Genomic DNA, 56,824 nt, shown 5'->3' with positions numbered 1-56,824 from the left:
TTCGCATAGCTGACGATCAGGTAGCTGTGCAGCGAGGAGTTGACTGCGAACAGCGCGCCGAACAGCAGCAGGCCGCCGATCAGCACCGTCTGCGCGGAAAGCGTGGTGCCGAGGCCTAGGGCGATGGCCGCCGGCAGTCCGGCCAGCGACAGCGCCCAGACGAAGGCCGCACGGCCGTCCGGCACTTGGCCGCGACGCTTGCCGGTCACCTGGGGGGAGAACGACTGGACGATGCCGTAGCCGATCACCCACAGGGCGAGAAAGCCGCCGACCTGCCAGAAATCCCAGCCGAACACACTGGACAGATACACCGGCAACGCCACCACGAACCACACATCGCGCGCGCCGAACAAAAACAAACGCGCGGCGGAGAGGATGTTGATCGCCCGGCTCTTCGACAGCAGGTCGCGGAACTTGGGCTTGCTCTTGGCCTTGCCCAGATCCTTCTTCAGCAGCGCGAGGCTGGCCAGCCAGATCAGCGCCAGCACCGCGGCCATGGCCAGCACCGCGCCGGTGAAGCCCAGAAGCGCCAGCAGCGCACCACCGAGGAAGAAACCGACACCCTTGAGGGCATTTTTCGAGCCGGTCAAGAGCGCCACCCAGCGGTACAGGGTGCCCTGCTGGCCGTCCGCCACGAGCAACTTGATCGAGCTCTTGGCGCTCATCTTGTTGAGATCCTTGGCGATGCCGGACAACGCCTGCGCCGCCATCACCCAAGGCACCGTGAGCAGGCTCGCCGGCACCGTCAGCATCAACAGCGCCGCCACCTGCAGGCCGAGGCCGAGGTTCATGGTGCGGTTGAGGCCCAGGTGCGCGCCGAGCCAGCCGCCCAGCAGATTGGTGACCACGCCGAAGAATTCGTAGAAGAGAAACAGCATGGCGATCTGCAGCGGGCTGTAGCCGAGCCCGTGGAAATGCAGAACCACCAGCATGCGCAGGGCACCGTCGGTGAGGGTGAAGGCCCAGTAGTTGCCGGTGACCAGCAGGTACTGGCGCACTTCCGGGGACAGGTGGGACAGGGCGTGCATGGGTAATCCTTGAGACACACGGATGACAAGGGTGGGAATCGCGCAGCATTCCCATTGGTGCGGACGCTTGCCCCTCTCCCCAGCCCTCTAGGGAACGACCCGGTGGCCCGGTGCAGGGACTGGCTCCCCTCTCCCGCCTGCAGGAGAGGGGCTGGGGGAGAGGGTATGGTTCAACGGGCCGAGCCCACCAGCCGCGCCAGTTCCGCGGTACGGTTGGCATACCCCCACTCGTTGTCGTACCAGGAATAGAGCTTCACCTGGGTGCCATTGACCACCATGGTCGACAAGGCATCGACGATGGACGAGCGCGGATCGGTGCGGTAGTCGATGGACACCAGCGGTCGCTCCTCGTAGCCCAGGATGCCTTTCAGCTCTCCCTCGGCAGCGGTCTTGAGCAACTGGTTGACCTCCTCGACCGTGGTCGCGCGCTCCACTTCGAACACGCAGTCGGTCAGCGAGGCGTTGGCCAGCGGCACGCGCACCGCATGGCCGTTCAGGCGGCCACGCAGCTCCGGGAAGATCTCGGCGATGGCGGTGGCCGAGCCGGTGGTGGTGGGGATCAGGCTCATGCCGCAGGCACGGGCACGGCGCAGGTCCTTGTGCGGCTGGTCGAGGATGCTCTGGGTGTTGGTCAGGTCGTGGATGGTGGTGATCGAGCCGTGGCGGATGCCGAGGTTCTCATGAATCACCTTGACCAGCGGCGCCAGACAGTTGGTGGTACAGGAGGCGGCGGTGACGATGCGGTGCTGCGCCGGGTCGAACAGCCGGTCGTTCACCCCCATCACCACGTTGAGCGCGCCCGGCTCCTTGACCGGCGCGCTGACCACCACGCGCTTGACGCCCTGCTCCAGGTAGGCCTGCAGCACGGCGACCTTGGACATCTTGCCACTGGCCTCGATCACCACATCGCAGCCCGACCAGTCGGTGTCGGCAATGGCCTTGTTGGCGGTGACCAGGATGCGCTTGCCGTCGATCACCACGCAGTCGCCGTCGCTGCCGGCCTCGTACCGCCAGCGGCCGTGCACAGAGTCGAAGTTGAGCAGGTGGGCGTGGGTGGCGGCGTCGGCGGCCGGGTCGTTGATTCTCACGAACTCCAGCTCCGGCCAATCCCAGGCGGCACGCAGGGCCAGACGTCCGATGCGGCCGAAGCCGTTGATGCCTACCTTGATGGTCATGAAGGTTTCCTCATTTCAGAAATCAGGGGTTTCGCGGAGCCAGCATGATGATCGCCATGCCGGCGAGGGCCACGCTGCCGCCGAGCAGATCCCAGAGCGTGGGGCGAATGCCGTCGACCAGCCACAGCCAGAGCAGGGCAACGCCGACGTACACCCCGCCATAGGCGGCATACACCCGCCCGGCCGCCGTCGGATGCAGCGACAGCAGCCAGGCGAACAGCGCCAGGGCGATCGCCCCCGGCACCAGCAGCCAGGCGCTCTTGCCCTGCTTGAGCCAGAGATAGGGCAGATAGCAACCGACGATCTCGGCAATGGCGGTCACTGCAAACAGGGCAACGGTTTTCAGCATGCTGCCTGCTCGCTACTGGCCGAACTGCGCGATCCAGGCCGCATGCGCCGGGTGTTGGATGGCCTTGGGCCGCAGTGCCTGCACCAAGGCGATGGCCTCGGCGCGCGGCAGGCCACGGTCGATCAGGATGCGCGCGGCGATCAGCCCGGTGCGCCCGGAGCCACCCTTGCAGTGGATGGCGATGCTGCGGCCCTGGTCGAGCAGTTCGTGGATGCGGGAGCGCGACTGCGCCCAGGCATCGGCGAAGTCGTCCAGCGGCACCTGCTCGTCGGCCACCGGCAGGTGGAACCATTCGAGGTTGCGCTCGGCGCACAGTGCCGGCAGCTCGTCCGCCTGGTTCAGGCGCAGTTCCTCGCCCTGCATCAGGGTGATCAACGCCTCGGCGCCGGCCGCCTGCAGGGTGTCCAGTGCACTGGCGATACTGGTGTCCTTGAGGCCCGGGCAGGGGGTGAAGAACAGGCGGCCCGGGCAACCGGGTATGCCAAGGATGTCATAGGGATGGGGCACGATGTTTTTCCTTCGACTGTCAAATGGTGCTCTGGCTGACGCGCCGGGACAGCTCTTCGGCCGACTCCTTGCGCTCGGAGTAGCGGTCGACCAGATAGTCGGTGCGGCCGCGCAGCAGCAGGGTGAACTTGACCAGTTCCTCCATCACGTCCACCACCCGGTCGTAATAGGCTGAGGGCTTCATGCGTCCGGCCTCGTCGAACTCGAGGAAGGCCTTGGCCACCGAGGACTGGTTGGGGATGACGAACATGCGCATCCAGCGGCCGAGCACGCGCATCTGGCCGACCGCGTTGAACGACTGCGAGCCGCCGCAGACCTGCATCAGCGCCAAGGTCTTGCCCTGGGTCGGACGGATCGCCCCCAGGGTCAGCGGAACCCAGTCGATCTGCGCCTTGAACACCGCGCTCATCGCGCCGTGGCGCTCCGGCGAGCACCACACCTGACCTTCCGACCAGAGTACCAGCTCGCGTAGCTCCTGCACCTTGGGATGGGTTTCCGGTACATCGTCCGGCAGCGGCAGACCGGCTGGATCGAAGATACGCGTCTCGGCGCCAAGGTGCTCGAGCAGACGCGCCGCCTCCTGCACCAGCAGGCGGCTGTAGGAGCGCTCGCGGTTGGAGCCGTAGAGCAGCAGGATGCGCGGCTTGTGTTCGGGCTGCGGCGGCAGGCCGAGCCTGTCGAGGCTCGGCAGGTCAAGCAGTTCGGGATCGATATTGGGCAGGTCGTCGTGCATAGGCCGTCTCCATCCGAAGAAAAGGGTTACAAGCTGCCGATCCGGGCCAACTCGGCTTTCAGAGCCTCGCCATCCAACTGGTCGAGCGGCAGGGCGAGAAAGGTCAGGATGCGAGTCTTGATCCGCTCGAGCGTGGCATCGAAGGCGGCAGCGATCTCCGCATCGGTCCCGGCCAACCCGGAAAACAGAATCTTCATGGACTTCCCTCACCCGGTTCAGGCGCAGATGCTCGTGCGTTCGGGGCGGTTACGCATGCCTTCCAGGCGCTGCACATCGGGGCTCAGCCAGTTCTTGTTGGCGCTCAGGATGGTGGCGAGCATGTCGTGCACCCAGTCCGGCAGATGCGGATGCAGCCGGTAGTACACCCACTGCCCCTGGCGACGATCCTCCAGCACGCCGCTACTGCGCAGCAGTGCCAGGTGGCGGGAGATCTTCGGCTGGCTTTCCTCCAGCGCCGCGGTCAGCTCGCACACGCACAGCTCACCCTCGCGGGCGATCAGCAGGGTCATGCGCGCCCGGGTCTCGTCGGCCAGGCATTTGAAAACCGTGGTGGGGGTCAGGTGCTCGACCATGGCAGACCTCAGCGTTTGCTTTTCACCAGCACGAACATCTTGATGCGTTCGTGAATCTCGTGAAGGGTGTGACGGTAGGCGTCGGCCTTGCTGCTGCTGGCCGGATCCTCGAAGTCCCAGGCGATGTACTCGCCAGCACCGGGCAGGGTATGGCATTCCAGCGCCGACTTGTCGCACAGGGTGATGACATAGTCGAACGACTCACCGGCGAGCTCGTCCAGCGCCTTGCTGCGCAGCCCTTCGGTCGACACCCCCAGTTGCTCCAGCGCCGCCAGTGCACGCGGATCGACCTGGCTGGGCTGGGAGCCGGCACTGCACGCCTCGAAGTGATCCGAGGCGGTATGCCGCAGCAGAGCCTCGGCCATCTGCGAGCGTGCCGAGTTGGCAACGCAAACGAACAGTACGCGAGTCTTGTTGCTCATTGTGGGCCTCTATGATTGATATGATTTTTCAAATATATTTATTTCCGCATATCAAGTAAAGCGCCAAGCCAGATACCAAACCAGACACATGGCCCTTCAGTACTCACGAGCGCTGCGAGGGTATGGCTGGAGTGCTGCCATGACACAAATAGCTTTACATATAGCTTTACATATTCGACTATTCGAATGTTAAGTCAGATCGCTCCGGCCGTGCCCGGAGCACGCTATCCGCAAAAAGGAAGATGCCCCCCGATGTCCAGTCCCTGTGAAGTGGCGGCCAAACAGGCCACCGGCGCCCCGCTCGGCTTCTTCGAGCGCTACCTGACCCTCTGGGTGTTCCTCTGCATCGTCGCCGGCACCCTGCTCGGCCTGTCGGTGCCGGCGGCGGCCCAGGCGGTCGGCGCGCTGGAGGTGGCTCAGGTCAACATCCCGGTCGGCATACTGATCTGGGTGATGATCATCCCGATGCTGATGAAGATCGACTTCGGTGCCCTGCACGAGGTACGCGAGCAGAAGGCCGGGATGGGCATCACCCTGTTCGTCAACTGGGCGGTCAAGCCGTTCTCCATGGCGCTGATCGGCTGGCTGTTCCTCCAGCATGTCTTTGCCCCCTGGCTGCCGGCCGGCGAGATCGACAGCTACATGGCCGGGCTGATCCTGCTCGGCGCCGCGCCCTGCACGGCGATGGTGTTCGTGTGGAGCAATCTGTGCGGCGGCAATCCGAACTTCACCCTGACCCAGGTGGCGCTCAACGACCTGGTGATGGTGTTCGCCTTCGCGCCCATCGTCGCGCTGCTGCTCGGCGTGTCGTCGATCCCGGTGCCCTGGGACACCCTGCTGCTGTCGGTGGTGATGTACATCCTCATCCCGCTGGCCATCGCCCAGTTCCTGCGCAAGCGTCTGCTGGCCCGCGGCGCAGCGTTCTTCCAGGCGGCCTTGGGGCGGATCGCGCCTTTCACCATCCTCGCCCTGCTGGCCACTCTGGTGCTGCTGTTCTCCTTCCAGGGCGAGGCCATCGTCGAGCGGCCGCTGATCATCGCCCTGCTCGCCGTGCCGATCTTCCTGCAGACGCTGTTCATCGCCGCCCTCGGCTACTGGCTGAACCGCCGGTTCGGGGTGCGCCACGACATCGCAGGGCCGTCGACGCTGATCGGCGCCTCGAACTTCTTCGAACTGGCGGTGGCGGTGGCCATCGTCCTCTACGGCTTCGATTCGGGCGCGGCGCTGGCCACGGTGGTCGGCGTGCTGATCGAGGTACCGGTGATGCTCTGGCTGGTGCGCCTGGTCAACAACAGCCGCGACTGGTACGCGCGCGACCTGTCGCATAACTGAGGAGGTAACACCCATGGAGTTTCTCCATCGGCACTGATCGCCGACTACGATCACATCCTGTTCGATACCGCACCGACCGGCCACACCATCCGCCTGCTGCAATTGCTCTAGCCGGTCATGGGAGCAAAGGCGCGATCGCCTGCCACAGCGCCTCGCCGGAATCGAACTGCCGCTCCACCGCCGGCAGGCTCGGCCTGGCCAGTAGCAGCACCGGCAGGCCGCGCTCGCGGGCCACCCGCAGCTTGGGCTCGGTGGCGGCGCTGCCGCTGTTCTTGCTGATCAGCACATCGAAGCCTTCGGCGGCGAACAGCGCGCGCTCCTCCTCCAGACGGAACGGCCCGCGTGCTCCGATGACCCGGGCACGCGGCGCGCTGGAATGCGCGTCGAGCACGCGTACCGTCCAGAACTGCCCGCGCGGTACCTCGTCCAGATGCGCCAGCACCTCCCGGCCCAAGGTGAAGAAGGGACGGCGGAATCCGCTCAGCGCGGCCATCAACCCGGCCCAGTCCGCCACTTCGCGCCAGTCGTCCCCCAGCCCCGCCTGCCAGCCGGGCCGTCTCAGGGCCCAGCAGGGAATACCGGCGATGCGCGCGGCCAGGGCGGCGTTGTGGCTGATCTGCGCGGCATAGGGATGGGTCATGTCCAGCAGCCGGTCGATGCGCTCCTGGCGCAGGAAGTCGGCCAGCCCCTCGGCTCCGCCGAAACCGCCGACACGCACCTGGCAGGCGAGATCCTGCGGGACCTTGCCGAGGCCCGCCAGGCTGTAGACATGGGACGGACCGAGCCGGCGAGCGATGGCCAGCGCCTCGCCGACGCCGCCGAGCAGCAGCAGGCGGGTCATGGCGCGTCCTCTTGCACCAATGGCTTCACCGCGTCCAACAGCGTGACCGGCAATGCCGAGCGCCAGGTGTCGAAGTTGCCGAGCGGCTTGGCTTGGGCAATGGCGATGCGGGTCAGCTCGCCGCCGTGCCGCTCGCGCCAGCCGACCAGCAGCGCCTCGCTCTGGATCGTCACCGCGTTGGCCACCAGCCGGCCGCCAGGCTTGAGCCGCTCCCAGCATTGCTCCAGCACACCGGGAACGGTCACCCCGCCGCCGATGAAGATCGCATCCGGACTTTCCAGGCCGTCCAGGGCTTGGGGCGCGGCGCCGGCGACCAGGTGCAGCGCCGGCACGCCGAGGGCGTCACGGTTGTGCCGGATCAGCCCTTGGCGCCCCTCGTCCATCTCGATGGCAATGGCGCGGCAGTTCGGGTGAGCACGCATCCACTCGATGCCGATGGAACCGCAACCGGCGCCGACATCCCACAGCAGCTGTCCCGGCAAGGGTGCCAGGCGCGCCAGGGTGATGGCGCGTACGTCGCGCTTGGTCAGCTGGCCGTCGTGCCGGTAGGCATCGTCGGGCAGGCCAGAGGTTTGTGGCAGATGACGCGGCTGGTCACCGGGAATGCATTCCACCGCAACCAAGTTGAGCGCGGCGGTCTCCTCGATCGACCAGCTCCCGGCCAGCCCGTCGATGCGTCGCTCGGATTCGCTGCCCAAGTGCTCCAGTACGCTCAGGCGGCTGGCCTCGAAGCCTCGCTCGCGGAGCAGCGCGGCAATGGCCGCCGGGCTCTTGCCATCGTTGCTCAGGATCAACAGCCGTGCGCCAGCATGCACGTGACGGTTCAGCGCCGCGACCGGACGGGCCACCACCGACAGTTGGGTCAGCTCCTGCAAGGCCCAGCCGAGCCTGGCTGCCGCCAGCGAACAGGACGAGGGCGCCGGCAACACGCACATCTCGGCGGGGTCGAGCACGCGCGCCAAACTCGCACCGACACCGAATAGCATGGGGTCGCCGCTGGCCAGCACGCACAGCGGCGTGCCGCGCCGTTCCAGCACCGGGACCAGGGAGAACGGTCGCGGCCATTCCAGCCGGTCGGCGCGGATACACGGCGGCAGCAGCGCCAGCTGGCGTGGCGCGCCGACGATCAGGCCGGTCTCCAGCAGGGCCCGGCGGGCACGCTTGCCGAGCCCGGCGTAGCCGTCCTCACCGATGCCGATCACGGCTAGCCAGGGCGTCATGGATGTTTCCTCGCGATGAAAGGCCGCTGCGCCTCCTGCCGGAAGCTTGTCATCGGGCCGGACAAAACCGGCATAATACCGCCTTCGTCGGTGCCCTGACCGGCGCTTCGGACTCGCAGGCGGCCGCCTCGAGCCGAAACGCCCCAACGGGCCATTGAGGGAACACGGAAGGACAAAGCGCCCAACCGTGGCTGCCCCCGCAACTGTAAGCAGCGAGTCCGCCGCACCGAAGCCACTGGGATGACCGGGAAGGCAGCGCCGACCCCTGACCTGCAAGCCAGGAGACCTGCCGACGAACGCTGGTCGCGAGTGCCAACATCGGGCGGGGTGTACCGATGCCATAGTGTCTTCGAGGGATGATGCTAGAGGTCCGGTCGCCGCGTCTTTTTGCAAGGTGTGACCTCGTGGAAGATACCCTCGGCAGTGCTCTTTCCCCTGCTCCGCGCCCTTCGGCATGCCCCGGGCTTTTGCGCATCGTGCCGGCGCTGGACGGCGGCATCTGCCGCATCAAGCTGGCCTGCGGACGCCTCGGGGCCGATCAGGCCCGTGCCATCGGCGAAGCCGCCAGCCGCCATGCCAGCGGCGTGATCGAACTGACCAATCGAAGCAATCTGCAGCTGCGCGGCGTCCGCACGGGGCATGAGGCGCCGCTGATCGCCGCCCTGCTCACCGCCGGCCTCGGCCCCGCCACACCGGGCGCCGACGACGTGCGCAACCTGCTGGTGAGCCCTGCCCTGGGTCTCGACCCGAACAGCGAGGCGGACGTTGCACCGCTGGCCGAGGCGATCCTCGAACTGCTGCAGGCGCGTCCCGCCTTCCATTCCCTGTCGCCGAAGTTCGCCTTGCAACTGGACGGTGGCGAACGCCTGGCGATGCTCGACCACCCCCACGATCTCTGGCTCGCGCTGATGCCTGGCGGCACGCAGCTGGCCTTCGGCCTGGCCGGCTGCCCGACCGATGCCCCCCTGGCTGCGGTGCCGTTGAAGCAGGCGCCTGCGCTGGTGGAAGCCGTGCTCGTGCTGTTCCTGGAGCTGGCGCAGCCGGAGCAGACCCGCATGCGCCATCTGCTGGCGAATCTGCCGATGGAGGCCTTCCTGGAACGCCTCCAGTCCCGGCTGGCCTTTGCACTGAGCCGCGAGCCGGCGGTGCTGGACTGGCGTCGCGCCCGGACGACGACAGCCGCGCCGCTGGGCATCCTCGCGCAGCGCCAGCCCGGCCTGTTCCTGCTCGGCGCCGTGCCCACGCTCAGCCGCCTGAATGCCTCGCAGCTGCACGCACTCGCCGAGCTGGCCCGCAGCCGGGGCGACGGCACCCTGCGCTTCACACCCTGGCAAGGCCTGATGCTGCCGAACGTGGCCCAGGCGCATGCCGCCGAGGCCCTACGACAACTCGGCGTGATCGGCCTGCATGTCGACGGCAGCGACCCCCTGACCGGCCTGATCGCCTGCACTGGCTCCGCAGGCTGCGCCAAGGGCCTGGCCGACACCAAGGCCGACGCGCTGCACCTGGCCCATCGACTGGGCCAAGGCGCAGCAAGGCCCCAGGTACATCTGAGCGGTTGCCCGCGCTCCTGCGCCGCTGCCCATGTCGCGCCCCATACCCTGCTGGCCCAGCCCGGCGGGCGCTACCAGATCTATCAACGCCGTGCCAGCGGGGCCGGTTTCGGCCATCTGCTGGCTGACTCACTCAGCATCGACGAAGCCGCCGACTGGCTTGCCTCAGGACAACCGATGATCGATTACATCCGCGATGGTCAGGAAATCTATCGCAACTCCTTTGCCATCATCCGCGCCGAAGCGCGGCTCGACACCATTCCGGCGGACTTGGAAAAGCTCGCCGTGCGGGTGATCCATGCCTGCGGCATGGTCGATGTCGTCGACGAGCTGCGTTTCTCCCCCGGTGCCGGTGCCTACGGAAGGGCCGCGCTGGCCGCCGGGGCGCCGATCCTCTGCGACGCGCGCATGGTCGCTGAAGGCATCACCCGCGCGCGCCTGCCGGCGAACAACCAGGTGATCTGCACCCTGCACGACGAGGGCGTGCCAGAGCTGGCGCGCGAACTGGGCAACACCCGCTCGGCGGTGGCCCTGGAGCGCTGGCGCCCACACCTGGAGGGTAGCGTAGTGGTGATCGGCAACGCCCCGACCGCGCTGTTCTACCTGCTGGAAATGCTCGACGCCGGCGCACCGAAGCCGGCGCTGATCATTGGCATGCCGGTCGGCTTCGTCGGCGCGGCGGAATCCAAGGATCTGCTCGCCGCCGACAGCCGTGGCGTGCCTTATGTGATCGTGCGCGGCCGGCGCGGCGGCAGCGCCATGGCCGCCGCCGCGGTCAATGCACTGGCCACGGAGGTGGAATGATGGACAGGAAAGGCCGACTGTACGGGCTTGGCGTCGGTCCGGGCGATCCCGAGCTGATTACCCTGAAGGCGCTGCGCCTGCTGCGCGCCGCCCCGGTGGTGGGCTATTTCGTGGCCAAGGCCAAGGCCCGCAAGGGCCTCGGCGGCAATGCCTTCGGCATCATCGAGGAGCACCTGCACGAGTCTCAGCTTCGCATGCCGCTGGTCTACCCGGTCACCACCGAGAGGCTGGAACCGCCCCTGTCCTACGAGACGGTGATCAGCGACTTCTACGACACGGCGGCCGTGCAGATCGCCGAGCATCTGGACGCCGGTCGCGACGTGGCGGTGATCTGCGAGGGCGACCCCTTCTTCTACGGCTCCTACATGTACCTGCACGACCGGCTGGCCGAGCGCTACGAGGCGGAGGTGATACCAGGGGTGTGCTCCATGCTCGGTGGCGTCTCGGCGCTGGGCGTGCCGCTGGTGTACCGCAACCAGAGCCTGATGGTGCTCTCCGGCGTGCTGCCGGAAGAGGAGCTGAAGCGGCGCCTGGGCGATGCCGAGGCAGCAGTAGTGATGAAGCTCGGGCGCAACTTCGACAAGGTGCGTCGTGTGCTCGACGAGCTGGGCCTGGCCAAGCGCGCTCTGTACATCGAGCGGGCCACGATGGCCAACCAGCGCATCGTGCCGCTGGACGAGGTCGAGCCAATGGCCTCACCGTACTTTTCCCTGATCGTGGTACCTGGACGGAAATGGTCAGCCTGATGCAAAAGCCCCCTGCCCTGGTCATCCTCAACGCCGCCAGCCTGGAAACCGCTCGCCGGGTCCAGGCCTGTTACCCCGGCTCGCGGGTTCACGGCCTGCGCGGCCGCGTCGAGGACGCCGACCAACCTTATGAGGCCTTTGGCGAGACCCTGCGCGAGCTCTACGCCAGCGATACCCCGATCATTGCCTTCTGCGCCGCCGGCATCGTCATCCGTACCCTGGCGCCGCTGCTGGTGGCCAAGGGTGCGGAGCCGCCGGTATTGGCGCTGGCCGAAGACGGCAGCGCCGTGGTGCCGCTGCTCGGCGGCCTGGGCGGCGTCAACCGAATGGCCCGCGAGATCGCCGAGGCGCTGGATGTGGCCCCGGCGATCACCACCAGCGGCGAATTGCGCTTCGGCATCTGCCTCCTCAACCCGCCACCTGGTTATGTACTGGCCGATCTGGAGCAGGGTAAACGCTTCGTCAGCGACCTGCTGGGCGGCGAGCCGGTGACCATCGAAGGCGACGCACCCTGGCTGGACGAGGCGCAGCTGCCTTTGGACGAGCAGGCCCGTCGACGCATTCGCGTCACGCCGGAGCGTGCCGGCAGCGACGCGGCCGAGCTGCTGATTCATCCGCGCCTGGTCCTGGTTCATGTCCAGGGCGAGGCATCGGCCGATCTGGCGGAGAGGATCCGAGCCCTGCTGGCCGAGGCTGGACTGGCCGAGACCGCGCTGGCTGCCGTACTGGCCGAGCGCGGGCGGATGGGCGACGCGGCGCTGGCCGAGGCCGCGAAGGTGCTGGGCATGCCCCTGCGCTTCATCGATGACCTTTTATTGCTCCCTGAACCGCAGGCGCGACGCGAAGGCCTGAGCCTGCACCGCTGCGCCACGCCCCGGGAAGCCGCGCACCTCGGGCAACCGCGTGGACGCCTGACGGTGGCCGGCCTCGGCCCCGGCGCCGCCGACCTGATGGTGCCGGCGGTACGCCGCGCGCTGGACGAGGCCGAGGACGTGCTCGGCTACGAGACCTACGTCAACATGGCCGGGCCGTTCCATGCCGGACAACGGCTGCATTGCAGCGACAACCGCGAGGAGTTGCAGCGCGCTGCCCATGCCTTCGACCTGGCCGCGCAGGGCCGGCGCGTGGTGGTGGTGTCCTCCGGCGATCCCGGTGTGTTCGCCATGGCCGCCGCCGTGCTGGAAGCGCTGGAAGCTTCCCGCGATCCACACTGGCATGCCGTCGAGCTGGAGGTGCTGCCTGGCGTCTCCGCCGCCCTCGCCACCGCCGCCCGCGCCGGCGCACCGCTGGGCCATGACTTCTGCATGTTGTCGCTGTCGGACAACCTCAAGCCTTGGAGCGTGATCGAAAAGCGCCTGGACCAGGCGAGCGCCGCCGACCTGGCCATGGCCTTCTACAACCCGATCTCCAAGGCGCGCCCTTGGCAGCTCGGCCGCGCGCTGGAAATCGTCGCCCGCCAGCGCACACCGGAAACCGTCGTGGTCCTCGGACGCGACATCGGACGACCGGCGGAACGCCTGCGCGTCACGACCCTCGGCGAGCTGACGCCCGACCAGGTGGACATGCGGACCCTGGTGATCATCGGCTCGTCCACCACGCGGCGTTTCCCCCGTGGGGATGGTGGAGAATGGGTGTATACGCCGCGGTGGTATCCCGGCTCGTAGCATCTGGAGCGTACCTCCCGTCGCCAGGTGGATAACGGCGAAGCCTTATCCACCAATCCAAAGGAAGGCTCCACGGCACGCAGGAGGAAAACGCTGCGCGGTTTTCCTCCCTGGCCTACTCCCCCACTCGCCTGCGCAACAGATACGTATCCATGATCCACCCATGGCGGCTGCGCGCCTCGGCACGGACCTGTTCGATCTCGTCGGCCACCTCGGCGAGCCGGCCGCCGATCAGGATCTCGTCCGGCGTGCCGACGTAGGCGCCCCAGAAGATGTCCATGTCCTCGCCGACGAAGCGCTTGTAGGTGTTCTGCGCGTCCAGCATCACCAGCACGCTGTCCAGGCGCTGCGGAAAGCCTTCGGCGAGGCGGCGGGCCGGAGTGATTTCCAGCCCCTGGCCGATGCTGTTCAGGGTGGTCCGGTGCTTCGCCGCCAGCGCCTGGACGCTGCTGATGCCGGGAATTACCTCGAAATCCAACACATGCCGCCCACTCCGCGCGATGGCCTCGACGATGCGGATGGTGCTGTCGTACAGGGCCGGATCGCCCCAGACCAGAAAGGCCCCGCATTCGCCGTCGGCCAGCTCCTCGGCGATCAGCCGCTCGAACACGGCCTGCTTGTCGGCGTTCAGGTCGTCGACGCTGGCGCGGTAGTCGGGCACATCCCTGACCCGCTCCGGGCAGGTGGCCTCGACGATGCGGTAATCGTCATCCTCGATGTAGCGACGGCAGATTTCCTTGCGCAGTGCCACCAGCTTCTCCTTGGCCGGCCCCTTGTCCATGACGAAGAACACGTCGGCCCGGTTGAGGGCCTTAATGGCCTGCACGGTGAGGTAGTCGGGATCGCCCGCACCGATGCCGATGATCAGGATGTGCTTCACGAGATACGACTCCGTATTGGGTTACGCGATGCCTCACAGGCTCGTCAGTTGTTCGATATGCCGATATTCGGCGCTCAGCTGCTCGGCCAGCAGGCGGGCTCGGCCAAGCCGGATAGGCGCGCATTCGATGTCCACCAGCAGTGCCGGGCAGGCACTGGCGGCCAGCGGGGGCCAGTCGCGCAGGCGGCCGTCGGTGACCACCAGCAGCCACTGGCGCTCGGCCGGATGCAAGCGCTGCCGCCGCGCCAGCCAGCCGGCCGCTTCGCCCAGGGCCTCGACCAGGGGTGTGCCGCCGCCCGCGCCGAGCCCTTCGAGCCACTGCCGCGCGGCGCCAGAAGCCTTGCATCCCTGCCATACCCATTGCGGCCGGGTGCCGTTGGCATGCAACAGCGCCAGGCGCGCACGCTGACGGTAAGCCTGCTCGAACAGCTGCGCCAGCAGGCCCTTGGCCTGTGACAAGGCACCCTGGCGGCGAGTCGAGGCGGAAGCGTCCACCACCACCAGCCACAGCTCGCCAGGCCTGGCACTGCGGGGCTTGCGATGCAGGTCCCTAGGCTGGCGCGGCCGCCCGCGCCGCAAGCTGGCGGGCCAGTCGACGAGACCTTCCTCCCCACCACGACAGGCACCGCTGCGCCCACCCGCGAGATTGCCCGCTCCCGGTCTGGCATCCGCGCCCCGGGCGCTGGCCGGGCGGATGCTCAGGGCTTTTTTGGCCAGCGCGGGACCTCCCGCCTCGCCCCCATGGTTTGTGGCTGTGCCGGCAGCTCACCCCACTGGCCTTCGCCCTGTTCGACTTTCGATGAAGCGGATCCACCCTGCGGAGGCATTGCTGAAGATTGGGGTGGTATTAAATGACGGCGATGGCGCAGGACGAAGGGCTCCACCCGGTCGATGTCCCCTGCCTCGATGGCGAAGCTGCCTCGCCAGGCGGCATGCGCACGGGCGGCCCGTAGCCAGACCAGGTCGGCGCGCATGCCGTCCACGCCCGCTTCGAAGCAGCGGCGGGTGATCGCCTCCAGGCTCGCCTCGTCCAGTTCGATCGCGGCCAGACGCTCTCGGGCGACCCGGCACCGCTCGTGCAGGGCGCTCTGCGCTGCGGCCCAGCGCTGGGTGAAAGCCACCGGGTCGCTATCGAAGGCCAGGCGGCGGCGAACGATCTCGGCGCGCTCGGCCGGTTGCGGCTGGCCTTCCAGCGCCAGGTTGAAGCCGAAGCGGTCGAGCAGCTGCGGGCGCAGTTCGCCCTCCTCCGGGTTCATGGTGCCGACCAGCACGAAGCGCGCCCGGTGGCGGTGGGAAATGCCGTCCCGCTCCACATGGTTGACCCCGCTGGCGGCGGCATCCAACAGCAGGTCCACCAGGTGATCCGGCAGCAGGTTGACCTCGTCCACATAGAGCACGCCGCCATCGGCCCGGGCCAGAAGCCCCGGCGAGAAGCGCGTGCGGCCTTCGCCCAGCGCGGCATCAAGGTCCAGCGTGCCGACGATGCGCTCCTCGCTGGCACCCAACGGCAGGTCGACGAAGGCGCCGCCGGGCAGCAGCTCGGCAACGCCACGTGCCAGGGTCGACTTGGCCATGCCGCGCGGTCCCTCGATCAGCACCCCGCCGATGGCCGGGTCGATGACCAGCAGGCAGAGCGCGAGCTTGAGATCGTCGGCGCTGACCACGGCGGCCAGGGGAAAGGACTGGCGGGGCGCTCGCCTGGGAAAGTCGGGTTTCGGCGTGTCCATCTCAGGATTCCTCGTTGTCCAGCAGCAGGTTTTCCAGCAGCTCGCAGTATTCGCCGGGCGCTTGCCAGAGGCCGCGCTGCTGGGCCTCCAGCAAGCGCTCGACGATGTCCTGCAAGGCGCCCGGGTTGTGCTGCTGGATGAAGTCGCGGGTATCGCGATCCAGCAGGTAGGCATCGGTGAGCAGGGCGTACTGGTGATCGTCGATCAGCTCGCTGGTGGCATCGAAGCCGAACAGGTAGTCGACCGTGGCGGCCAGTTCGAACGCGCCCTTGTAGCCGTGGCGCTTCATTCCGGCGATCCACTTGGGATTGGCGGCACGGGCGCGGACCACGCGGTTGAGCTCCTGCTTCAGGGTGCGGATGCGCGGGATGTCCGGCTGGCTGTTGTCACCGTGGTAGCTGGCGATGCGCTCCCCGCGCAGGGTTTCTACGGCGGCCAGCATGCCGCCCTGGAACTGGTAGTAGTCGTTGGAGTCCAGCAGGTCATGCTCGCGGTTGTCCTGGTTGTGCAACACCGCCTGCAAGCGCTCCAGGCGTTCGGCGAAGCGCTCGCGGGCCGGTGCGCCCTCGCTGCCGGCGCCGTAGGCGTAGCCGCCCCAGTTCAGGTACACCTCGGCCAGGTCGGCGCGACGCTCCCAGGCACGCTCCTCGATGGCGTTCTGGATGCCCGCGCCATAGGCGCCAGGCTTGGCGCCGAAGATCCTCCAGCCGGCCTGGCGACGGGCCTCGGCCTCGCTCATGCCGCTGTCCTGCAGGTTCAGCATTTCCTGCCAGACCCGTGCCGACAGAGGATTCCAGGCTTCCTCCTCGTCCAACTCGGCCACCGCCTGCACGGCGTCGTCGAACAGACGGATCAGGTTGGCGAAGGCATCGCGAAAGAAACCGGATACCCGCAGGGTGACGTCCACCCGAGGCCTGCCCAACTGCTCCAGGGAGAGCACCTCGAAGCGCTCGACGCGCTGGCTGCCGGGCTGCCAGACTGGACGCACGCCAAGCAGCGCCAGGGCCTGGGCGATATCGTCGCCGCCAGTGCGCATGGTCGCCGTGCCCCATACCGAGAGGCCAAGCTGACGCAGGTGGTCGCCGTGGTCCTGGAGATGCCGCTCCAGCAGGCGGTCGGCCGATTGCACGCCGATGCGCCAGGCGGTGGGCGTGGGCAGGTTGCGCACATCCACCGTGAAGAAGTTGCGGCCGGTGGGCAGCACATCGAGACGACCACGGCTGGGCGCGCCGCTCGGGCCGGCCGGCACGAAGCGGCCTTCCAGCGCGGCGAGCAGGCCGGCTATTTCCGCCGGTCCGCAGCCGTCCAGCAATGGCGCCAGATGCTCGCGCAGGCCATTCAGGATGGGTTCGGCCTCGCCCGTCACCTCGATCGCTTCCCCGCTCAGGCAGGATTCGACCAACCGCAGGGCGAAGCGCTCCAGCCGTTCGCGGGTATCGCCCGCCGTGCGCCAGGGGTCGCTGCCACAGGCCAGCAGTTCGGCCGGACGCGCGCCCTTCCAGGGTTCGGCCATGTCGCAGTCCAGCGGATCGAAGCCCAGCGCCAGGCCCCGTGCCAGGGCGCGCAGCAGGCTGGCATTCGCGCCCAGTCCGTCGCCACGGGGAATGCGCAGCAGGGCCAGCAGTGTGTCGCGGCGCAGCGTGCCGCCCGGCGACTGGCCGAACACATGCAGACCGTCGCGGATCTGCGACTCCTTCAGGTCGCAGAGATAGGCGTCCAGCTGCGGCAGCCAGCTGTCCGGGTCGTCGTTGAGTTGCAGGCCGAGTTCGCTGTCGAGCCGGGTCGCGCGCACCAAGGCGAGGATCTCGCCACGCAGCTCGATGGCGCGGCGCACGTCCAACTGGCTGGCGTCGTAGTACTCGTCGGCCAGGCGCTCCAGGTCGCGCAGCGGCCCGTAGCTTTCGGCGCGGGTCAGCGGTGGCATCAGGTGGTCGATGATCACCGCCTGGGTGCGACGCTTGGCTTGGGCACCCTCGCCGGGGTCGTTGACGATGAAGGGGTAGATGTTCGGCAGCGGACCGAGCAGCGCAGTGGGCCAGCAGGATGGCGACAGGCCCACGCTCTTGCCCGGCAGCCATTCCAGGTTGCCGTGCTTGCCGACATGGATGACGGCGTCGGCCGCATAGACCCGCCGCAGCCAGAAGTAGAACGCCAGGTAGCCATGGGGTGGCACCAGGTCCGGATCGTGGTATACGGCGCTGGGGTCGACGCCATAGCCGCGCGCCGGCTGGATGCCGACGAAGGTCAGCCCGAAGCGCAGCCCGGCGACCATCATCCGCCCGGCGCGGAACATCGGGTCCTGTTCGGGCGCGCCCCAGCGCTCCAGCACGGCCGTGCGATTGGCCTCGGACAGCTCGGCGAAACAGCGCCAGTAATCGTCCAGCGCCAAGCTCTGGGCGCAGGGGCGCAGATCCAGGGTGTCGAGATCGTTGGTCACGCCGCCGAGCAACTGGTGGATCAGCGCCGTACCGCTCTCCGGTAGGTTCTCGATCGGATAACCCTGCCGCTGCAAGGCTTGCAGGATGTGCAGCGCCGCCGCCGGAGTGTCCAGCCCGACGCCGTTGCCGATGCGGCCGTCGCGGGTCGGATAGTTGGCCAGCACCAGAGCGATGCGCTTGCCGCCATTCGGCTTGCGGGCCAGCTCGCACCAGCGGCGCGCCAGTTCGGCGACGAAATCCATCCCGGGCAAATGCGGGCGATAGCAGACCACATCGCTCTGGCTGCGCTCGTTGCGCCAGGCCAGGCCCTTGAAGCTGATCGGCCGAGTGATCAGCCGCCCGTCCAGTTCCGGCAGCGCGATATGCATGGCCAGATCGCGTGATCCGAGGCCTTGGGCGCTGCCCTGCCACTGCTCTTCGCTGTCCAGTGCGCAGAGTGCCTGGAACACTGGCACATCGCGGCGGAACGGCCGGAGACTGGGCGCCTCTGGGTTGGATTGGGCGAAGCCGGTGGTGTTGAGGATGACCGCCGTCCCGCTCTCGTCCAGCCAGTGTTCGACCTGCGCCAGACAGGCCGATTCCTTCAGGCTGGCCACGGCGATCGGCAGCGGGTTCAGCCCCTGGGCCTGCAGGCGCTCGCAGAAGACGTCGACGAAGGCGGTGTTCGCTGCCTGAATATGGGTGCGGTAGAACAGCAGCGCCGCCACCGGCCGCCCCGGTTGCCACCAGGCCTGCCACTGCGCCAGCGTGGCCTCGCCCTGCGTCGGGTGATAGAGCACGGTACGCGGCAGAGCCCTGGGCTCGCCCCAGCGGTAGTCGCGGTCCAGCCAGCGACTGGCGATGCAGTGGAACAGCTGCAGCGCATTGTCGCGGCCGCCTTGGCGCAGGTACTGCCAGAGCCGTTCGCTGTCCTCGGCGGAGACGTTGCCCAGGCCGCTCAGCTCCGGGTCGGGGCTATCGTCGCCGGGCACCAGGATCAGCCGGGCGCCGTTTTCGGCCAGCTCGACCAGGCGCTCGATCCCGTAGCGCCAGTAGCTCACGCCGCCGTGCACCGAGATCAGGATCACCCGGGCGTGGCGCAGCACCTGCTCGACGTAGAAATCCACCGAGGCATGGTTGGGCAGCTGCGCCGGACTGGCCAGGCGCAGGCTGGGATAGTCGTCCGGCAACGTGCGGGCCACCTCGGCAAGCAGCGACAGGTGCGAGTCGCCGGTGCAGAGGATCACCAGCTCGGCGGGCGTCTGCTCGAGGTCGGCGATGCTGTCGGCCGGCAGCTGGACGCCGGGCTGGGCGCGGAGCAGGTGCATCAGTCAGCACCTGCCCGTTCGTAGGAACGAGCTTGCTCGCGAAGCTTTTAGTGCTCTGTTGTTCGCGAGCAAGCTCGCTCCTACAGGGTGGGTTCTCATCCTCACATCAGCGCCGCCTGAAGCTCGCCAATGATTGCGGCCCTGTCCAGCTGCTGGCCGATCATCACCAGCCGTGTAGCCCGCGCCTCGCCGGGCTGCCAGGCACGATCGAAATGCCTGTCGAAGCGCTGCCCCACGCCTTGCACCACCAGCCGCATCGGCTTGCCGGGAATGGCGGCGAAGCCCTTGATCCGCAGTATCCCATACCGCGCCACCGTATTCCTCAGCGCGGCGAGCAGACGCTCCTCCGCCACTTCCGGCAGGGAAAGGTCGAAAGAGTCGAATTCGTCGTGATCGTGATCCTCGTCTTCCAGGTCATGATGGGTCTGGCGGCCGTCGATGTGCAGCTCGGTCTCGCTGCTCAGTCCCAGCAGCACGTTCAAGGGCAGCTCGCCGCCATGGGCCTCGATCACCTTGACTGCTGGCGGCAGTTCCTCGGCGATCTCGGCGCGTACCCTTTCCAGCGCGGCGGCATCGAGCAGGTCGGCCTTGTTCAGCACCACCAGATCGGCACTGGCCAGCTGGTCGGCGAACAGCTCGTGCAGCGGCGACTCGTGATCCAGGTTCGGGTCCTGCCGGCGCTGCGCGTCCACCTGCTCGGGGAAGGCGGCGAAGGTGTCGGCCGCCACGGCCGGGCTGTCGACCACGGTGATCACCGCGTCCACGGTGCAGGCATTGCGGATTTCCGGCCAGTTGAAGGCCTGCACCAGCGGCTTGGGCAGGGCCAGACCGCTGGTCTCGATCAGGATGTGGTCGAAGTCGCCGCGACGAGCCACCAGCTCACGCATCACCGGGAAGAATTCTTCCTGCACCGTGCAGCACAGGCAGCCGTTGGCCAGTTCGAAGACACGCCCGTTGGCCTCTTCCTCGGTGCAGCCGATGGAGCATTGCCGGAGAATTTCGCCGTCGATGCCGAGTTCGCCGAACTCGTTGACGATCACAGCGATGCGCCGGCCCTCGGCATGCGCCAGCATGTGCCGCAGCAGGGTGGTCTTTCCGGCGCCGAGAAAGCCGGTGACAATAGTGACGGGAAGCTTGGCGAGCGATTTCATGGTTGGCCCTGCATGGATCGTTGCGGATCAGCGGGCAGGCGGGAACGGACAGGCGCATGGAGAAGCACCGGCCAGCACCACCGGATCACCCCGCCCAGTTGTCATGGATGTTCGAGGCAGGTCTCCTGGCTGACGGCCTGCGCAATGCGCATGTTCCTTCGCCTTCCCGCTTGGCGCAGTGGCATATCGAAGGGTTTGAAGCCGTATACAGTTGCGGGGGCAGCCACGGCTCGACCGTGTTCCCTCTTAGCTCCGCGCGATGGCGGAGAACCTCGAAACCGGAAAGGCTACGCAGAGTCCCCGGGCGGGTCAATCGCCGCAGTTGACGCTCGCGCCGGCCCGTGCTCAGCTAGAAAGACAGTTTCAGGTGTCTCGCGCGCCGAGCGCGAGGTGAAACGGGAAGCCGGTTCGAGTCCGGCGCTGCCCCCGCAACGGTAAGTGTACGAGGGGTCGATGTAGCCACTGTGCCCTAGGTTCGCCGAAGATCAGTTGCGCAAGATCTCGCGGACCGGGACGCATGGGAAGGCCGACCCGACCGCCCCCATGACGGACGTCACGAGCCCGGAGACCGGCCTGAAGCCCTGTTGGCAACCCGCGGTGGGCGGGCGCACACCGGAATCCAGGCGCTTCAGTGGCCCGGACTCATGTCGCGCACTCCTTCCGCCTCACTCACAGTCACGGAAGGTCATACCATGTCCGCTACCGCTACCGCTACCGCTACCGCTACCGCTACCGCTACCGCTACCGCTACCGCTACCGCTACCGCTACCCTATCCTCTTCCGCCTCGGCGGCGCTCCCCCTGTCGAAACGTATTACCCTCGCCGTAGGCAGCTTCCTGCTCGGTGCGGTGCTGATCTTCTTTGCCGGCTTTTCGCCCGTCGAGGCCCTGCACAACGCCGCTCACGACACCCGCCACAGCGCCGCCTTCCCCTGCCACTGAGAGCCCCATGATCAAGCGCATCGCACGAACCGCAGGGTTCGCCGGGCTGCTCGCCGCCCTCCTGCTGACCCTGCTGCAGAGCCTCTGGGTGACGCCCCTGATCCTTGAGGCGGAAACCTACGAAAGCGGCGGGCCCGCCATCGTCGAGCGCAGCCATGCCGCGGGGCACGGCTATAATCACGGCCATGCGGACGGGCACGTCCATGAAGGCTGGGCGCCCGAGAATGGCTGGCAGCGGACCCTGGCCACGGGGCTGAGCAATCTCGTCGTGGCGGTTGGCTTCGCCCTCATGCTGGCCGGCCTGTTCACCCTCCGCGCACCGGGGAAAACCTGGAATGGGCTGCTATGGGGGCTCGGCGGCTTCGCCACCTTCAGCCTGGCGCCTTCGCTCGGCCTGCCGCCGGAGCTGCCGGGTACCGAGGCGGCCGATCTGCTACTGCGCCAGTACTGGTGGATCGGCACCGCCGTAGCCACCCCCATCGGCCTGGCCCTCATCGCCTTCGCACGATCCTGGAGTCTGCGCATCGCCGGTGCCGTGCTGCTGGCGATTCCGCATCTGATTGGCGCACCGCAACCGGAAGTGCATACGAGTCTGGCCCCCGAGGCACTGGCCAACCAGTTCATCCTCGCCTCGCTGGCAACCAACGCGCTGTTCTGGGCCGCACTGGGGCTCTCGGCAGCCTGGCTGTTCGGTCGCGACAGCCGCAATGCCTGAGCCCGGTAAGGCGGCATGGGTGCATGTCGCCGGCCTCGGCTGTCGCCGGGGCTGCACCCTGGAATCACTGCTGGTGCTGCTGCATGCGGCATTGGACGAAGCCGGCCTGCGGCCCGGCGATCTCGCCGGGCTGGCCAGCAGCATGCACAAGCGCGACGAGCCCGGGCTGCTGTGCCTGGCCGACCATCTGCGCCTGCCGCTGGCCTTTTTATCCGCCGAACGCCTGAGCGCTTACCACGACCGCCTGACCCGGAAATCGCCGCTGGCCCTCAGCATCACCGGCAGCTCCGGCGTCGCGGAAGCCAGCGCCCTGGCCCAGGCTGAAACCCTGGGGGCCGGTCCAGCCCGCCTGCTACTGCCCAAGCGCAGCAGCGCCGTGGCCAGCCTCGCGCTGGCCACGGCGCCCCCTCATACCCTTCTGGAGCATCCATGACCGTCTATTTCATCGGCGCCGGCCCTGGCGATCCGGAGCTGATCACCGTCAAGGGCCAGCGCCTGCTGCGGGCTTGCCCGGTCATCCTGTACGCCGGGTCGCTGGTGCCCGAGGCGGTGCTCGAAGGCCATTGTGCGGAGCGCGTGATCAACACCGCCGAGCTGCATCTGGAACAGATCATCGCGCTGATCCGCGAAGCCCATGCCAAGGGGCAGGACGTGGCCCGCGTGCATTCCGGCGACCCCTCGCTGTACGGCGCCATCGGCGAGCAGATCCGCCACCTGCGCGCGCTGGGCATTCCCTTCGAGATTATCCCCGGGGTAACTGCCACCGCTGCCTGTGCCGCCCTGCTGGAAGCCGAGCTGACCCTGCCGGGCGTGTCGCAGACGGTGATTCTGACGCGCTACGCTAGCAGCTCGGAAATGCCCGAGGGCGAAGCCCTTGAGGACCTGGCACGGCATCGCGCAACCCTTGCCATCCACTTGGCGGTGAAACACTTGGAACGCATTGTCGAAGCGCTTCTACCCCACTACGGCAGCGACTGCCCCATCGCCGTGGTCCATCGTGCCAGTTGGCCCGACCAGGACCAGGTCAGCGGTACCCTGGCGGATATCCTCGATAAAACCCGCAGCAAGAACTTCCGCCGGACCGCCCTGATCCTCGTCGGCCAGGCGCTGGCGGCCGAGCGCTTCGCCGACTCGACGCTCTACCACAAGGACACCCTGCACCTGTTCAGGCCGCACGACGCTTGAGGGTACTGTCACGTTGTTGGCAGGTTGACAGAGATGCGGCGACAATCCCGGGCATGAAACGAGCCACCGTACCTGCCAGCGACGCCATTGTGTTGCAGGATTGCTCGTTTCATGCCCGGCATTTTCGCCCCAACGCAGCTTGCTAACCAGCAATGTGACAGTACCTACCTACTCTCCCGACGCCTTTTTCCAGTCGTCGAACAGCTGCAGCAACGACGGGTCCGTCACGGTGCTGTCAGCGGCCCGGATCAGGCACCGCCCCAGCTCTCGAGCGCTCGATGGGTGGATATACAACTCATGGACTCTCTCCTGGCTGCACAACCGGATCACCACCGCCCCGTCCTTGCACAGAACCTGTGCTATTTCGACTTCTACCTCGAAATTGTTCATGGGTTACGCCTCCGGCAACTCGTCGCAAGCCGCCTTAAGGACAGCATGTACGGTTTGAACACTTGCCATGTTGCTTTACCCCTCAGTTGATGCTGCCATCCATGGCAGCGGTTCAATGCACAGTTTCCTTTGGGGATTGCCCAAGAAGTTCGACCAGCTTGTCCCCAACGCGCAGGAGCTGTTCCAGATCCAACGCCGCGTCGATCAACCGGCCATATAGGCGAACCAGCTCGATTCGCTCCAGTGTTTCAGAGTCCAGCGCTTCCAGCCTGTAGCAAGCCATCTCGCCCAGGAACACATTCACTTCCCGCTGAAGGCATCGCTTCAGCTCGGCTGCTTGCCTGTTCATGCTTCAACTTCCTCCACTCTTTCAGTACACCCAGCTCGTCGGCTCCGATATGGGAAAGAATGCGCTTATGCGCAGATATGCCAAATAGATAAATACGCAGAGGCGACAAATGGATTTTCTGAATCGGTTTGCCATGGACCCAGCATGGCTGGATCTGTCGCAATAAGGCCGTCTGGTAAGCTGAGCGTTCGAAACGGAACCGGCCGAGACGCCGATGACCCGGCTCAACCCAGCGATAGCCTGCGTGCTCAAGCAATACATTATCCGCTCGAGGTCATGCTCACCTGTGTACGCTGGTACGTCGCCTACCCACGAGGCCCTGATGGTCGCAGTGGCCACCCTCCTATCTCTTGTCGGGGAGTGCTCTACCGATTCGAACGGGTCTAGGTCTGTACACTCCTCACTCCTGCACTCAAGCTCCTTTGCGGTAGAGTGCCTGGTGCCCGACAGACAAAACCCAACACCCTTGGCTGCGTAGCTACTCAGCTCTTCCGTCGGAAATGCTGAATCGATTGAGCGATGCTGGTTTTTTTCATTGTGTCCCGGGTGTAGAAAGTGCCGATGATCACTCAGTGATGTCGTGGAGGTCTGTGAGATGGGTGCAGAACTGCTCTTCTGGCTGGTTATGTCTGTAGCTGCTCTCGCCGGCATGGTTTGGCAGGGCATACGTTAACTACGTTAGCTTCAGGTTGCTGAGTAGGCTGCGTCCGCGCCGGGCCCGGCGTTGCCGGCCATTTTCCGCAGCGGCGCCAGGCCGCATACTTGCGCGTTCCCTCAGCAGCCCGTTCCCCGTCCATGCGCATCCACGTCACCTTCATCGACCGCGTCGGCATCACCCAGGAAGTGCTCGCCCTGCTCGGCGGGCGCAATCTCAATCTGGATGCCGTGGAGATGGTCCCGCCCAACGTCTACATCGACGCACCGACGCTCAGTGCCGAGGTGCTCGACGAGCTGCGCGGGGCCCTGTTCAAGGTGCGCGGAGTGCAGGCGGTGGAGGTGGTCGATATCCTCCCCGGCCAGCGGCGCAGCCTGCAGCTGTATGCCCTGCTCGCCGCCATGCCCGATCCGCTGCTGGCGGTGGACAGCAACGGACAGGTGCTGCTGGCCAACCCGGCGCTGATCGAGCTGGCCGGCCGCGATCCCGACGGCGAACCGCTCGGCGAGCTGTTCGCCGCCCCGGAACTGCACGACGAGCTGTTGACGCATGCCTTCCGCCTGCCGATGCGCGAGGTCACCCTCAACGGCCAGACCCTGCTGCTGGATGCCATGCCGATTGGTGAAACCGCCGGGCAGGGGACGCGTCAGCTGGCCGGCGCGCTGCTGACCCTGTACGCCCCCAACCGCATCGGCGAGCGCCTGGCCGCCCTGCATCACGAACATGCCGAGGGCTTCGACGCCCTGCTCGGCGACTCGCCGGCGATCCGCACGCTCAAGGCTCGCGCCCTGCGCGTGGCCGCCCTTGATGCACCGCTGCTGATCCAGGGCGAGACTGGCACCGGCAAGGAACTGGTGGCCCGCGCCTGTCATGCCGTCAGCATGCGGAGCAATGCGCCCTTCCTGGCCCTCAACTGCGCGGCGTTGCCGGAGAGCCTCGCCGAGAGCGAGCTGTTCGGCTATGCCCCCGGCGCCTTCACCGGCGCCCAGCGCGGCGGCAAGCCCGGTCTGCTGGAGCTGGCCCACCAGGGCACGGTGTTTCTCGACGAGATCGGCGAAATGTCGCCCTATCTGCAGGCCAAGCTGCTGCGCTTTCTCAGCGACGGCAGCTTCCGGCGCATCGGCGGTGACCGCGAGATCAAGGTGGACGTGCGCATCCTCAGCGCGACCCACCGCAACCTGGAGCAGATGGTCGGAGAAGGCCGCTTCCGCGAGGACCTCTTCTACCGGCTCAACGTACTCAACCTGGCCGTGCCGCCGCTGCGCGAGCGCAGCGAGGACATCCTGCCGCTGGCCCGGCACTTCCTGCAGCAGGCCTGCGCGCAGATCCGTCGCGCACCCTGCCGCCTGGCGCAGGACACTTACCCGGCGCTGCTGGCCAACCGCTGGCCGGGCAACGTGCGCCAGTTGCAGAACGTGATCTTCCGCGCCGCGGCGATCAATGAGGGCAATCTGGTGGAGATCGGCGACCTGGACATCGCCAGCACCGCCGTGGCGCCGCAGGCTGACGTGATCGGCAGCCTCAGCGGGGCCGTGGAAGACCTCGAGCGCGGCATTCTGGAAAAGCTCTACGCCAGCTATCCCTCCAGCCGCCTGCTGGCCGCCCGCCTGCAGACCTCGCACACAGCTATCGCCAAGCGCCTGCGCAAGTACGGCATTCCCGCCAGATCCTGAAGGCAACGCGTCGAACCGGGGCGGGAGCTGCTGGGTGAGCCGTGCGCCGTGGCGGCTCTATCCGCGCCTGCCCCCAAGCACGCCCCAAGAAGCATGGCCGGGCGAATGCCGGCCCTCGCCCGTAAGCAAATCAATACATCGTAACGATTTCGAAACAGAAACAGCCGCCTCCCGCCAGATCGGCCGTTGGCATTAAAGCGCCTTTTTTTCCGTAACGATTTCATTCCGAAAGATTTGGTCATAGCTTTCAAATACATATTTAACTTATTGATTTAAAATAAATTTCATAAAAATGGCATCTACCTTGCTCTATCTGCGGCAACCGCTCGTCGACCCGCTCGAGCCCTTCATCCCCTCGTCCGCCAAGCCGCGGGCGAACCTTCAGGATCCACCGATGACCGATCGCCGCGCGCTCAGCACCACCAACGAATTCATCGCCCGCCATATCGGCCCGCGCGAGGCCAATATCGCCACCATGCTCCGCCAGCTCGGCTACGACTCCCTGGAAGCCCTGGGCGAGCGCGTGATTCCGGACAGCATCAAGGGCAGCAGCGTGCTCGAGGCGAGCGACGGCCTCGGCGAGGCCGAAGCCCTGGCCCGGCTCAAGGCCATCGCCGCGCAGAACCAGCAGCTCACCAGCTTCATCGGCCAGGGCTACTACGGCACCCATACCCCGGCGCCGATCCTGCGCAACCTGCTGGAAAACCCAGCCTGGTACACCGCCTACACCCCCTACCAGCCGGAAATCTCCCAGGGTCGCCTGGAGGCCCTGCTGAACTTCCAGACCCTGATCAGCGACCTCAGCGGCCTACCGATCGCCAATGCCTCCCTGCTCGACGAAGGCAGCGCCGCCGCCGAGGCCATGACCTTCTGCAGACGTCTATCGAAGAACAAGGCCGCCCGCGCCTTCTTCGCCTCCTGCCGCTGCCTCCCGCAGACCCTCGACGTGCTGCGCACCCGTGCCGAGCCGCTGGGCATCGAAGTGGTGGTCGGCGATGAGCGCGAGCTGAGCGACGCCAGCCCCTACTTCGGCGCCCTGCTGCAGTACCCAGCCTGCGACGGCGAGGTGTTCGACTACCGCGCCGAGGTCAAGCGCTTCCACGCCGCCGGCGCCCTGGTGGCGGTAGCCGCCGACCTGCTGGCGCTGACCCTGCTCACCCCGCCCGGCGAATTCGGCGCCGACGTGGCGCTTGGCAGCGCCCAGCGCTTCGGCGTGCCGCTGGGCTTCGGCGGGCCGCACGCGGCCTACTTCGCCACCCGCGATGCCTACAAGCGCGACATGCCGGGACGCCTGGTCGGCCTGTCGGTCGACCGCCACAGCAAGCCGGCGCTGCGCCTGGCGATCCAGACCCGCGAGCAGCACATCCGCCGCGAGAAGGCCACCAGCAACATCTGCACCGCGCAGGTGCTGCTGGCCAACATCGCCAGCATGTTCGCCGTGTACCATGGCCCCGAGGGCCTCAAAACCATCGCCCGGCGCGTGCACAGCCTGACCGCGATCCTCGCCCGCGGTCTGATCCAGCTGGGCCAGGCGGTCGAGCAGGAGCACTTCTTCGACACCCTGACCGTCGCCAGCGGCGCGCGCACCGCCGAGCTGCACGCCAAGGCCCGCGCCCAGGGCATCAACCTGCGCGAAATCGATGCCGCACGCCTCGGCCTGTCCCTCGACGAAACCACCAGCCCGGCCCAGGTCGAGGCACTGTGGGCGATCTTCGCCACGTCCGGCCAGGCGCTGCCGGATTTCGCCGCGCTGGCCGAGCGCCCCGGCGAGCGCCTGCCGCAGGCCCTGCTGCGCAGCTCGACGTTCCTCCAGCAGCCGGTATTCAACCGCTACCACTCGGAAACCGAGCTGATGCGCTACCTGCGCAAGCTGGCGGACAAGGACCTGGCGCTGGACCGCAGCATGATCCCGCTGGGCTCCTGCACCATGAAGCTCAACGCCGCCAGCGAGATGATCCCGATCACCTGGGCCGAGTTCGGCAACCTGCATCCCTTCGCCCCGGCCGAGCAGAGCCAGGGCTACCGCCAGCTGACCGCCGACCTGGAGCGCATGCTCTGCGCCGCCACCGGCTACGACGCCATATCCCTGCAGCCCAACGCCGGCTCCCAGGGCGAGTACGCAGGCCTGCTGGCGATCCGCGCCTGGCACGCCAGTCGCGGCGAAGGCCAGCGCGACATCTGCCTGATCCCCGCCTCGGCCCACGGCACCAACCCGGCGACCGCCAGCATGGCCGGCCTGCGCGTGGTGGTGGTGGCCTGCGACGCCCTCGGCAACGTCGACATCGACGACCTGCGCGCCAAGGCCGAGCAGCACAGTGCGCAACTGGCCGCGCTGATGATCACCTACCCGTCGACCCACGGCGTGTTCGAGGAAGGCGTTCGTGAGAACTGTGCCCTCGTCCACCAGCACGGCGGCCAGGTGTACATCGACGGCGCCAACATGAACGCCATGGTCGGCCTGTGCGCCCCGGGGCAGTTCGGCGGCGACGTATCGCACCTCAACCTGCACAAGACCTTCTGCATTCCCCACGGCGGCGGCGGTCCGGGCGTTGGCCCGATCGGCGTCAAGGCGCACCTGGCGCCCTTCCTGCCCGGCCATGCGCAGCTCGAGCACAAGGCAGGCTCGGTCTGCGCCGCACCCTTCGGCAGCGCCAGCATCCTGCCGATCACCTGGATGTACATCAGCATGATGGGCGGCGCCGGTCTCCGCCAGGCCTCGCTGCTGGCGATCCTCAACGCCAACTACATCGCCAGTCGCCTGGAGCAGCACTACCCGGTGCTCTACACCGGCGAAAGCGGCCTGGTCGCCCACGAGTGCATCCTCGATCTGCGTCCGCTCAAAGTCAGCAGCGGCATCAGCGTCGACGACGTGGCCAAGCGCCTGATCGACTTCGGCTTCCACGCGCCGACCATGTCCTTCCCGGTAGGCGGCACCCTGATGATCGAGCCGACCGAGAGCGAGTCGAAGGAGGAGCTGGACCGCTTCTGCGACGCCATGATCGCCATCCGCGAAGAAATCCGCGCGGTGGAGAGCGGCGCGCTGGACAAGGACGACAACCCGCTGAAGAACGCGCCACACACTGCAGCCGAACTGGTCGGCGAATGGCGCCACCCGTACAGCCGCGAGCAGGCGGTGTACCCCAGCACCAGCCTGGTCGAGGCCAAGTACTGGCCGCCGGTGGCACGGGTCGACAACGTCTACGGCGACCGCAACCTGGTCTGTACCTGCCCCGCGCCGGAGGCCTACCAGGGCGCCTGACGACAACGCTCCGGCTCCCAGGCCAGGATCGGTGCCGGCTTCCGCTAGCTTTCCGGTCTATAAAAAGAATAATCAGGCCATTGCTGCGGGAGTCCACCTGTCGGCTTCCGCAGTCGGAGCTTCCGTCATGTCCCTCAGCGTGTTCGACCTGTTCAAGATCGGCATCGGCCCCTCCAGCTCGCACACCGTCGGCCCCATGCGGGCCGCGGCGCGCTTCGTCGAAGACCTGCGCCGCGACGACCTGCTGGCAACAACCGCCAGCGTCAAGGTGGAACTGTACGGCTCCCTCGGCGCCACCGGCAAAGGCCACGGCAGCGACAAGGCGGTGCTGCTCGGCCTGGAAGGCGAGCAGCCGGAGTGGGTCGATACCGACCGCATTCCCCAGCGCCTGGCGGCGATCCGCGCCAGCGGCGAGCTGCGGCTGCTCGGCGACCATCAGATCCGCTTCGTCGAGAAGGAGCACCTGGCGCTGATCCGCAAGGCCCTGCCCTACCACCCCAACGGCATGATCTTCCGCGCCTTCGATGCCGCCGGTCTGCAGACCCGCAGCCGCGAGTACTACTCGGTGGGCGGCGGCTTTGTGGTTGACGCCAGCACCGCCGGTGCCGACCGCCTCAAGGAGGACTGCACGCCGCTGCCCTATTCGTTCAAGACAGCAGGCGAACTACTGGCGCTGTGCGCCGAGCACGGTCTCTCGATCAGCGCGCTGATGCGCGTCAACGAGCAGGCCTGGCGCCCGGACAGCGAGACCCGCGCCGGCCTCTGGCGCATCTGGCAAGTGATGCAGGACTGCGTCGAGGCCGGCTGCCGCGGCGAGGGCATCCTGCCTGGCGGGCTCCAGGTCAGGCGCCGCGCCGCCGACCTGTATCGCCAGTTGAGGCACACCCCCAAGGGCAGCCAGAGCGATCCGCTGTCGGTGCTCGATTGGGTCAATCTCTACGCCCTGGCGGTGAATGAGGAGAACGCCAGCGGCGGCCGCGTGGTGACCGCCCCGACCAACGGCGCCGCCGGGATCATCCCGGCGATCCTGCACTACTACATGCGCTTCGTCCCCGGCGCCACGCGCGAGGGCGTCGAGCGCTTCCTGCTCACCGCCGCCGCCATCGGCATCCTCTACAAGGAGAATGCCTCGATCTCCGGCGCCGAGGTTGGCTGCCAGGGCGAGGTTGGCGTGGCCTGCTCGATGGCCGCCGGCGCGCTTTGCGAAGTGCTCGGCGGCACCCTGCAGCAAGTGGAGAATGCCGCCGAGATCGGCATGGAACACAACCTCGGCCTGACCTGCGATCCGGTCGGCGGGCTGGTCCAGGTGCCGTGCATCGAACGCAACGCCATGGGCGCGGTGAAGGCGATCAACGCCGCACGCATGGCCCTGCGTGGCGACGGTCGGCATTTCATCTCGCTGGACAGAGTGATCCGCACCATGCGCCAGACCGGCGCGGACATGAAGAGCAAGTACAAGGAAACCGCCCGCGGTGGGCTGGCGGTGAACATCATCGAATGCTGAGCCACGGACTCACCGCCGCACTCAAGCCATCCTGCAGACGCGAGCCGGCCCGCTCTCGCCTGCCTGAATCGACCTCGACCATTGCTGTATAGATCTGGAGTTCCTGCATGACTGCCTCAACCTTGGCAAAAACCCCGCTGCACGCCCTGCACCTCGAACTGGGCGCGCGCATGGTGCCCTTCGCCGGCTACGAGATGCCGGTGCAATACCCGCTGGGCGTGCTCAAGGAGCACCTGCACTGCCGCGACCAGGCCGGGCTGTTCGACGTATCGCACATGGGCCAGATCATCCTGCACGGCCCCGAAGCCGCCGCGGCCCTGGAAAGCCTGGTGCCGGTGGACATCCTCGACCTGCCGGTGGGCCTGCAGCGCTACGCGCTGTTCACCGACGACAACGGCGGCATCCTCGATGACCTGATGGTCGCCAACCTGGGCGACGACCGCCTATTCCTGGTGGTCAACGCCGCCTGCAAGGAGCAGGACCTGGCGCACCTGCGCCAGCACCTGGGCGCGCACTGCGAGATCGAATCGCTGTTCGAGTCACGCGCCCTGCTCGCCCTGCAGGGCATCAAGGCGGTGGATACGCTGGCGCGCCTGGCGCCGGAGGTGGCCCGGATGACCTTCATGAACATCACCGAAGTCAAGCTGCTCGGCAGCGACTGCTTCGTCAGCCGCTCCGGCTACACCGGCGAGGACGGTTTCGAGATTTCCGTGCCGGTCGAGCACGCCGAGCAGCTCGCCCGCGCCCTGCTCGCCGAGCCGGAAGTCCAGCCGATCGGCCTCGGCGCCCGCGACTCGCTGCGCTTGGAGGCCGGCCTGTGCCTGTACGGCCACGACATGAGCAGCGCCACCACGCCGGTCGAGGCCAGCCTGCAGTGGGCCATCTCCAAGGCGCGCCGCGAAGGCAGCGTGCGGGCCGGCGGCTTCCCCGGCGCCGCGCGGATCTTCGCCCAGCAAAAGGACGGCGTGGCCAGCCGGCGCGTCGGTCTGCTGCCGCAGGAGCGCGTGCCGGTGCGCGAAGGCGCGGAGATCGTCGATGCCGAAGGCGCGCCCATCGGCAAGGTCACCAGCGGCGGCTTCGGCCCGAGCCTCGGCGCGCCGGTGGCCATGGGCTACGTCGCCAGCAGCCATGCCGCCGAGGGCAGCCAGGTCTGGGCCATCGTCCGCGGCAAGCGAGTGGCGATGAAAGTCGCCAGGCCCCCCTTCGTGCCGCAGCGCTACTACCGCGGCTGAGCCCTGCCGTCCCTCTTCCGTCCGCGGGAGAGGGGCCGATTCGCCCACCATGGCGCCCACCATGGCGCCCGCCAGGCCGGCCGACTTCTCGGCTGGCCGCGAAGACCGCACGATCGCTACCCGAAGACTTCACGCTCACCGGCCAGCAGAAGCTGCCGCGAACCGACAGCCCGGACAAGACCGACGGCACCGCGCTTTTCACCCAGGACATCCGGCTGCCGGATATGCTGGTGGCCGCACCCGCCCATCCACCGCGCTTCGGTGCCACGCCATCGAAGATCGATGCGAGCAAGGCCAAGGTGGTGCCAGGTGTGGTCGCGGTGGTCGAGTATCCTGGCAGCGGGCACCGTTTCGCCGGCGTTGCCGTGCTGGCCAAGAACACCTGGGCGGCGCGCCGGGGGCGCGATGGGCTGCACGTGGAGTGGGACGAAAGCAAGGCTTTCCGCCTTGGCAGCGCAGAGATCTTCGCCCAGTACCGTGACCTGGCCGGCAAACCCGGTAAGGTCGCCTGCAACGAAGGCGATGCCGGCAAGGCGCTGGAGTTGGCGGCCAAGCGCATCGATGCCGATTTCGAGCTTCCCTATCTTGCCCATGCCTCAGCTTTCAAGGAGGGGGCGGATCGACAGCCCGGGTCATGAGCAGAGTCCCGCCTTCCAGACTAGGCAGGCTGCCTGCCGCCCAACGCTTGCGGGCGGAAACAGGCAGATCCTTCTATCGACGTCCCTCCCCTCAATGCCCGCCCAGATAGGCGCTGCGCACTTCCTGGTTGCCCAGCAGCTCTTCCCCCGTCCCTGACAGGCGGATCTGCCCGTTGACCATCACATAGCCACGGTCGGACAGCCTCAGCGCGTGGTTGGCATTCTGCTCCACCAGGAAGAGGGTCATGCCGCCGGCCGCCAGGTCGCAGAGGATCTGGAAGATCTGTTTGACCACGATCGGCGCCAGGCCCAGCGAGGGCTCGTCAAGCAGCAAGAGCCGCGGCCGGCTCATCAGCGCGCGGGCGATGGCGAGCATCTGCTGCTCGCCGCCGGAGAGGGTCATGGCGCGCTGGTTGCGCCGCTCCAGCAATCGCGGGAACAGCTCGAACATCCGCCGCAGATCCTCGTCGGCGTGCTGCATGCCGATGGGGATGGTGCCCATCAACAGGTTCTCCTCCACGCTCATGTCGGGGAACACCCGCCGCCCTTCCGGGGACTGGGCCACGCCGCTGGAGGCAACGTGGTGGGCGGATCGGTGGGTGATGTCCTCGCCGCGGTAAAGGATCTGCCCGGCGCTCGCGCGCGGCTGGCCGAAGATTGACATCAACAGGCTCGACTTGCCCGCGCCGTTGGCGCCGATCAGGCTGACCGTCTCGCCCTCGTCGACGTGCAGGCTGACCTCGCGCAGCGCCTGAATCGGCCCGTAGTGCAGGTCGACGTCACGAAATTCCAGCAACGGCACCGTCATGCCAGTTCCTCCTCGTCGGCACCCAGATAGGCGGCGATCACCTTGGGATCATGGCGGATCGCCGCTGGCGGTCCCTCGGCGATCAGCTCGCCATGGTCGAGCACCAGAATATGGTCGGAAATGCCCATCACCAGGCCCATGTCGTGCTCGATCAGCAGCACAGTGACTTCGTGCGCATCGCGCAGGGTACGGATGATGCGGCTGAGCGCGGTGGTCTCGGCCGGGTTGAGGCCGGCGGCCGGCTCGTCCAGGCAGAGGAGCTGCGGCTGGGTGCACATGGCCCTGGCGATCTCCAGGCGGCGCTGCTGGCCGTAGGACAGCTCGCCGGCCAGGCGGTTGGCGCAGTCCGTCAGATCGACCACCTCCAGCCAGTAGAAGGCGTGCTCCAGCGCCTGCTCCTCGGCACGGCGAAAGCCCCGGGTATTGAGGATGCCGGCCAGCAGGTTGCGGTTGACCCACAGGTGCTGGGCCACCAGCAGGTTCTCCAGCACCGACATCTCGCGGAACAGGCGGATGTTCTGGAAGGTGCGCGCCAGTCCGGCGCGGTTGACCAGGTGGGTGCCGCCGAACAGCTTGTAGCGCAGGCGGCTGGCGAAGCGCCGCGGGCTGACGAAGTCACCCGCCCGGAACGGCTCGCCGAGCACCTGCAGCACATCGGTAGTCCTGCCGCGAGTCGCGAGGCGGATGCGCCCGCCCGTGGCCCGGTAGAAGCCGGTCAGGCAGTTGAACACCGTGGTCTTGCCGGCGCCGTTGGGGCCGATCAGTGCGGTGATGGAGTGGCGGCGCACGCCCAGGCTGACGTCGTGGAGCGCGCGGATGCCGCCGAACTGCATGGACAGATGCTCGACGCTCAGAATCTCGTCGTCGCTCATGGTGCCACCCCTGGACGTTGCGCGAAGCCGCGGCGGCTGATGCGGATCAGCCCGCGCGGCCGCCAGATCATCATCAGCACCATGAGCATGCCGAACAGCAGCACCCGGTAGTCGGCGAAACTGCGGAGCAGCTCCGGCGCTACCGTCAGCACGAAGGCGGCTAGCACCACGCCGAGGGTCGAGCCCATGCCGCCGAGCACCACAATGGCGAGGATCAGCGCCGACTCGAAAAAGGTAAACGAGGTCGGGTTGACGAAGCCCTGGTAGCTGGCAAAAAACACCCCGGCCAGCCCGGCCGTGGAAGCGCCGAGCATGAACGCCGAGAGCTTGACCAGCACGTGGTTGAGCCCCATGGCGCGGCAGGCGATCTCATCCTCGCGCAGCGCCTCCCAGGCCCGGCCGATCGGCATGCGGATCAGCCGGCCCTTGACGTAGAGCACCAGCAGCACGGTGAGCAGCAGCACCGCGTAGATGAACAGGAACTTGACGTTGGGGTTGTAGGCGATGCCGAAGAACTCGTGGAACAGCACTCCGCCTTCTTTAGCTCGTCGGCCGAACTCCAGGCCGAGGAAGGTCGGCGCCGGCACCGACATGCCGTTCGGCCCGCCGGTGAAGGACAGCCAGTTGTTCAGCACCAGACGAATGATCTCGCCGAAGCCGAGGGTGACGATGGCCAGATAGTCGCCGTGCATGCGCAGCACCGGAAAGCCGAGCAGCGCCCCGGCCAGTGCCGCCATGAGCGCGGCCAGCGGCAGCACGCTCCAGAAGCCGAGGCCTAGGTATTCGTAGCCGAGCGCCAGGCCGTAGGCGCCGATGGCGTAGAAGGCCACGTAGCCCAGATCGAGCAGCCCGGCGAGGCCGACCACGATGTTCAGGCCAAGGCCGAGCAGCACGTAGATCAGACCGAGGATGATCACGGTGAGCAGGTACTTGCTGGCGAAGAACGGGAAGATCAGCGCCGCCAGCAGCACCAGCGGCAAAATCCAGCGCAGGTGCGAGCGGTGTTCTGGCGCCAGCACCCGCACGCCCGCGCTGCCGCCGTCGAGGCGCTGCAGCCAACTACGGCCGAAAGCGCTCTGCAGGAACAGGCTGAAGGAGAAGCGGCCGAGCATCACCGCACCGACCAGCCAGGCCAGACGTTCGGGCTGGAGGTTGAAGCTGTAGCCGTCGAGCACCACGCCGACGATGGGGCCGAACACCACCAGGGCGACCAACCCGACGAGAACGCTGTCCAGCAGCGGCTGGCGGATATCCAGGGAAGAATGCTCCGGCATGCTCATACCTTCGTCACCTGGGGCCGACCCAGGAGTCCTTGCGGTCGGAAGATCAGGATCAGCACCAGCAGCGAGAAGCTGAACACGTCCTTGTAGTCGGTGTTGACCATCCCGGAGAACTGCGCCTCGGCCACCCCGAGGATCAGGCCACCGAGCATGGCGCCGGGCAGCGAGCCGATGCCACCGAGCACCGCGGCGGTGAATGCCTTGATGCCGATGACGAAACCGACATAGAAATCGAAGGTGCCGTAGTTCATGGTGATCAGCACGCCGGCCAGCGCGGCCATGGCAGCGCCGATGACGAATACCCAGGAGATCACCCGGTCGGTGTCGATGCCGAGGATCTGCGCCATCTTGCGGTCCTGCTGGGTGGCGCGGCACATGCGACCGAGCCGGGTACAGTGGATCACCCAGGTCAGCGCAGCCATGCCGGCGAAGGCGGCGATCAGGATGAACACCTTGGTGTAGCTGATCTGCAGGAAGCCCTCACCGATGGGGAGGCGGAAGGCGCCGTCGAGCAGGGTCGGCACGCCCTGCTGGCGCGCGCCCTGGCTGATCTGCACGTAGTTCTGCAGGATCAGCGAGATACCGATGGCGCTGATCAAGGGCGCCAGGCGTGTGGAGTTGCGCAGCGGCCGGTAGGCGATGCGCTCGATCACCCAGCCGTACAGGCCGGTGACGCAGACCGTGAACAAGAGCGTGCCGAAAATCAGCAGCGGAAAGGATTCCACGCCGAAGAACGCCAACAGGGCCAGACCGATGGCCGAGAGGTAGGCGCTGATCATATACACCTCGCCGTGGGCGAAGTTGATCATGCCGATGATCCCGTAAACCATGGTGTAGCCAATGGCGATCAGGCCGTAGACCGCCCCGAGGGTCAGCCCGTTGATCAATTGTTGCAGGAAGATGCCGTCCAATGCGTAAGTCTCGTCTATGGGCGGTTCATGGAAAGAGGTAAAGCAGGACCTCGGAGATGTAGCGCCGTAGGGGGGAAAACGACCACAGGTCTTTTCCACCATCCGCGGTTCCGGCGGAAAACCGCTGCGCGGACTCTCCACCCTACGCCCAGCAGCCGAACAATGCATCGGCAGTAGGAGGATAACGGCGCAGCCTTATTCACCAAAGCGGTTACGGTGGAAAACCGCTGCGCGGATTTTCCACCGTACGGATTGTCTGAGCGGCTCGTCACTTTTGGTGATACTTGCCCTGGTCGTCCCACGCGTAGAGAACGTAGTCGCTGACCTTCAGGTCGCCCTTGGCATCCCATTCCTTCGTGCCCATCACAGTCGACACCGGATGGCTCTTCAGCCACTGGCCAGCCTTCTCCGCATCGGTTCCACCGACGGCGTTGAAGGCCGCGGCCAGGGCCTGCAGGGAAGCGTAGGCGTACAGGGTATAGCCCTCCGGCTCGTAGCCGCCGGCGCGCAGCTTCTCGACCAGCGCCTGGCCCTCGGGGATCTTGCGCGGGTCGGCGCCGAAGGTCATGAAGGTGCCCTTGACGTACTGCGGACCGCCGGCGGTGGTGACCAGCTCGTCGGTGACGATGCCGTCGCCGGACACGAATTGGGCGGTCAGGCCCTGCTCGCGCATCTGCCGCAGCAGCGGGCCGGCTTCGGTGTGCAGGCCGCCGAAGTAGACCACGTCGACGTTGGCGCCGCGCAGCTTGGTAACCAGCGCGTTGAAGTCCTTCTCGCCGCGGGTCAGGCCTTCGTAGAGCACCGCGGCGACGCCGCGCTTGCTCAGCTCGGCGCGCGCGGAATCGGCAATGCCCTGGCCGTAGGTGTCCTTGTCGTGGATGACCGCCACTCGCTGGCCCTTCAGGCTGTCGACGATGAAGTCGGCGGCGACCTGGCCCTGCTGGTCGTCGCGGCCGCACATGCGGAACATGCCGGTCAGGCCGCGCTCGGTGACCTGCGGGTTGGTCGAGCCGGGGGTGATGGTGAGGATGCCCGCCTCGTCGTACACCTCAGAGGCAGGGATGGTCGAGGAGGAACAGAAATGGCCGATCACCGCGGCGACCTTGTCCTGGTCGACCAGACGGTTGGCCACGAACACGGCCTGCTTCGGCTCGCAGGCGTCATCACCCTTGACCAGCTTGACCGGCTCGCCGTTGATACCGCCGGCGGCATTGATGTCGGCGGCGGCCTGGCTAGCGCCACGCCAGTACTGCTCGCCGAAGGCGGCATTGGGGCCGCTATGCGGGCCGGCCACGCCGATCAGCACATCGGCCCGGGCCACGGAGGACAAGCCCAGCGCAGCCGAGACCGCGAAAGCCAGGATGCCTTTTCTCATCATCATCATGAACTGGAGCTCCTTGTTATTGAAGGTATGGGGGAGTGACGTTTCGTTTCCAGCAGTGGGTACGCGAGAACGCCCGACCACGCGACACAGGCAAGCTGACAAACGCGTTGAAAGGCACACTCGTATGAGGGGTATACGAGTCACAGGTCAAGTTTAAACAATGACTTATGAACCGTCGACGGCGCACCGTCGGCCGTGCAGAGACTCGTCACCGGCTGCTCCGGCCATGCTCCCGGCCCCAGGCCAGCATAGCCTCCAACAGCGCACACAGCACACCACGGGTCGGTCCGGCCAGATCCTCGCGGTAGCGGAAGGGCTCCTGCTCCTCCATGTAGCGGCACTGGGTCAGCTCCAGCTGAACGGCGTGGATGCTCTCCTCTGGCCGCCCGTAGTGGCGGGTGATATAGCCGCCCTTGAAGCGCCAGTCGAGTACCCGGCTGTAGCCCTCGGCTGCCGCGCACACCGCCATGAGCCGCTCGGCCAGGCGCGGATCGCAGCTGGCGCCGGAGTTGGTGCCCAGGTTGAGGTCCGGCAGGCGGCCCTCGAACAGCCAGGGCACCTCGGCGCGGATCGAATGGGCGTCGAACAGCAGGGCGTAGCCGAACTCTGCCTTCAGCCGCGCCAGCTCGGCCGCCAGGGTTTCGTGGTAGGGCCGCCAGATGCGCTGCAGATATTCGGCTCGCTGCTCGGGGCCAGGCTCCCCGCCCGCCCGGAACAGCGGCAAGCCGTCGAGAAAGGTCGAGGGGAACAGCCCGGTGGTCGGCGTGTCGTACAGCGGCCGGTCGTCGGGCGGGCGGTTGAGATCCACCACATAGCGCGAATAGCGCCCCGCCAGCAGGCTTGCGCCCAGCCCGGCAGCGAAATCGTAGAGCCACGGCAGGTGCCAGTCGGTGTCCGGCAGGGCATGAGCGTGCGGCACCAGCGCGGTCTCCACTTCCGGCGTCAACTGAGTGCCAGCGTGGGGCACGCTGATCAGCAGTGGCACCCGACCGCGGGTGAACGTCATGACTTCATCCATGGCTGACCTCCTTTCCGTGAAAGACGACTCGCCTGGGTAGCTCGCCGCCCAGCCAGTAGGCCAGTTCGGCTGGGCGCTGGATGTCCCAGGCGACGAAATCCGCGTATTTGCCAACCTCCAGGCTACCATGGCTATCGGTCAGGCCAAGGGCGCGGGCCGCGTGCAGGGTGACCCCGGCCAGCGCCTCCTCCACGGTCAGGCCGAAGGAGGTGCAGGCCATGGCCAACATCAGGCGCAGCGACAGCACCGGCGCGGTGCCGGGGTTGAGGTCGCTGGCCAGCGCCATGGGCACGCCATGCCGGCGCAGCGCCTCGACCGGCGGCCGGCGGCTTTCATCGAGCAGGTAGAAGGCCGCCGGCAGCAGCACAGCCACCGTACCCGCCTCCGCCAGCGCGGCGACGTCCGCCTCGCCGGCGTACTCCAGGTGATCAGCGGACAGCGCCCGGTGGCGTGCCGCCAGACGCGTCCCGCCCAGCGCGGAAAGCTGCTCGGCGTGCAGCTTGACCGGCAGACCCAGGGCCGCGGCGGTCTCGAACAGTTGCTCGACCTGCGCCGGAGAAAAGGCCAAGTGCTCGCAGTAGGCGTCCACCGCATCCACCAACCCTTCTGCCACCAGCGCCGGGAGCATCTCGTCACAGATATGGACAATGTAGGCGTCGGCATGCCCAGCGTATTCCGCCGGCACGGCATGGGCAGCCAGGCAGGTCGTGCGCACCGTCAGCGGCAGGCGCTCGGCGAGCTGGCGGGCGACCCGCAGCAGCTTGCGCTCGCTGGGCAGGTCCAGGCCGTAGCCGGACTTCACCTCCAGGCAGGTCACCCCGTCGCGCAGCAGCTGGCGGACACGGCGCAGGGCGCTGTCCAGCAATTGCTCCTCGCTGGCCGCGCGGGTAGCCCGTACCGTGCTGGCGATGCCGCCGCCGTGGGCGGCGATCTCGGCGTAGCTGGCGCCTTCCAGGCGCAGCTCGAACTCGGCGCTGCGCTCGCCGGCGAACACCAGGTGGGTATGGCAGTCGATCAGCCCCGGCGTGACCCAGGCGCCGCCGAGGTCGACGGCCTCGCAATCGCCGGGCTGCAATGCGTCGCGCGGGCCGATCCAGGCAATTCGCTCGCCACGGACAAGGATCGCGGCGTCTTCGATGACCGAATAGCGGCCGCCCTTCATGGTGGCGGCGTGACAGTGGAACCAGCAGCGGGTGTCGGTCATTGCCCTTGTCCCCTTCGGCAGTCATGAGTCGGTCTGCAGGTCGGATGCACGGATTTCTCCCCTCTCCCATGCCTGGGAGAGGGGTCGGGGGAGAGGGAGATTGGCCGGCACCTGGCTCCCCTCTCCCCGGCCCTCTCCCCATCGGGGAGAGGGCGATGAAGGCGGGAGTGCTGTGATGATGCCCCCATCAGGAGTCCCCCACCATCGGCAACTTCAACCCCTGCTCGCGGGCGCACCGGATGGCCTCCGGGTAACCGGCGTCGGCGTGGCGCATAACCCCGCTGGCCGGGTCGTTGTGCAGGACCCGGGCGATCCGCGCCGCGGCCTCGTCCGTGCCGTCGCAGACGATCGCCATGCCGGCGTGCTGCGAATAGCCCATGCCGACACCGCCGCCATGATGCAGGGATACCCAGGTGGCGCCGCTCGCGGTGTTGAGCAGGGCGTTGAGCAGCGGCCAGTCGGACACCGCGTCCGAGCCGTCGCGCATGGCCTCGGTCTCGCGGTTGGGGCTGGCCACCGAGCCGGAGTCGAGATGGTCACGACCTATGACGATGGGTGCCTGCAGCTCGCCGCTTCTGACCATCTCGTTGAAGGCCAGGCCGAGCTTGGCGCGCTGGCCGAGGCCGACCCAGCAGATGCGCGCCGGCAGGCCCTGGAAGCGGATGCGCTCGCGGGCCATATCCAGCCAACGGTGCAGGTGCGGATCGTCGGGGATCAGCTCCTTGACCCTGGCGTCGGTGCGGTGGATATCCTCGGCCGCGCCGGACAATGCCACCCAGCGGAACGGGCCTACGCCGCGGCAGAACAGCGGGCGGATATAGGCCGGGACGAAGCCGGGAAAGTCGAAGGCATTCTCCACTCCCTCGTCCCGAGCCATCTGGCGGATATTGTTGCCGTAGTCGAATACCGGCACACCCAACTGCTGGAAGGCCAGCATGGCGCGCACGTGCTCGGCCATCGAGCGCTTGGCCGCCTTGATCGTCGCGACCGGCTCGCGCTTGGCGCGCTCGCGGTACTCGGTCCAGCTCCAGCCTCTCGGCAGGTAGCCGTTGAGCGGGTCGTGGGCGCTGGTCTGGTCGGTGACCAGGTCCGGCCGCACGCCGCGGCGCACCAGATCTGGAAGAATGTCCGCGGCGTTGCCGCAGAGGCCGACCGATAGCGCCCGGCCCTCGCCGGTGTAATGGGCGATGCGCGCCAGGGCGTCATCCAGATCACGCGCCTGCTCGTCCAGGTAGCCGGTGTTCAGGCGGAAGTCGATACGGCTCTGCTGGCATTCGACGAGCAGCGCGCTGGCCCCGGCCAGGGTTGCCGCCAGCGGCTGCGCGCCGCCCATGCCACCGAGCCCGGCACTGAGCAGCCAGCGCCCGCGCAGGTCGCCGCTATAGTGCTGGCGGCCGGCCTCGACGAAGGTCTCGTAGGTGCCCTGGACGATGCCCTGGCTGCCGATGTAGATCCAGCTGCCGGCGGTCATCTGCCCGTACATGGCCAGGCCCTTGGCGTCCAGTTCGTGGAAGTGCTCCCAGGTGGCCCAGTGCGGCACCAGGTTGGAGTTGGCGAGCAGCACCCGCGGCGCATCGCGGTGGGTGCGGAATACCCCCACCGGCTTGCCCGACTGGATCAGCAGGGTCTCGTCGTCCTCCAGGTTCTTCAGCGTCTCGACGATCCGGTCGAAGCACTCCCAGTTACGCGCCGCCCGACCGATGCCGCCATAGACCACCAGCTCCTTCGGGTTCTCCGCCACCTCGGGGTCGAGGTTGTTCATCAACAGGCGCAGCGGCGCCTCGCTCAGCCAGCTTCTGGCATTCAGCGTCGTGCCGCGCGGGGCGCGGATCTCGACGTCGCGGTACAGGTGGAAAGACTCGCTCATGGGGGCATCCTCGCGCTGCGCCGAACTTCCGGGCCTGCCACCAAGCATAGCCGCCACGGCCTGGCTCAACCGAAGCGGCGCGCCAGCCCCTCGGCCATGGCCTTGCGCTCCAGTTCCAAGGCTAGCTTTCGTGATCGACGTATTCGCCCGGTGCATCGTCGGCTGGAAGGTGTCAAGTTCGGCTCGGACGGATTTCGTACTTGATGCCCTGGAGCAGGCTCTGTACGCACGCCGTCCTGTTGATCGAGGCAGCTTGATCCACCATAGCGTCCGTGGAGTGCAGTATGTATCGATCCGCTATACCGAACGCCTGACCGAGGCCGGCATCGAGCCCTCGGTGGGCAGCGTGGGCGACTCCTACGATAACGCCCTGGTCGAGACCATCAACGGGCTGTACTCAGAGACAATTGGGTGATCCAGCGGATTGCATGCTTTTAAGGCATGCACATAGCTATCCTCCCCTGCAAGAATCGTTTGCCTACAGCTTTCCCACATCACACTCCCGAGGGCCGATCTCGTTGCCGCTGACCGACTGGGCGTTGCTGCAAGCGCTGCCGGCAAGCCCCAGACGACCAGTCACGAGCGAAGCCCCCCAGGTGTCTGCCCCTCTTTCCGGTAATGCTGCAACCACTCGGCCATGGACTTGTCTTCCAGCGCATAGGCACCCCGGCTGGCGCGCCAGACGAGCTCCTTGTCGCGCAGGGACTCTATTGCCGTCTGGATGGTTGTGGTGCTTGGTTGCACGTCGCTGCCCCATGCCTTGAGGATCTGGCCGACCTCCTGGACCGTCGCTTCCGAGTAAGGGGTGAAGGGCTGGTTCGCCAGCGAGCAGTTCGCCATGACCTCCAGCACCGCACGCTGGGGAAGGGTCAAGCCGTTGTAGCTGCTTTCGAACTCGGTCCACACGCCGGCACGCACCAGTTCCGCACCGTTGCGCAGCAGCTCCCCGAGGTTGCTGGCGGCGCCCAGTTCCAGGCTGACCTCCGCGATAATGGTGCGCAGTAGTTCCGGACGGCAGCCTACCAACTGGAAGGCCTCGCCAACGTCCCTGGGGTCGAACTGGTTGCCCGCAGCCAGGTTGGCGTTCAGGTGTTCGGTATAGGCCCGGGTGAAGTCGTCCCCGAGCAGCGGGAACGGGGTGACGCTGGAGCCGTAGAAGGGTTGCCTGGTGTTGAGCACCAGATGGGCCAGCTTGTCCCGGCTCGAGCCGGTGAACACCAGGCGCAGGCCGTCGCCGTCCTGTCCCTGGTTGAGCTCGTCCCGCGCCGCCTTGAGGCCGAACATAGCGTTGATGCCGGCTTCGGTGGTCAGGGCATGCTGGGCTTCGTCGATCACCAGGACGACCATCTGTCCGCAGGCCCGGTGGAGCAGCGTGAGTGCCTGGGCCAGTGTGGCCCCCTCGGGGAGCTGCGGCTTGCTGAAGTCCCAGGACAGGGTGTGGAGGATGTTGATTTTCTCGACCCCAATGGACTTGGCCAGCTTGCGCAAGCGGCCTTCGAACTTCACCAGGGCCTGGGCAATGGCGCTGGAGATCAGCATTGCCGGATCGGATTCCTTGTTGGCCCAGAGGTCGACGTAGACGGGGTACCAACCCCGCTCCAGGCATTCGGGAATGAGGTCTTCCCGCAGGAAGGTGCTCTTGCCGGTGCGGCGCGGTGCGGCCAGGAACAGCCCGGAGCTGTAGTCGGCCAGCCCCATGCCCGCCAGCCCATCGGCAATGGATCGGGCAAGGGCGCTTCGTCGGAACACAAATCCTCGGCTTGGCTTCATGGTTCTACCTTCGACAGACGAATTACCTGTAATTATCTAGTGATCTGTAATTTACAGTCGAAAGTATAATTCAGCGTAAAGGCATGTCGATCCCTCTTTATCGGGATCGGGCCCGCCCCCGGCAGCAGCCGATATGCGAGCTGCGCAATATGCCTCTTACCATTCCCCACGGTGGCATGGCGGCGCTCAAGCAGCAATAGACCGCCCACTCGCCCTCTGCGGCCCGCCGAGACCCTCGCCGGGCATGGCCGAACACGCGCTGCCGCCGGCCGGCCCACGCCCAAGGCTACACCGGCGGCAAGGAGATCCGCGCGACGTGCCAGATCAGCGCCGTCGCCGCGCCGCTGGCTGATCATTCATGATGGAACTGGAGAAAACACGGCTATTCCTTGCATTGCTCCTGCGAAGTGACGGATAGGGATTTGTTTCATCGACTGACCTGTCTTGCCGGGATTCATTCGTTGCCGTGTATCGTCTTGCGGATCACAGATACTGGGGCAAGATCGGTGAAAGAGTCGTACTTGGTGAAAACAATCAACTGTGTGCCGATGGGGCAATGTTATTTGAAAAAGCTATTGATCCCTGCCGTCGACGATTTTGTAGTGGCGAGCTCTATTGTCGAATGGCTCGGCAAGCTCTATAACTACATTTGAGATTCGGCAATACGGACCCTACTGAACGCAAAATATGATGAGTTGTCATTGTGATACATAAGCAATAACAATCCATGCCAGCATTGCTTTTATGTTTGAAAATTATAGAGAGTGAGAGTTGAAGCACGGGAAGGAAGATTTGAAACACATGTGATGTCCACCGCCAGGGATGGCCTCTTTCCCAAAGAGGTACTCCTATGCCTAGCCAAGAACAGGAACATAGCGGCACAGCTCGCATCCATGCGACCGACCTTGTCCGCCGCGCCCGTGATAACAAACGTGTTGCCCGGGAACTAGATCAGTTGAATCTGCACGATTTGGCCAATGACTTACGAGGATTTGCCGATAGCCAGCTACGCATGGCCAGAATGTGGCTGCCGCGCCGGAGAAATAGATATCTTGGCGGGCTTTGGCAACTTCGCTCTGTCGTTGGCGGGCGTCTATCAAGGAACTCCTTTCGGGAATAAAGAAGTCAAGCGCGCACCTGTGTGTATGTAGTGCAGGCAGCACAGACTTGTACAGCAAGTCTGGCGACTACTTCTTCAAGAGGGCGCTGTTCCTCGGTTTCTTGGTTTTGCGCCTGGAACAGCTCTCGGGATGGAGGCATGTATGTCCTCTCACCATACCTCTTTGTTGACATCCTCCCCGCCCTAAAGGACGGGGATTCCCACTGCTGGACGGCCATGCCCGGCCGTGAGAATGTTCCTGGCCGCGTTCACATCGCGGTCGTGCGTGACACCGCACGCACTGCAGGTCCACTCCCTTATTCCAAGTCCTGCGATACCTTTCGGCCGCGAATCGGGCAATGCGCCGCAATTCGAACAGGCTTGGGAGGTGTAGCGCTCGTCGACCACCTTGAACACGATACCTGCGTGAGCGCATTTGTAGTCCAGCATCGTCTTCAACTGGCCCCAGCCGGCATCGAGCACCGACTTGGCCATCCGGGTCTTCACGAGTTTCGTGGACGACACGTCGCCCACCAGGATTTCGCCGTACTGGTTCACCAGTTGCCGGGAAAACTTGTGCAGGGCATCCCGGCGCCGGTTGGCGATCCTGGCGTGGATCGCCCGGACGCGGGCCTTCTTGCCGGCCCTCTGGGCGATGGCCAGCTTCGCCTCCAGGTCGCGGTAGAAGCGGCCGTTCTCCAGCCGGATGCCGTCGCTGCAGGTGGCCACATCCTTGAGCCCCAGGTCGATGCCGACCGCCCCCTGCCCGAGCGACGGCTGTAGCTCGACCTCGACGACGACATTGAAGTACCAGCGGCCCCGCGCATCCTCGCTGAAGCTGCCCGAGCGGAACCGGTACCGGCCCAGACCGTGGCTGTCCCAGACCTTGAAGCGGTGGCCGTTGTGATAAATCTGTCCGTACTTCCATTGCGTGGCACCGGCTTTGAAGGGAATCCAGCCGAGCGAGCGCCGGACGCCGCCCGACCTGCGCCAGTTGAGCCTGGCTTTCCCGAACTGCTTGCGCCGGGTGACATATTCCCGCGACACCTCTTGCAGCGTCTGGGAATGGAGCCCCAGCTCTTTGCTGGAGCCCTTGGTGTAGCGGTCCATATCGTAGGCGGACAGAAACAGACCGCGCTCTCGAATGGCTCGGGAGCTGAGTTCGTTCAGGTAGTTCCAGGCGAGATTGACGCTGCGGGCCATCTGCCGGAGCAGCGGCGCATGCTTGTCTCGAACGCGAACCTTGAGGGTCTTGGTGTGCTTCATGCGGCCAGGTTGCCATGGAGTTGGGGAAACCCAAGGGTCGCTTCGCGACCCGCGCTCTACATCCCCGCACTAAAAGTACGGGGCTTTCCGCTCATTCCCGGTAATCCCCCCCGACTCCCCATCAATTTGATGGGCTGACTGGAGGCCGCCAGGCCGTCGGAAACATACGGCAATCAAGCAAGCACCCCGCCCAGGATCAGGAGCGACAATGCCTGCCTACTCTGTGGCAGGCAGAGTTACGGACATGGAGGCTTCATTACTACCGCCAAAGCGATTCACGGCCCCGACAGAGTCAACAGCTATTGCGGCCATTCACTCTGGGCTCAGAGGTTGTGAAAAATTCAAGCGGCTGCTGCGCCCCCCTTCAAAACAGCCGCTAAAACGTTGCGCTACGTGAAAAGTAAGACCATTTGGCTCATAAACTCTCCCGCTTTTCACATGGCACGCCTTTTTGAAGGGGATTGGAGAGGCTCTCACGGCACTGTTCGATTTTTTCACAACCTCTCAGCCGATCCCTGGGGAGGTTCAGTGAGCGAACGCGGCGACATCATCCTCTGCCGGCGTACCCAGTCAGCTCGAAATCTCATGCAGGTAGTCGATGACCTCCTGCGAGCTGATCTTGAGAAAGACGAAGGTCACCGCCTGGAACACCACGATCGAGAAGATGACGCTCAGATAGACGCTCAAGGTTGTGCCGAACAGAAAGCCGACTCCTGCCAGCAGCCCGATATTCGACGCAATGAACGCCGCGCCGACGAGGGTGCCCAGAAAGGTGGCCGCCCCGTATGACAGCAGCACAGAGAGGAACAGGCCGAGGATTGCAATGACTCGCCGCTTGGGATTTTCCACTAGAAAGGCGACCCGGACGATCAAAATCGGCGCGGCGATGAAGGACGCGAGCACTTTGACCGGGTGACTGGCGATCCTGCGGAACACCTCGCCGATTCGCCCCTTCTCGTTCGCGGTATCCCTGACCAGTGCAGAAATCCCGCTCTCCAATACCTCACCGGCAGCTTTTCCGAACATTACGATTCCCCTTGCGGCGCTAGGCTGGGTGGCCTCGGATTGTCACACCTGCGCAATGGTAGCGCAGTGGATGAAGCTGAGGGGCTCCCGGAGGTTCGCCTGAGCCGCGACCTGCTGGAGCGGATTTCCAACCTGATGGGCATCCACAAATCGCTGCGCATCCTGTTCGGGGACTCACCCTCCGCCTACGACTGGGTCAAGCGCCCGAACAAGGCCGCCCCCTTCAACGGCGATACGGCGCTGCAGCGGATGCTGGCCGGGTCGCTGGTCGATCTGTCGGACGTGAATCACTATCTGGCGGCGCAGCGGGGATAGGGAATGGACCAGGTCATCCCTGCCTGGCAGGCTCACCGGCTGGTCGCCAGCCACTTTCCGCCCATTAGCGTGTTCGAGGACACCCTGGACCCTGCCGACCTGGAGATCGCCTTCAAGATCGAGGCACTGACCAACGACCGGCTGCGCGAGGAGGCTGGCGAGATCAACCTGGTCGTGCCCGAGGATCGGGTCTCCGGCTCCGGCTCGAGGCCGGTCATGGCGGCCTTCACCCATATCGGCAGTCCGAGCCGCTTCACCGACGGCAGCTACGGGGTCTACTACGCGGCCGACAGCCTCGAGGCGGCCATCGCGGAAACCCAGTTCCACCGCGCACGCTTTCTCTCCGCCACGAATCAGCCCAGCCTGGAGCTGACCATGCGCTGCTACCTCAGCGAGATCGCCCGGCCGCTGGTGGACATTCGCGCCAGCGACCCCGGACTCTACAACCCCGATCCCCAGCACTACGGCCCGGCCCAGATCTTCGCCGCCCAGCTGCGCCTGGAAGGCATCTGGGGCCTGCTCTACGGCTGCGTGCGCCGATCGGGGGCCGAATGCGTGGCGCTATTCCGCTCGCCCGGACGACGGGAGCCGTCCTGTCCTCTCTTCTGCGCTTGCTGATTACCTCCGTAGGAGCCAGCTTGTTTGGGGGTGTGATGAACAGTTTTATCTCGCCTTACTATTTCCGATTTGTGGAAACATGCGGTCGAAGTTCGGCTCTGGTAGTTCGCCCCAGCCCCTTGCCCGTCTGATATTCACTGGTGGGCATCGACACTAGCCATGGCAATCCGGTTTGGCCTCTCAGATCATTTCCGATTTACGGAAAAAGGCCGATCCAAGGCCAAGCGAGCGCAGCAATAAATGCTGGACCGCGCAGGAGGCCTGGATACTTGCTCCTTCACACCCTGGAAGGAGCTGCCATGTCTTCCCGAAGCATCGCCGTCCTGCTGCTGTCCCTCACGGTGCCAGAGTGACACCGCCGCCTACGGGTATATCCTCAATGCCAGCGTCGGCCCGCACACCGCCGGCCTGGCCTGATGGCTTGCGGAGTAGACGGCGCAGGAGTGCGAGCGCCACCGGCGCGGGCAGACCCGTCGGTTTATGGCAGGCTGCCGTAGGAATGGTACAAGCGCGTAGCGCCGGGACTACCGCTCGTCGGAACACCCGAGGAGGAAAGTTTTTCAGGCCTTTTTCATGGAACTTTCACAATTGTTGGCGCAACATGACTGCAGCTGAAGGATCAGCACCATCGTGTGATAGCCCACTGTTATATTGGTGGGCTTTTTCTTGCCCTCTCCTGCTCTCCACCGTGATCTGGCCTACTGTTGGCCGCACTCCCCCGCTCCTCCATGCCGCCCCTTCAACCCGCACCGTCCGCGCCGCTCGGCGGCCTTTCGTAGAACTCCCGAGCCGTGACAAGGCATGACTGTCAAGATCCGATTCGCCAGAGGATTTCCGATTTACGGAAAGCCAGCCGGATGGACACGGCAAGACGCGTCTCGCCAGGTTGCTGCGCAGCCCGGCTCATTCCTGTGTGGCGGCCTTCGACAACGCTCCGGTTTTTCGCCTATATAGAAACAAGCCTCTCTGCAGGATGCCCCCATGCCTTCCACCCTGCTTCTTCGTCCCGGCCTGCTCGACCTGGACGCCCTGCGTGCTCTTTATTGGGATCGGGCAGCAATCGACCTCGATCCGGCCTGCCGAGCCGAGGTCGAGGCCAGCGCACACAGCGTCGCGGCGATCCTCGCCAGTCAACGCACCGTGTATGGCATCAACACCGGCTTCGGCCTGCTGGCGCGCACCTCGATCTCGGCAGACTCCCTCACCGCCCTGCAGCGCAATCTGGTGCTCTCTCACTGCACCGGCACCGGGCCACTGCTGGACGACGCCAGCGTCGGGCTGATTCTGGCGTTGAAGATCGCCTCCCTGGCGCGCGGCTACTCCGGGGTCGGCTGGGCGATGATCGAGGCGCTGCTGAAGCTCTACGAAGCGCAGGTCTATCCGTGCATCCCGTCCCAGGGCTCGGTGGGCGCATCCGGCGATCTCGCCCCGCTGGCCCATCTGGCCGCGACGCTGCTCGGCGTCGGTCAGGTGCGCCATGCGGGCCGGCTGCTGGAGGCCGCCGAAGGGCTGGCCATCGCCGGCCTGCAGCCTCTGACCCTAGGCCCCAAGGAGGGCCTGGCGCTGCTCAACGGCACCCAGGTGTCCACTGCCCTGGCACTGCGCGGGCTGTTCGCCGCGGAACGGCTGTTCGGCGCCGCGGTGGTCGCAGGCAGTCTCAGCGTCGAGGCACTGAAGGGCTCCTTCGTGCCTTTCGATGCGCGCATTCAAGCGGTACGCGGCCAGCCGGGACAGATCGCCGTGGCCGCGCTGTATCGCGAGCTGCTCCACGACAGCGCGATCAACCGCTCCCACGCCCACTGCAAACGGGTCCAGGACCCCTACTCGCTGCGCTGCCAGCCGCAAGTGATGGGCGCCTGCCTGGACCACCTGCGCTTTGCCGCCGGGGTGTTCCTGTGCGAGGCCAACGCGGTGTCGGACAACCCGCTGGTATTCGCCAACGACGCCGAGGTGCTTTCCGGCGGCAACTTCCATGCCGAACCGGTGGCCATGGCCGCCGATGTGCTGGCCCTGGCCATCGCCGAGATCGGCGCCCTCTCCGAGCGGCGCATCGCCCTGCTGGTCGATCCGGCGCTGTCCGGCCTGCCGGCCTTTCTGGTCAAGGAAGGCGGGCTGAACTCCGGCTTCATGATCGCCCACGTCACTGCCGCATCCCTCGCCTTGGAGAACAAGAGCCTGGCCCACCCGGCCTCGGTGGATAGCCTGCCGACCTCGGCCGGCCAGGAGGATCACGTGTCCATGGCCACCTTCGCCGCCCGCCGCCTGCAGGACATGGTCGGCAACGCCTCGGCGGTAGTCGCTCTCGAGCTGCTGGCCGCCGCCCAGGGGGTGGACTTCCATGCGCCGCTCTCCACCTCGCCGCAGCTGGGCGAAGTCATGGCGCTGATCCGCAGTCGGGTGGCGCACTACGAGCAGGACCGTTATTTTGCCCCGGACATCACTACCGCGCGGGTCTGGGTCGAGGGCGGTGCCTTCGAGCGCTGGGTGCCCTGCGCCCGCCTTTACCCCTGAGCGCCGATCCCGCCATGACCATTCTGTTCGCCGAACGCGCCCTGCTGCCGGGCGGCTGGGCGCGAGACGTGCGCCTGGGCATCTCCGAAGCCGGCCTGCTCGAACGGATCGAGCCCGGTGCCCGCGCCGAGGGCGCCGAACGCCTGGGCGGGCCGCTCCTGCCCGGCATGCCGAACCTGCACTCCCACGCCTTTCAACGCACCATGGCCGGCCTCGCCGAGGTCGCCGGCAGCGCCGAGGACAGCTTCTGGTCCTGGCGTGAGCTGATGTACCGACTGGTCGCCCGGCTTGATCCCGAGCAGTTGGAAACCATCGCCCGCCAGCTCTACATCGAACTGCTCAAGGCCGGCTATAGCAGCGTCGCCGAGTTCCACTACCTGCACCACGACCGTGACGGCCGGCCCTACGCCGACCCGGCCGAGCTGTCCCTGCGCCTCGCCCGCGCCGCCCGGGAAGCCGGCATCGGCCTGACCCTTGTGCCGGTGCTCTACAGCCATGCGGGCTTCGGCGGCCAGCCACCGGGTGCGGGGCAGCAGCGTTTCCTCCTCAGCGAGGACGGCTATCTCGACCTGCTGGCGCGCCTGCGGCCGGCGCTGGAGCAGGCCGGTCAGCGCCTGGGGCTGGGCTTTCACTCCCTGCGCGCTGTCCGCCCCGGGCAGATCGCCCAGGTGCTGACCGCCAGTCCGGTTGACGCCCCGATCCATCTGCATATCGCCGAGCAGCAGAAGGAAGTTGATGACTGCCTGGCCTGGAGCGGCCGGCGGCCGCTGCAGTGGCTGTTCGAGCATTGCCCGGTCGACACCCGCTGGTGCCTGGTGCACGCCACCCAGGCGCAGCCGGACGAGCTCGCCCGGCTGGCCGCAAGCGGCGCCGTCGCCGGCCTCTGCCCCACCACCGAGGCCAACCTTGGCGACGGCCTGTTCCCGGCCAGCGACTACCTGGCCTTGGGCGGGCGCTTCGGCATCGGTTCGGACAGCCAGGTGTCGGTCAGCCCGGTCGAGGAGCTGCGCTGGCTGGAATACGGCCAGCGCCTGCGCGACCACCGGCGCAACCGCCTGGCCTGCGCCGAGCGGCCGGCGGTCGGCGCCGCGCTCTACCAGGCGGCCCTGACTGGCGGCGCCCAGGCCCTGGGGCAGCCGGTCGGCGCACTGAAGGTCGGCCGGCGCGCCGACCTGCTGGTGCTGGACGGCGCCGATCCCTATCTGGCGAGCAGCGAGGGCGATCAGCTACTCAACCGCTGGCTGTTCGCCGGCGGCGACCGCCAGGTCCGCGACCTCATGGTCGCCGGGCGCTGGGTGGTGCGCGAAGGCCGCCATGCGGACGAGGAACGCACAGCCCGCGCCTTCGCCGGGGTGCTGGCAATGCTCCTGGCAGTTCCCTGATCGCCAACAGGAAAGCAGCCCGACATGGCCGGCAGCAGTCGGCCAAAAGCGGGCTTACCCGGCTCGCCCGAATTGGGTGGGAGGACGCCCAGACCGCACCGGTACCTGACATTCGCGACACATTGATCTTTGCGACCTTTTCGGGCAAAACCCACCCTCGATCAAGACTGTCGATTGGACTCGGGGCGGTTCCCATCCCGTTCCTGGTGTGGATAAAAATGCCGATCCGCGGCCGTGTCGGATTATTCATTCGCGCTACCACACCACAGTTAGTGGGGGGCTTCGTCGTCACTATTTCCGTCTTGAAGGGGTTGCTCGCCTGGCAGGAGAACATCTTGCGGTTCCGCTTCGAATTGGGCCGGCCGCGTAACGGTGTTGGCAAGACTTCTCTCGATTTGTCCAGATATGTAGTAGACCCCTGCCAGCACCCCCGTGTCGGGGTTCCGCATCAAATCAAGCCACTCCTCGTCAAAGGCGGCATTCAGGCTTTTCCGAAGCTGCGCCTCCATTTCCGGCCGTTCTTTTTCGCGCACGATGGAGGTGAAACCCGCCGCTCCCAGGGAAATCACCATGCCTGCTGCCCGGCCGACCGCAGCTGCGACAGAGCTTGCGACACCGCTGGTGGCGAGTTCGGTCGCCAGTCTTTCGCTGGTCCGTTTCGCTACTGACGATATGCCTGCGTCCGATGACCAGGTTCCCGCGCCACCAGGGGCATTGTGGATTCGAGCGACCAGGGCCACATAAGCCGGCAGTCTGCCGATCGGGTCCGCGTGGACAATCTGGTAGAGCGAAGCGCTGTGGGTGGGGGGAGGCGCCAGCGCGATCGCTGGAATGCCTTTGAGCCGGCGGTAGAATTGATCCGGAGGTACACCGTAGCGCTGCGGGATTCTCTGGAGCTGCTCACCGAGGAGCCAGACGTAGAGTTTCGTCGCCTGCTCCATGACCCGGTCGGGATCGATCTCCTTGGCGACTGGTTCCAGCACTTGCTCGTGATATTGCTCCTGCAGATAGATAGCCAGGCGCTCTACGGTCGGTTCTTTCTCTCCCCCTGCGTTCAGCTTGTACCAGGTCACCTTCATGGTCAGCCATTGCCGGGTCCAGTAGCTGGAAAACCACGGAATGAAGTCCGTATCGGTGCGCTGGTAGACGAGGCCCCTCCAGCTCTGCATGGCGTGGTGTGCGTGATTCGTGGCCTGCTTTTTCGCGTCTAGCGACACGGCGACTATGTCGCGATCGATCTGCCGCCACGTACTTTCTGGAATCACAACCGGCGGAGGCAACTTGGGGGTGCGGTCTGGAGTGGCGCACCCCGCCAGCGCCACCATCAAGACGACGATCAGGGAGCGCAGATTCAACATCGCGGGCCCCTCGAACAGATTCGACAGCGGTAACCTACCCGCCTCGGATATGTTTCAACCGAGTCCTTCACACTGCTCATACGGGTTTGATTGCTCCGCAGACCTCAATGGGCTGCTCTCTCCTTCCTAATTGCATGTGGCGCCTTCGCAGTTTTGCCAGCCCTCTCTCCAACGGAACGTCCAGCACGTCCGACCAAAGTGCCGTGAGTATAGGTAGCGAAAACGGGATCAAGAAAATCCAGCGAGAAGGTACGGATTCGGCTCGCACCGGGGGCAGGCTGTTGAAGAAGGTGTTCGAGAATTTATATATTTCTCATTGACTGGAAAGGCCGAACACTCGTCGGCCTTCTTCCGGAGAGAGATGACCGCTTCAAGTCGGTAAGCGGGCGCTGAGTCCTCGTAGGATCGAATGACGGAATCGGTCGACTGCTACCAGTCGTGAACGGCAGCAGTTGGCCGATCTCGACGGGCAGGGACGACGGTCAAGTCGGAGCAGTCCATGCAATTGCTCACCGAGCTTCCTGGCAAGTTTCCAGCCGGATACACAGCATGGGCACGAGAGGATCAAGCGCCGACTCGCTGAATCCGTGATGCCGATAGAAAGACCGCGCCCGTTCGTTCAGGGCATGAACCAGCAGGGCACGGATACCGACCTCCTGAGCCAGTCGCACGGTGCGCAGTACGGCATTCCTCAGCAAATCGGCGCCCAGCCCCATTCCCGGCCAATGGCTGTCGTCCGCCAGGCGCCCCAGGACCATGACCGGAACGGGATCGGGATCGGGATCGGGATCGGGATCGGGATCGGGATCGGGATCGGGATCGGGATCGGGATCGGGATCGGGCATGTTGCGCCGGATCGAACTCGATATGCTCGCATGATCCACCGCGCCCGCCGCAAGGGAGTAGTAGCCGCAAATGACCTGGCCTTCTAGGCAGCCGTCCATACATCGTCAACACACTGCCTCCAGCCGGGAGACCAGCGGACATGGAAAGATCCGTCCGCCTGCGCGATCGCCGGCGGTCATAGATAGAAAAATGAAATCACCCCGACAAGTTCAATCGATTAGGCAAAATGCTCCTCACATCGTAAGGTTGCACCCATCAAAGTTCTCCACCCCATCGAGGAGTCGAAACCTATGTTGGACGCTACCCTTAAGACCCAGTTGAAGGCCTACCTGGAGAGGGTCACCCTGCCCTTCGAGATCGTCGCCTCCCTCGACGAGGGCGCCAAATCCCAGGAGATGCTCGGCCTGCTGCAGGACATCCAGGGCCTGTGCGACAAGATCACCCTGCGCACCGACGGCAAGGATGCGCGCGTCCCGTCCTTCTCCCTCGAGCGGCCAAGCGCGGACATTTCCCTGCGCTTCGCCGGTATCCCCATGGGCCACGAGTTCACCTCGCTGGTGCTGGCGCTGCTGCAGGTCGGCGGCTATCCGTCCAAGGCCAGCGAGGATGCCATCGCGCAGATCAAGGGCCTCGAGGGCGAATACCGCTTCGAGACCTACTTCTCGCTGTCCTGCCAGAACTGCCCGGACATCATCCAGGCGCTGAACCTGATGGCGGTGCTCAACCCCCGGGTCAGCCACGTCGCCATCGACGGCGCGCTGTTCCAGGGCGAGGTCGAACAGCGCCAGATCATGGCCGTACCGACCATCTACCTGAACGGCGAGCTGTTCGGCCAGGGCCGCATGGAGCTCGAGCAGATCCTCGCCAAGCTCGACACCGGCGCTGCCGCCCGCGACGCCGAGAAGCTCAACGCCAAGGAAGCCTTCGACGTGCTGGTGATCGGCGGCGGCCCGGCCGGCGCCTCGGCGGCCATCTACGCCGCGCGCAAGGGCATCCGCACTGGCGTGGCAGCCGAGCGCTTCGGCGGCCAGGTGCTGGACACCATGGCCATCGAGAACTTCATCTCCGTGCAGGAGACCGAAGGCCCGAAACTCGCCCGCGCCCTGGAAGAGCACGTCAAGCAGTACGAGGTCGACATCATGAACCTGCAGCGCGCGGTCAAGCTGGCCCCGGCCGCCGCCAAGGGCGGTCTGCATGAGGTGCGTTTCGAGTCCGGCGCGGCGCTCAAGGCCAAGACCGTGATCCTCGCCACCGGCGCCCGCTACCGCGCCCTCGGCGTGCCCGGCGAGCAGGAATACCGCGCCAAGGGCGTGGCCTACTGCCCGCACTGCGACGGCCCGCTGTTCAAGGGCAAGCGCGTGGCGGTGATCGGCGGCGGCAACTCCGGCGTCGAAGCGGCCATCGACCTGGCTGGCATCGTCGCCCACGTCACCCTGCTGACCCACGGCGAGAAGCTGCGCGCCGACGCGGTGCTGCAGCGCAAACTGCACAGTCTGCCGAACGTCACCGTGCTGCTCAACGCGCCGATCGCCGAAGTCACCGGCGACGGCCAAAAGGTCAACGGCCTGGTCTACAAGGACCGCGCCAGCGATGAGGCGCACCGCATCGAGCTGGAAGGCGTCTTCGTGCAGATCGGTCTACTGCCGAACACCGAGTGGCTGAAGGGCAGCATCGAGCTCACCGAACGCGGCGAAATCATCACCGATGCCCACGGCACCACCACGGTGCCCGGCGTGTTCGCCGCCGGCGATGCCACCACTGTGCCCTACAAGCAGATCGTCATCGCCATGGGCGACGGCGCCAAGGCCTCGCTGGGTGCCTTCGACCACCTGATCCGCAGCTCGGCACCGGCCTGACGGCCGGCCTTCAAGGGAGTGACCATGGATTTTGTGGCTGGCGATTACTCAAGCGATGGCGCCTTTCCGTAGGCGCCCCCCTGCCTTTCCGAAGGCAACTACTACCCGCTTGGCTCACGCGCGCCTAGTGGCCTGTGCGGTTGATTGGTTAACTCAAGTTCGGATGCCGGGGTTTGCCGCCGCGACGAGTCATAGCAGGGCTATGGCGAGGAGCGGCAACGCAGTATCGGAGCCTCGGGCGCCGAAATTGATTATTAAAAAGGCCCTTGAATAGGCTCCCGAAAGGGCCATAGAGACCGCTAAAGACCGGGATCTACGGAAAATCTATTCTTGGGCCGGATTATTAACCCGGCAATCAAATACCCAATCTAAGTGGCATAACGCACCGACGCATGCTGGAAATAGGCAACTACCCGCTCCGGGGTTTTGGCCAGCCAGCTCAT

47 protein-coding genes, 4 pseudogenes and 3 riboswitches (1 of these 54 cut by a window edge) are annotated in these 56,824 nt (G+C 66.2%); of the genes and pseudogenes, 21 read left to right on the top strand and 30 right to left on the bottom strand.

The features are described 5' to 3' along the window. From arsJ to ACYVD0_RS03605, 8 genes are all read right to left on the bottom strand, one after another. Window positions 1-1,028: the 5' portion of an MFS transporter gene (arsJ, locus tag ACYVD0_RS03640; protein WP_460425530.1), read on the bottom strand. It extends 190 nt beyond the left edge of the window; only the first 1,028 of its 1,218 coding nucleotides appear in the window; it begins with the start codon at window positions 1,026-1,028; its stop codon lies off the left edge, out of view. A gap of 170 nt (window positions 1,029-1,198) precedes the next feature. Next, window positions 1,199-2,203 carry an aldehyde dehydrogenase gene (locus tag ACYVD0_RS03635; protein ID WP_460425529.1) on the bottom strand — a complete coding sequence of 335 codons (1,005 nt, stop codon included), beginning with the start codon at window positions 2,201-2,203 and terminating at the stop codon, window positions 1,199-1,201. A gap of 22 nt (window positions 2,204-2,225) precedes the next feature. Further along, on the bottom strand, window positions 2,226-2,552 hold the full coding sequence (locus ACYVD0_RS03630; protein WP_460425528.1) for a YnfA family protein: 327 nt from the start codon (window positions 2,550-2,552) through the stop codon (window positions 2,226-2,228). 12 nt (window positions 2,553-2,564) lie between these two features. Continuing rightward, entirely contained in the window at window positions 2,565-3,059 is a 495-nt protein-coding gene (locus ACYVD0_RS03625; protein WP_460425527.1) for a protein-tyrosine phosphatase family protein, read from the bottom strand. A 19-nt stretch (window positions 3,060-3,078) separates the two neighbouring features. Further along, complete coding sequence (arsH, locus tag ACYVD0_RS03620; RefSeq protein ID WP_460425526.1) at window positions 3,079-3,792, bottom strand: arsenical resistance protein ArsH; 714 nt, start codon at window positions 3,790-3,792, stop codon at window positions 3,079-3,081. A gap of 26 nt (window positions 3,793-3,818) precedes the next feature. After that, entirely contained in the window at window positions 3,819-3,989 is a 171-nt protein-coding gene (locus ACYVD0_RS03615; protein ID WP_460425525.1) for a low molecular weight phosphatase family protein, read from the bottom strand. Between the two features lie 18 nt (window positions 3,990-4,007). Further along, a complete protein-coding gene (locus ACYVD0_RS03610; RefSeq protein WP_460425524.1) occupies window positions 4,008-4,364 on the bottom strand; it encodes a metalloregulator ArsR/SmtB family transcription factor in 357 nt (118 codons plus the stop codon). An 8-nt stretch (window positions 4,365-4,372) separates the two neighbouring features. Further along, a complete protein-coding gene (locus tag ACYVD0_RS03605; RefSeq protein ID WP_460425523.1) occupies window positions 4,373-4,786 on the bottom strand; it encodes an arsenate reductase ArsC in 414 nt (137 codons plus the stop codon). 252 nt (window positions 4,787-5,038) lie between these two features. Between ACYVD0_RS03605 and arsB the strand changes: the two genes are divergently transcribed. Both arsB and ACYVD0_RS03595 read left to right on the top strand, forming a co-directional pair. Further along, a complete protein-coding gene (gene arsB, locus ACYVD0_RS03600; RefSeq protein ID WP_460425522.1) occupies window positions 5,039-6,118 on the top strand; it encodes an arsenic resistance protein in 1,080 nt (359 codons plus the stop codon). A gap of 33 nt (window positions 6,119-6,151) precedes the next feature. Continuing rightward, complete coding sequence (locus tag ACYVD0_RS03595; RefSeq protein ID WP_460425552.1) at window positions 6,152-6,229, top strand: ArsA-related P-loop ATPase; 78 nt, start codon at window positions 6,152-6,154, stop codon at window positions 6,227-6,229. 4 nt (window positions 6,230-6,233) lie between these two features. On the opposite strand, the gene ACYVD0_RS03590 is transcribed toward ACYVD0_RS03595, so the two are convergent. Further along, the gene (locus ACYVD0_RS03590) at window positions 6,234-6,959 is read right to left on the bottom strand and encodes a precorrin-6A/cobalt-precorrin-6A reductase (protein WP_460425521.1); all 726 of its coding nucleotides are present in this window, start codon (window positions 6,957-6,959) and stop codon (window positions 6,234-6,236) included. After that, complete coding sequence (cbiE, locus tag ACYVD0_RS03585) at window positions 6,956-8,179, bottom strand: bifunctional cobalt-precorrin-7 (C(5))-methyltransferase/cobalt-precorrin-6B (C(15))-methyltransferase (protein ID WP_460425520.1); 1,224 nt, start codon at window positions 8,177-8,179, stop codon at window positions 6,956-6,958. The genes ACYVD0_RS03590 and cbiE overlap by 4 nt, the downstream gene beginning before the upstream one ends. A gap of 73 nt (window positions 8,180-8,252) precedes the next feature. Further along, window positions 8,253-8,487, top strand: a riboswitch (cobalamin riboswitch). Between the two features lie 51 nt (window positions 8,488-8,538). On the opposite strand from cbiE, the pseudogene cobG reads away from it, so the two are divergent. The 4 genes and pseudogenes from cobG to cobJ all read left to right on the top strand — a co-directional run. Continuing rightward, window positions 8,539-9,900: pseudogene (gene cobG, locus ACYVD0_RS03580) on the top strand (precorrin-3B synthase); the annotation flags it as partial. Window positions 9,901-9,909: 9 nt separating this feature from the next. Next, window positions 9,910-10,536 (top strand): precorrin-8X methylmutase, encoded by a 627-nt coding sequence (locus ACYVD0_RS03575; RefSeq protein WP_460425551.1) that lies wholly within the window; start codon window positions 9,910-9,912, stop codon window positions 10,534-10,536. Continuing rightward, window positions 10,533-11,282 (top strand): precorrin-2 C(20)-methyltransferase, encoded by a 750-nt coding sequence (locus ACYVD0_RS03570; RefSeq protein ID WP_460425519.1) that lies wholly within the window; start codon window positions 10,533-10,535, stop codon window positions 11,280-11,282. The genes ACYVD0_RS03575 and ACYVD0_RS03570 overlap by 4 nt, the downstream gene beginning before the upstream one ends. Next, window positions 11,282-12,946 carry a precorrin-3B C(17)-methyltransferase gene (gene cobJ, locus ACYVD0_RS03565; protein WP_460425518.1) on the top strand — a complete coding sequence of 555 codons (1,665 nt, stop codon included), beginning with the start codon at window positions 11,282-11,284 and terminating at the stop codon, window positions 12,944-12,946. The genes ACYVD0_RS03570 and cobJ overlap by 1 nt, the downstream gene beginning before the upstream one ends. Window positions 12,947-13,061: 115 nt before the next feature. On the opposite strand, the gene cobF is transcribed toward cobJ, so the two are convergent. From cobF to cobW, 5 genes are all read right to left on the bottom strand, one after another. Further along, on the bottom strand, window positions 13,062-13,826 hold the full coding sequence (cobF, locus tag ACYVD0_RS03560) for a precorrin 6A synthase (RefSeq protein ID WP_460425517.1): 765 nt from the start codon (window positions 13,824-13,826) through the stop codon (window positions 13,062-13,064). A 33-nt stretch (window positions 13,827-13,859) separates the two neighbouring features. Next, window positions 13,860-14,543: a vWA domain-containing protein gene (locus tag ACYVD0_RS03555; RefSeq protein WP_460425550.1), complete on the bottom strand. Its 684-nt coding sequence runs from the start codon at window positions 14,541-14,543 to the stop codon at window positions 13,860-13,862. Beyond that, window positions 14,525-15,553, bottom strand: a complete 1,029-nt coding sequence (locus ACYVD0_RS03550; protein ID WP_460425516.1) for an ATP-binding protein — start codon at window positions 15,551-15,553, stop codon at window positions 14,525-14,527. The genes ACYVD0_RS03555 and ACYVD0_RS03550 overlap by 19 nt, the downstream gene beginning before the upstream one ends. 1 nt (window position 15,554) lies before the next feature. After that, window positions 15,555-19,298 carry a cobaltochelatase subunit CobN gene (cobN, locus tag ACYVD0_RS03545; protein WP_460425515.1) on the bottom strand — a complete coding sequence of 1,248 codons (3,744 nt, stop codon included), beginning with the start codon at window positions 19,296-19,298 and terminating at the stop codon, window positions 15,555-15,557. A 101-nt stretch (window positions 19,299-19,399) separates the two neighbouring features. Next, entirely contained in the window at window positions 19,400-20,449 is a 1,050-nt protein-coding gene (gene cobW / locus ACYVD0_RS03540; protein WP_460425514.1) for a cobalamin biosynthesis protein CobW, read from the bottom strand. 98 nt (window positions 20,450-20,547) lie between these two features. After that, window positions 20,548-20,739: riboswitch (cobalamin riboswitch) on the bottom strand. Window positions 20,740-20,797: 58 nt separating this feature from the next. Continuing rightward, window positions 20,798-21,040: riboswitch (cobalamin riboswitch) on the top strand. 209 nt (window positions 21,041-21,249) lie between these two features. On the opposite strand from cobW, the gene ACYVD0_RS03535 reads away from it, so the two are divergent. The 4 genes from ACYVD0_RS03535 to cobM are packed head-to-tail and all read left to right on the top strand — an operon-like array spanning window position 21,250 to window position 23,290. Further along, window positions 21,250-21,390 (top strand): CbtB domain-containing protein, encoded by a 141-nt coding sequence (locus ACYVD0_RS03535; protein ID WP_460425549.1) that lies wholly within the window; start codon window positions 21,250-21,252, stop codon window positions 21,388-21,390. Window positions 21,391-21,397: 7 nt separating this feature from the next. After that, window positions 21,398-22,105, top strand: a complete 708-nt coding sequence (locus tag ACYVD0_RS03530) for a CbtA family protein (RefSeq protein ID WP_460425513.1) — start codon at window positions 21,398-21,400, stop codon at window positions 22,103-22,105. Further along, window positions 22,098-22,538, top strand: a complete 441-nt coding sequence (locus ACYVD0_RS03525) for a cobalamin biosynthesis protein (RefSeq protein ID WP_460425512.1) — start codon at window positions 22,098-22,100, stop codon at window positions 22,536-22,538. The genes ACYVD0_RS03530 and ACYVD0_RS03525 overlap by 8 nt, the downstream gene beginning before the upstream one ends. After that, complete coding sequence (gene cobM / locus ACYVD0_RS03520) at window positions 22,535-23,290, top strand: cobalt-precorrin-4/precorrin-4 C(11)-methyltransferase (RefSeq protein ID WP_460425511.1); 756 nt, start codon at window positions 22,535-22,537, stop codon at window positions 23,288-23,290. The genes ACYVD0_RS03525 and cobM overlap by 4 nt, the downstream gene beginning before the upstream one ends. A 168-nt stretch (window positions 23,291-23,458) precedes the next feature. Here cobM and ACYVD0_RS03515 read toward each other — a convergent pair whose 3' ends face one another. Then, entirely contained in the window at window positions 23,459-23,680 is a 222-nt protein-coding gene (locus tag ACYVD0_RS03515; protein ID WP_460425510.1) for a hypothetical protein, read from the bottom strand. A gap of 112 nt (window positions 23,681-23,792) precedes the next feature. Further along, window positions 23,793-24,029, bottom strand: a complete 237-nt coding sequence (locus ACYVD0_RS03510) for a hypothetical protein (protein WP_460425509.1) — start codon at window positions 24,027-24,029, stop codon at window positions 23,793-23,795. A 795-nt stretch (window positions 24,030-24,824) separates the two neighbouring features. Between ACYVD0_RS03510 and ACYVD0_RS03505 the strand changes: the two genes are divergently transcribed. The 5 genes and pseudogenes from ACYVD0_RS03505 to ACYVD0_RS03485 form a co-directional block, all read left to right on the top strand. After that, window positions 24,825-26,357: a sigma-54-dependent transcriptional regulator gene (locus ACYVD0_RS03505; protein WP_460425508.1), complete on the top strand. Its 1,533-nt coding sequence runs from the start codon at window positions 24,825-24,827 to the stop codon at window positions 26,355-26,357. Window positions 26,358-26,751: 394 nt separating this feature from the next. Next, window positions 26,752-29,616 carry an aminomethyl-transferring glycine dehydrogenase gene (gene gcvP, locus ACYVD0_RS03500; RefSeq protein ID WP_460425507.1) on the top strand — a complete coding sequence of 955 codons (2,865 nt, stop codon included), beginning with the start codon at window positions 26,752-26,754 and terminating at the stop codon, window positions 29,614-29,616. A 127-nt stretch (window positions 29,617-29,743) separates the two neighbouring features. Next, window positions 29,744-31,120: an L-serine ammonia-lyase gene (locus ACYVD0_RS03495; protein ID WP_460425506.1), complete on the top strand. Its 1,377-nt coding sequence runs from the start codon at window positions 29,744-29,746 to the stop codon at window positions 31,118-31,120. A gap of 107 nt (window positions 31,121-31,227) precedes the next feature. Next, window positions 31,228-32,352, top strand: coding sequence for a glycine cleavage system aminomethyltransferase GcvT (gene gcvT, locus ACYVD0_RS03490; protein ID WP_460425505.1), 1,125 nt, complete (start codon window positions 31,228-31,230; stop codon window positions 32,350-32,352). Window positions 32,353-32,471: 119 nt separating this feature from the next. Then, a pseudogene (locus tag ACYVD0_RS03485) lies at window positions 32,472-32,951 on the top strand (aldehyde oxidase); the annotation flags it as partial. Between the two features lie 130 nt (window positions 32,952-33,081). On the opposite strand, the gene ACYVD0_RS03480 reads toward ACYVD0_RS03485, so the two are convergent. The 8 genes from ACYVD0_RS03480 to hutU form a co-directional block, all read right to left on the bottom strand. After that, on the bottom strand, window positions 33,082-33,798 hold the full coding sequence (locus tag ACYVD0_RS03480; RefSeq protein WP_460425504.1) for an ABC transporter ATP-binding protein: 717 nt from the start codon (window positions 33,796-33,798) through the stop codon (window positions 33,082-33,084). Continuing rightward, the gene (locus ACYVD0_RS03475) at window positions 33,795-34,670 is read right to left on the bottom strand and encodes an ABC transporter ATP-binding protein (protein ID WP_460425503.1); all 876 of its coding nucleotides are present in this window, start codon (window positions 34,668-34,670) and stop codon (window positions 33,795-33,797) included. The genes ACYVD0_RS03480 and ACYVD0_RS03475 overlap by 4 nt, the downstream gene beginning before the upstream one ends. Continuing rightward, the gene (livM, locus tag ACYVD0_RS03470; RefSeq protein WP_460425548.1) at window positions 34,667-35,944 is read right to left on the bottom strand and encodes an ABC transporter permease family protein; all 1,278 of its coding nucleotides are present in this window, start codon (window positions 35,942-35,944) and stop codon (window positions 34,667-34,669) included. The genes ACYVD0_RS03475 and livM overlap by 4 nt, the downstream gene beginning before the upstream one ends. Window positions 35,945-35,946: 2 nt before the next feature. Further along, window positions 35,947-36,861 (bottom strand): ABC transporter permease, encoded by a 915-nt coding sequence (locus tag ACYVD0_RS03465; protein ID WP_460425502.1) that lies wholly within the window; start codon window positions 36,859-36,861, stop codon window positions 35,947-35,949. A gap of 268 nt (window positions 36,862-37,129) precedes the next feature. Further along, window positions 37,130-38,245, bottom strand: a complete 1,116-nt coding sequence (locus ACYVD0_RS03460) for a branched-chain amino acid ABC transporter substrate-binding protein (RefSeq protein ID WP_460425501.1) — start codon at window positions 38,243-38,245, stop codon at window positions 37,130-37,132. 208 nt (window positions 38,246-38,453) lie between these two features. Then, a complete protein-coding gene (hutG, locus tag ACYVD0_RS03455) occupies window positions 38,454-39,263 on the bottom strand; it encodes an N-formylglutamate amidohydrolase (RefSeq protein WP_460425500.1) in 810 nt (269 codons plus the stop codon). Further along, complete coding sequence (gene hutI / locus ACYVD0_RS03450; RefSeq protein ID WP_460425499.1) at window positions 39,256-40,467, bottom strand: imidazolonepropionase; 1,212 nt, start codon at window positions 40,465-40,467, stop codon at window positions 39,256-39,258. Before hutI ends, hutG begins: the two co-directional genes overlap by 8 nt. A gap of 187 nt (window positions 40,468-40,654) precedes the next feature. Next, window positions 40,655-42,334 (bottom strand): urocanate hydratase, encoded by a 1,680-nt coding sequence (gene hutU / locus ACYVD0_RS03445; RefSeq protein ID WP_460425498.1) that lies wholly within the window; start codon window positions 42,332-42,334, stop codon window positions 40,655-40,657. Between the two features lie 121 nt (window positions 42,335-42,455). On the opposite strand from hutU, the pseudogene ACYVD0_RS03440 reads away from it, so the two are divergent. Then, window positions 42,456-42,731 (top strand): annotated as a pseudogene (locus ACYVD0_RS03440) (DDE-type integrase/transposase/recombinase); the annotation flags it as partial. 179 nt (window positions 42,732-42,910) lie between these two features. Here ACYVD0_RS03440 and ACYVD0_RS03435 read toward each other — a convergent pair. From ACYVD0_RS03435 to ACYVD0_RS03425, 3 genes are all read right to left on the bottom strand, one after another. Next, window positions 42,911-44,104 carry an ATP-binding protein gene (locus ACYVD0_RS03435; RefSeq protein ID WP_460425497.1) on the bottom strand — a complete coding sequence of 398 codons (1,194 nt, stop codon included), beginning with the start codon at window positions 44,102-44,104 and terminating at the stop codon, window positions 42,911-42,913. 1,303 nt (window positions 44,105-45,407) lie between these two features. Next, entirely contained in the window at window positions 45,408-46,469 is a 1,062-nt protein-coding gene (locus ACYVD0_RS03430; protein ID WP_460425496.1) for an RNA-guided endonuclease InsQ/TnpB family protein, read from the bottom strand. 570 nt (window positions 46,470-47,039) lie between these two features. After that, a complete protein-coding gene (locus tag ACYVD0_RS03425; protein ID WP_460425495.1) occupies window positions 47,040-47,495 on the bottom strand; it encodes a hypothetical protein in 456 nt (151 codons plus the stop codon). Between the two features lie 84 nt (window positions 47,496-47,579). Here ACYVD0_RS03425 and ACYVD0_RS03420 point away from each other — a divergent pair. From ACYVD0_RS03420 to ACYVD0_RS03405, 4 genes and pseudogenes are all read left to right on the top strand, one after another. Next, window positions 47,580-47,810, top strand: a pseudogene (locus ACYVD0_RS03420) (MbcA/ParS/Xre antitoxin family protein); the annotation flags it as partial. A 3-nt stretch (window positions 47,811-47,813) separates the two neighbouring features. Continuing rightward, complete coding sequence (locus tag ACYVD0_RS03415) at window positions 47,814-48,428, top strand: RES family NAD+ phosphorylase (protein ID WP_460425494.1); 615 nt, start codon at window positions 47,814-47,816, stop codon at window positions 48,426-48,428. Window positions 48,429-49,409: 981 nt separating this feature from the next. Further along, window positions 49,410-50,939: a histidine ammonia-lyase gene (hutH, locus tag ACYVD0_RS03410; protein WP_460425493.1), complete on the top strand. Its 1,530-nt coding sequence runs from the start codon at window positions 49,410-49,412 to the stop codon at window positions 50,937-50,939. Between the two features lie 14 nt (window positions 50,940-50,953). Continuing rightward, a complete protein-coding gene (locus tag ACYVD0_RS03405) occupies window positions 50,954-52,321 on the top strand; it encodes a formimidoylglutamate deiminase (RefSeq protein WP_460425492.1) in 1,368 nt (455 codons plus the stop codon). 269 nt (window positions 52,322-52,590) lie between these two features. Here the strand turns inward: ACYVD0_RS03405 and ACYVD0_RS03400 are convergent, their stop codons facing one another. Then, window positions 52,591-53,679: a hypothetical protein gene (locus ACYVD0_RS03400; protein ID WP_460425491.1), complete on the bottom strand. Its 1,089-nt coding sequence runs from the start codon at window positions 53,677-53,679 to the stop codon at window positions 52,591-52,593. 509 nt (window positions 53,680-54,188) lie between these two features. Then, the gene (locus ACYVD0_RS03395; protein ID WP_460425490.1) at window positions 54,189-54,623 is read right to left on the bottom strand and encodes an N-acetyltransferase; all 435 of its coding nucleotides are present in this window, start codon (window positions 54,621-54,623) and stop codon (window positions 54,189-54,191) included. A gap of 192 nt (window positions 54,624-54,815) precedes the next feature. Between ACYVD0_RS03395 and ahpF the strand changes: the two genes are divergently transcribed. Then, the gene (gene ahpF / locus ACYVD0_RS03390; RefSeq protein WP_460425489.1) at window positions 54,816-56,381 is read left to right on the top strand and encodes an alkyl hydroperoxide reductase subunit F; all 1,566 of its coding nucleotides are present in this window, start codon (window positions 54,816-54,818) and stop codon (window positions 56,379-56,381) included. Window positions 56,382-56,824: the final 443 nt, after the last annotated feature.

This window comes from Azotobacter armeniacus (assembly GCF_054779355.1).
The sequence above is the reverse complement of the archived record's forward strand: the minus strand, read 5'-3'. Positions and strand labels throughout refer to the sequence as shown.

Coding starts and splice junctions, on each gene's coding strand:
- ACYVD0_RS03505 (WP_460425508.1), top strand. CDS start 24,825: ATGCGCATCCACGTCACCTTCATCGACCGCGTCGGCATCACCCAGGAA.
- cobN (WP_460425515.1), bottom strand. CDS start 19,298: ATGCACCTGCTCCGCGCCCAGCCCGGCGTCCAGCTGCCGGCCGACAGC.
- ahpF (WP_460425489.1), top strand. CDS start 54,816: ATGTTGGACGCTACCCTTAAGACCCAGTTGAAGGCCTACCTGGAGAGG.
- arsH (WP_460425526.1), bottom strand. CDS start 3,792: ATGCACGACGACCTGCCCAATATCGATCCCGAACTGCTTGACCTGCCG.
- ACYVD0_RS03615 (WP_460425525.1), bottom strand. CDS start 3,989: ATGAAGATTCTGTTTTCCGGGTTGGCCGGGACCGATGCGGAGATCGCT.
- cobW (WP_460425514.1), bottom strand. CDS start 20,449: ATGAAATCGCTCGCCAAGCTTCCCGTCACTATTGTCACCGGCTTTCTC.
- ACYVD0_RS03605 (WP_460425523.1), bottom strand. CDS start 4,786: ATGAGCAACAAGACTCGCGTACTGTTCGTTTGCGTTGCCAACTCGGCA.
- ACYVD0_RS03415 (WP_460425494.1), top strand. CDS start 47,814: ATGGACCAGGTCATCCCTGCCTGGCAGGCTCACCGGCTGGTCGCCAGC.
- arsB (WP_460425522.1), top strand. CDS start 5,039: ATGTCCAGTCCCTGTGAAGTGGCGGCCAAACAGGCCACCGGCGCCCCG.
- ACYVD0_RS03400 (WP_460425491.1), bottom strand. CDS start 53,679: ATGTTGAATCTGCGCTCCCTGATCGTCGTCTTGATGGTGGCGCTGGCG.
- gcvT (WP_460425505.1), top strand. CDS start 31,228: ATGACTGCCTCAACCTTGGCAAAAACCCCGCTGCACGCCCTGCACCTC.
- ACYVD0_RS03495 (WP_460425506.1), top strand. CDS start 29,744: ATGTCCCTCAGCGTGTTCGACCTGTTCAAGATCGGCATCGGCCCCTCC.
- ACYVD0_RS03575 (WP_460425551.1), top strand. CDS start 9,910: ATGATCGATTACATCCGCGATGGTCAGGAAATCTATCGCAACTCCTTT.
- ACYVD0_RS03630 (WP_460425528.1), bottom strand. CDS start 2,552: ATGCTGAAAACCGTTGCCCTGTTTGCAGTGACCGCCATTGCCGAGATC.
- cbiE (WP_460425520.1), bottom strand. CDS start 8,179: ATGACGCCCTGGCTAGCCGTGATCGGCATCGGTGAGGACGGCTACGCC.
- ACYVD0_RS03570 (WP_460425519.1), top strand. CDS start 10,533: ATGATGGACAGGAAAGGCCGACTGTACGGGCTTGGCGTCGGTCCGGGC.
- ACYVD0_RS03435 (WP_460425497.1), bottom strand. CDS start 44,104: ATGAAGCCAAGCCGAGGATTTGTGTTCCGACGAAGCGCCCTTGCCCGA.
- hutI (WP_460425499.1), bottom strand. CDS start 40,467: ATGACCGACACCCGCTGCTGGTTCCACTGTCACGCCGCCACCATGAAG.
- ACYVD0_RS03405 (WP_460425492.1), top strand. CDS start 50,954: ATGACCATTCTGTTCGCCGAACGCGCCCTGCTGCCGGGCGGCTGGGCG.
- ACYVD0_RS03610 (WP_460425524.1), bottom strand. CDS start 4,364: ATGGTCGAGCACCTGACCCCCACCACGGTTTTCAAATGCCTGGCCGAC.
- ACYVD0_RS03460 (WP_460425501.1), bottom strand. CDS start 38,245: ATGATGATGATGAGAAAAGGCATCCTGGCTTTCGCGGTCTCGGCTGCG.
- ACYVD0_RS03510 (WP_460425509.1), bottom strand. CDS start 24,029: ATGAACAGGCAAGCAGCCGAGCTGAAGCGATGCCTTCAGCGGGAAGTG.
- ACYVD0_RS03395 (WP_460425490.1), bottom strand. CDS start 54,623: ATGGACGGCTGCCTAGAAGGCCAGGTCATTTGCGGCTACTACTCCCTT.
- ACYVD0_RS03480 (WP_460425504.1), bottom strand. CDS start 33,798: ATGACGGTGCCGTTGCTGGAATTTCGTGACGTCGACCTGCACTACGGG.
- cobJ (WP_460425518.1), top strand. CDS start 11,282: ATGCAAAAGCCCCCTGCCCTGGTCATCCTCAACGCCGCCAGCCTGGAA.
- ACYVD0_RS03475 (WP_460425503.1), bottom strand. CDS start 34,670: ATGAGCGACGACGAGATTCTGAGCGTCGAGCATCTGTCCATGCAGTTC.
- ACYVD0_RS03525 (WP_460425512.1), top strand. CDS start 22,098: ATGCCTGAGCCCGGTAAGGCGGCATGGGTGCATGTCGCCGGCCTCGGC.
- ACYVD0_RS03590 (WP_460425521.1), bottom strand. CDS start 6,959: ATGACCCGCCTGCTGCTGCTCGGCGGCGTCGGCGAGGCGCTGGCCATC.
- hutU (WP_460425498.1), bottom strand. CDS start 42,334: ATGAGCGAGTCTTTCCACCTGTACCGCGACGTCGAGATCCGCGCCCCG.
- hutG (WP_460425500.1), bottom strand. CDS start 39,263: ATGGATGAAGTCATGACGTTCACCCGCGGTCGGGTGCCACTGCTGATC.
- ACYVD0_RS03530 (WP_460425513.1), top strand. CDS start 21,398: ATGATCAAGCGCATCGCACGAACCGCAGGGTTCGCCGGGCTGCTCGCC.
- ACYVD0_RS03550 (WP_460425516.1), bottom strand. CDS start 15,553: ATGGACACGCCGAAACCCGACTTTCCCAGGCGAGCGCCCCGCCAGTCC.
- ACYVD0_RS03430 (WP_460425496.1), bottom strand. CDS start 46,469: ATGAAGCACACCAAGACCCTCAAGGTTCGCGTTCGAGACAAGCATGCG.
- hutH (WP_460425493.1), top strand. CDS start 49,410: ATGCCTTCCACCCTGCTTCTTCGTCCCGGCCTGCTCGACCTGGACGCC.
- ACYVD0_RS03425 (WP_460425495.1), bottom strand. CDS start 47,495: ATGTTCGGAAAAGCTGCCGGTGAGGTATTGGAGAGCGGGATTTCTGCA.
- livM (WP_460425548.1), bottom strand. CDS start 35,944: ATGCCGGAGCATTCTTCCCTGGATATCCGCCAGCCGCTGCTGGACAGC.
- ACYVD0_RS03515 (WP_460425510.1), bottom strand. CDS start 23,680: ATGAACAATTTCGAGGTAGAAGTCGAAATAGCACAGGTTCTGTGCAAG.
- gcvP (WP_460425507.1), top strand. CDS start 26,752: ATGACCGATCGCCGCGCGCTCAGCACCACCAACGAATTCATCGCCCGC.
- ACYVD0_RS03635 (WP_460425529.1), bottom strand. CDS start 2,203: ATGACCATCAAGGTAGGCATCAACGGCTTCGGCCGCATCGGACGTCTG.
- cobM (WP_460425511.1), top strand. CDS start 22,535: ATGACCGTCTATTTCATCGGCGCCGGCCCTGGCGATCCGGAGCTGATC.